The sequence below is a fragment of the Stenotrophomonas sp. GD03877 genome (assembly GCF_029840555.1).
Taxonomy (GTDB): Bacteria; Pseudomonadota; Gammaproteobacteria; order Xanthomonadales; family Xanthomonadaceae; genus Stenotrophomonas; species Stenotrophomonas geniculata.
Genome location: NZ_JAOCCT010000008.1, coordinates 1 through 54,671, shown reverse-complemented (window position 1 = coordinate 54,671; position 54,671 = coordinate 1). Strand labels below are relative to the sequence as shown.

The 54,671-nt window shown below is 64.7% G+C and carries 57 protein-coding genes and 1 pseudogene (1 of these 58 running past the window's edge); 32 read left to right on the top strand and 26 right to left on the bottom strand.

Features of this window, described 5'->3' with window-relative positions; all coding sequences use genetic code 11:
• The 8 genes from N5D20_RS08235 to N5D20_RS08200 form a co-directional block, all read right to left on the bottom strand.
• A protein-coding gene (locus tag N5D20_RS08235; RefSeq protein ID WP_016448859.1) for a hypothetical protein crosses the window boundary here: on the bottom strand, positions 1-407 show its beginning. 862 nt of this gene lie to the left of the window's left edge; only the first 407 of its 1,269 coding nucleotides appear in the window; the start codon lies at positions 405-407; its stop codon lies beyond the left edge, outside the window.
• Positions 408-478: 71 nt separating this feature from the next.
• Entirely contained in the window at positions 479-1,228 is a 750-nt protein-coding gene (gene qatD / locus N5D20_RS08230; RefSeq protein ID WP_016448858.1) for a Qat anti-phage system TatD family nuclease QatD, read from the bottom strand.
• Positions 1,229-1,241: 13 nt separating this feature from the next.
• Positions 1,242-2,609, bottom strand: coding sequence for a Qat anti-phage system QueC-like protein QatC (qatC, locus tag N5D20_RS08225; protein WP_016448857.1), 1,368 nt, complete (start codon positions 2,607-2,609; stop codon positions 1,242-1,244).
• Positions 2,606-3,490 carry a Qat anti-phage system associated protein QatB gene (gene qatB / locus N5D20_RS24715; protein WP_034399569.1) on the bottom strand — a complete coding sequence of 295 codons (885 nt, stop codon included), beginning with the start codon at positions 3,488-3,490 and terminating at the stop codon, positions 2,606-2,608. Before qatB ends, qatC begins: the two co-directional genes overlap by 4 nt.
• Positions 3,490-5,424: a Qat anti-phage system ATPase QatA gene (gene qatA / locus N5D20_RS08215; protein WP_016448855.1), complete on the bottom strand. Its 1,935-nt coding sequence runs from the start codon at positions 5,422-5,424 to the stop codon at positions 3,490-3,492. Before qatA ends, qatB begins: the two co-directional genes overlap by 1 nt.
• Complete coding sequence (locus N5D20_RS08210; RefSeq protein ID WP_054657731.1) at positions 5,421-8,459, bottom strand: DEAD/DEAH box helicase; 3,039 nt, start codon at positions 8,457-8,459, stop codon at positions 5,421-5,423. The genes qatA and N5D20_RS08210 overlap by 4 nt, the downstream gene beginning before the upstream one ends.
• A gap of 9 nt (positions 8,460-8,468) precedes the next feature.
• Positions 8,469-9,365, bottom strand: coding sequence for a hypothetical protein (locus N5D20_RS08205; protein ID WP_016448853.1), 897 nt, complete (start codon positions 9,363-9,365; stop codon positions 8,469-8,471).
• Positions 9,365-10,459: a hypothetical protein gene (locus tag N5D20_RS08200; RefSeq protein WP_016448852.1), complete on the bottom strand. Its 1,095-nt coding sequence runs from the start codon at positions 10,457-10,459 to the stop codon at positions 9,365-9,367. Before N5D20_RS08200 ends, N5D20_RS08205 begins: the two co-directional genes overlap by 1 nt.
• A 438-nt stretch (positions 10,460-10,897) precedes the next feature.
• On the opposite strand from N5D20_RS08200, the gene radC reads away from it, so the two are divergent.
• Positions 10,898-11,407: a DNA repair protein RadC gene (radC, locus tag N5D20_RS08195; protein ID WP_016448851.1), complete on the top strand. Its 510-nt coding sequence runs from the start codon at positions 10,898-10,900 to the stop codon at positions 11,405-11,407.
• Between the two features lie 280 nt (positions 11,408-11,687).
• Complete coding sequence (locus N5D20_RS08190; protein ID WP_016448850.1) at positions 11,688-12,038, top strand: DUF2958 domain-containing protein; 351 nt, start codon at positions 11,688-11,690, stop codon at positions 12,036-12,038.
• 46 nt (positions 12,039-12,084) lie between these two features.
• Here N5D20_RS08190 and map read toward each other — a convergent pair.
• Together map and N5D20_RS08180 are read right to left on the bottom strand one after the other, a co-directional pair.
• A pseudogene (gene map, locus N5D20_RS08185) lies at positions 12,085-12,851 on the bottom strand (type I methionyl aminopeptidase).
• On the bottom strand, positions 12,848-13,060 hold the full coding sequence (locus tag N5D20_RS08180) for a ParD-like family protein (RefSeq protein ID WP_016448848.1): 213 nt from the start codon (positions 13,058-13,060) through the stop codon (positions 12,848-12,850). The pseudogene map and the gene N5D20_RS08180 overlap by 4 nt, the downstream one beginning before the upstream one ends.
• Before the next feature lie 606 nt (positions 13,061-13,666).
• On the opposite strand from N5D20_RS08180, the gene N5D20_RS08175 reads away from it, so the two are divergent.
• From N5D20_RS08175 to N5D20_RS08155, 5 genes are all read left to right on the top strand, one after another.
• Positions 13,667-14,491: a DUF932 domain-containing protein gene (locus N5D20_RS08175; protein WP_016448847.1), complete on the top strand. Its 825-nt coding sequence runs from the start codon at positions 13,667-13,669 to the stop codon at positions 14,489-14,491.
• A 78-nt stretch (positions 14,492-14,569) separates the two neighbouring features.
• A complete protein-coding gene (locus tag N5D20_RS08170) occupies positions 14,570-16,618 on the top strand; it encodes a ParB/RepB/Spo0J family partition protein (RefSeq protein WP_057505644.1) in 2,049 nt (682 codons plus the stop codon).
• Positions 16,615-16,824: a hypothetical protein gene (locus N5D20_RS08165; RefSeq protein WP_074197644.1), complete on the top strand. Its 210-nt coding sequence runs from the start codon at positions 16,615-16,617 to the stop codon at positions 16,822-16,824. Before N5D20_RS08170 ends, N5D20_RS08165 begins: the two co-directional genes overlap by 4 nt.
• 318 nt (positions 16,825-17,142) lie before the next feature.
• The gene (locus N5D20_RS08160; protein ID WP_054660124.1) at positions 17,143-17,892 is read left to right on the top strand and encodes a hypothetical protein; all 750 of its coding nucleotides are present in this window, start codon (positions 17,143-17,145) and stop codon (positions 17,890-17,892) included.
• Between the two features lie 810 nt (positions 17,893-18,702).
• Complete coding sequence (locus N5D20_RS08155) at positions 18,703-19,017, top strand: DUF736 domain-containing protein (protein WP_003107092.1); 315 nt, start codon at positions 18,703-18,705, stop codon at positions 19,015-19,017.
• A 106-nt stretch (positions 19,018-19,123) separates the two neighbouring features.
• On the opposite strand, the gene N5D20_RS08150 is transcribed toward N5D20_RS08155, so the two are convergent.
• Genes N5D20_RS08150 through N5D20_RS08140 form a run of 3 tightly spaced genes read right to left on the bottom strand, consistent with a single transcriptional unit; the run spans position 19,124 to position 20,856 of the window.
• Positions 19,124-19,960 (bottom strand): macro domain-containing protein, encoded by an 837-nt coding sequence (locus tag N5D20_RS08150; RefSeq protein ID WP_024162204.1) that lies wholly within the window; start codon positions 19,958-19,960, stop codon positions 19,124-19,126.
• A 33-nt stretch (positions 19,961-19,993) separates the two neighbouring features.
• The gene (locus tag N5D20_RS08145) at positions 19,994-20,557 is read right to left on the bottom strand and encodes a TIR domain-containing protein (protein ID WP_016448843.1); all 564 of its coding nucleotides are present in this window, start codon (positions 20,555-20,557) and stop codon (positions 19,994-19,996) included.
• An 8-nt stretch (positions 20,558-20,565) separates the two neighbouring features.
• A complete protein-coding gene (locus N5D20_RS08140) occupies positions 20,566-20,856 on the bottom strand; it encodes a helix-turn-helix transcriptional regulator (protein WP_034399567.1) in 291 nt (96 codons plus the stop codon).
• A gap of 238 nt (positions 20,857-21,094) precedes the next feature.
• On the opposite strand from N5D20_RS08140, the gene N5D20_RS08135 reads away from it, so the two are divergent.
• The 9 genes from N5D20_RS08135 to N5D20_RS08095 all read left to right on the top strand — a co-directional run bounded on the left by N5D20_RS08135 (position 21,095) and on the right by N5D20_RS08095 (position 28,462).
• The gene (locus N5D20_RS08135; protein WP_016448841.1) at positions 21,095-21,445 is read left to right on the top strand and encodes a DUF2958 domain-containing protein; all 351 of its coding nucleotides are present in this window, start codon (positions 21,095-21,097) and stop codon (positions 21,443-21,445) included.
• Between the two features lie 309 nt (positions 21,446-21,754).
• Positions 21,755-22,516 carry a DUF2285 domain-containing protein gene (locus tag N5D20_RS08130; RefSeq protein WP_003294092.1) on the top strand — a complete coding sequence of 254 codons (762 nt, stop codon included), beginning with the start codon at positions 21,755-21,757 and terminating at the stop codon, positions 22,514-22,516.
• Positions 22,517-22,599: 83 nt separating this feature from the next.
• Complete coding sequence (locus N5D20_RS08125) at positions 22,600-22,881, top strand: helix-turn-helix domain-containing protein (RefSeq protein ID WP_003294091.1); 282 nt, start codon at positions 22,600-22,602, stop codon at positions 22,879-22,881.
• 26 nt (positions 22,882-22,907) lie between these two features.
• Positions 22,908-23,765, top strand: coding sequence for a replication initiator protein A (locus N5D20_RS08120; protein ID WP_016448840.1), 858 nt, complete (start codon positions 22,908-22,910; stop codon positions 23,763-23,765).
• Positions 23,766-24,018: 253 nt separating this feature from the next.
• A complete protein-coding gene (gene parA, locus N5D20_RS08115) occupies positions 24,019-24,657 on the top strand; it encodes a ParA family partition ATPase (RefSeq protein ID WP_016448839.1) in 639 nt (212 codons plus the stop codon).
• Positions 24,654-24,938 carry a hypothetical protein gene (locus N5D20_RS08110; RefSeq protein WP_016448838.1) on the top strand — a complete coding sequence of 95 codons (285 nt, stop codon included), beginning with the start codon at positions 24,654-24,656 and terminating at the stop codon, positions 24,936-24,938. The genes parA and N5D20_RS08110 overlap by 4 nt, the downstream gene beginning before the upstream one ends.
• Positions 24,935-25,468: a DUF2840 domain-containing protein gene (locus N5D20_RS08105; protein WP_016448837.1), complete on the top strand. Its 534-nt coding sequence runs from the start codon at positions 24,935-24,937 to the stop codon at positions 25,466-25,468. Before N5D20_RS08110 ends, N5D20_RS08105 begins: the two co-directional genes overlap by 4 nt.
• Positions 25,465-26,052 (top strand): S26 family signal peptidase, encoded by a 588-nt coding sequence (locus N5D20_RS08100; protein WP_016448836.1) that lies wholly within the window; start codon positions 25,465-25,467, stop codon positions 26,050-26,052. The genes N5D20_RS08105 and N5D20_RS08100 overlap by 4 nt, the downstream gene beginning before the upstream one ends.
• Before the next feature lie 436 nt (positions 26,053-26,488).
• Positions 26,489-28,462, top strand: coding sequence for a relaxase/mobilization nuclease and DUF3363 domain-containing protein (locus tag N5D20_RS08095; RefSeq protein WP_016448835.1), 1,974 nt, complete (start codon positions 26,489-26,491; stop codon positions 28,460-28,462).
• Between the two features lie 37 nt (positions 28,463-28,499).
• On the opposite strand, the gene N5D20_RS08090 is transcribed toward N5D20_RS08095, so the two are convergent.
• The 12 genes from N5D20_RS08090 to N5D20_RS08035 all read right to left on the bottom strand — a co-directional run bounded on the left by N5D20_RS08090 (position 28,500) and on the right by N5D20_RS08035 (position 40,492).
• The gene (locus N5D20_RS08090; protein WP_074197597.1) at positions 28,500-28,973 is read right to left on the bottom strand and encodes a cytochrome c; all 474 of its coding nucleotides are present in this window, start codon (positions 28,971-28,973) and stop codon (positions 28,500-28,502) included.
• Positions 28,974-29,021: 48 nt separating this feature from the next.
• Positions 29,022-30,221: a lipid A deacylase LpxR family protein gene (locus N5D20_RS08085; RefSeq protein WP_016448833.1), complete on the bottom strand. Its 1,200-nt coding sequence runs from the start codon at positions 30,219-30,221 to the stop codon at positions 29,022-29,024.
• Positions 30,218-31,084 carry a TIGR00730 family Rossman fold protein gene (locus N5D20_RS08080; RefSeq protein WP_054659139.1) on the bottom strand — a complete coding sequence of 289 codons (867 nt, stop codon included), beginning with the start codon at positions 31,082-31,084 and terminating at the stop codon, positions 30,218-30,220. The genes N5D20_RS08085 and N5D20_RS08080 overlap by 4 nt, the downstream gene beginning before the upstream one ends.
• A complete protein-coding gene (locus N5D20_RS08075) occupies positions 31,084-32,493 on the bottom strand; it encodes an MBL fold metallo-hydrolase (protein ID WP_054659141.1) in 1,410 nt (469 codons plus the stop codon). The genes N5D20_RS08080 and N5D20_RS08075 overlap by 1 nt, the downstream gene beginning before the upstream one ends.
• Positions 32,494-32,500: 7 nt before the next feature.
• Positions 32,501-32,710, bottom strand: coding sequence for a DUF2892 domain-containing protein (locus tag N5D20_RS08070; protein WP_016448830.1), 210 nt, complete (start codon positions 32,708-32,710; stop codon positions 32,501-32,503).
• Between the two features lie 20 nt (positions 32,711-32,730).
• Entirely contained in the window at positions 32,731-34,269 is a 1,539-nt protein-coding gene (locus N5D20_RS08065; RefSeq protein WP_057506648.1) for an efflux transporter outer membrane subunit, read from the bottom strand.
• Entirely contained in the window at positions 34,266-35,384 is a 1,119-nt protein-coding gene (locus N5D20_RS08060) for an ABC transporter permease (protein WP_016448828.1), read from the bottom strand. Before N5D20_RS08060 ends, N5D20_RS08065 begins: the two co-directional genes overlap by 4 nt.
• Before the next feature lie 4 nt (positions 35,385-35,388).
• Positions 35,389-36,558 carry an ABC transporter permease gene (locus tag N5D20_RS08055; protein ID WP_016448827.1) on the bottom strand — a complete coding sequence of 390 codons (1,170 nt, stop codon included), beginning with the start codon at positions 36,556-36,558 and terminating at the stop codon, positions 35,389-35,391.
• Positions 36,555-38,327 (bottom strand): ATP-binding cassette domain-containing protein, encoded by a 1,773-nt coding sequence (locus N5D20_RS08050; protein ID WP_016448826.1) that lies wholly within the window; start codon positions 38,325-38,327, stop codon positions 36,555-36,557. Before N5D20_RS08050 ends, N5D20_RS08055 begins: the two co-directional genes overlap by 4 nt.
• A 1-nt stretch (position 38,328) precedes the next feature.
• Positions 38,329-39,369 (bottom strand): secretion protein HlyD, encoded by a 1,041-nt coding sequence (hlyD, locus tag N5D20_RS08045; protein WP_279914392.1) that lies wholly within the window; start codon positions 39,367-39,369, stop codon positions 38,329-38,331.
• 27 nt (positions 39,370-39,396) lie between these two features.
• On the bottom strand, positions 39,397-39,816 hold the full coding sequence (locus N5D20_RS08040) for a hypothetical protein (protein ID WP_016448825.1): 420 nt from the start codon (positions 39,814-39,816) through the stop codon (positions 39,397-39,399).
• 67 nt (positions 39,817-39,883) lie between these two features.
• Positions 39,884-40,492 carry a TetR/AcrR family transcriptional regulator gene (locus N5D20_RS08035; protein WP_054659618.1) on the bottom strand — a complete coding sequence of 203 codons (609 nt, stop codon included), beginning with the start codon at positions 40,490-40,492 and terminating at the stop codon, positions 39,884-39,886.
• Between the two features lie 212 nt (positions 40,493-40,704).
• Here N5D20_RS08035 and N5D20_RS08030 point away from each other — a divergent pair, with 212 nt between their 5' ends.
• Entirely contained in the window at positions 40,705-41,649 is a 945-nt protein-coding gene (locus tag N5D20_RS08030; protein ID WP_016448823.1) for a LysR substrate-binding domain-containing protein, read from the top strand.
• On the top strand, positions 41,646-41,924 hold the full coding sequence (locus N5D20_RS08025) for an EexN family lipoprotein (RefSeq protein WP_016448822.1): 279 nt from the start codon (positions 41,646-41,648) through the stop codon (positions 41,922-41,924). The genes N5D20_RS08030 and N5D20_RS08025 overlap by 4 nt, the downstream gene beginning before the upstream one ends.
• Here the strand turns inward: N5D20_RS08025 and N5D20_RS08020 are convergent.
• On the bottom strand, positions 41,891-42,166 hold the full coding sequence (locus N5D20_RS08020; RefSeq protein ID WP_139286363.1) for a hypothetical protein: 276 nt from the start codon (positions 42,164-42,166) through the stop codon (positions 41,891-41,893). The genes N5D20_RS08025 and N5D20_RS08020 overlap by 34 nt on opposite strands.
• Between N5D20_RS08020 and N5D20_RS08015 the strand changes: the two genes are divergently transcribed.
• From N5D20_RS08015 to N5D20_RS07950, 14 genes are all read left to right on the top strand, one after another.
• Positions 42,161-44,167 (top strand): conjugal transfer protein TraG, encoded by a 2,007-nt coding sequence (locus N5D20_RS08015; protein WP_074197592.1) that lies wholly within the window; start codon positions 42,161-42,163, stop codon positions 44,165-44,167. The two genes, N5D20_RS08020 and N5D20_RS08015, sit on opposite strands and share 6 nt — an antisense overlap.
• Positions 44,164-44,628 carry a ribbon-helix-helix protein, CopG family gene (locus N5D20_RS08010; RefSeq protein ID WP_016448820.1) on the top strand — a complete coding sequence of 155 codons (465 nt, stop codon included), beginning with the start codon at positions 44,164-44,166 and terminating at the stop codon, positions 44,626-44,628. The genes N5D20_RS08015 and N5D20_RS08010 overlap by 4 nt, the downstream gene beginning before the upstream one ends.
• The gene (gene trbB, locus N5D20_RS08005; RefSeq protein ID WP_074197590.1) at positions 44,625-45,689 is read left to right on the top strand and encodes a P-type conjugative transfer ATPase TrbB; all 1,065 of its coding nucleotides are present in this window, start codon (positions 44,625-44,627) and stop codon (positions 45,687-45,689) included. The genes N5D20_RS08010 and trbB overlap by 4 nt, the downstream gene beginning before the upstream one ends.
• Positions 45,686-46,069: a TrbC/VirB2 family protein gene (locus N5D20_RS08000; protein WP_003291753.1), complete on the top strand. Its 384-nt coding sequence runs from the start codon at positions 45,686-45,688 to the stop codon at positions 46,067-46,069. Before trbB ends, N5D20_RS08000 begins: the two co-directional genes overlap by 4 nt.
• Positions 46,066-46,338: a VirB3 family type IV secretion system protein gene (locus N5D20_RS07995; RefSeq protein WP_003291752.1), complete on the top strand. Its 273-nt coding sequence runs from the start codon at positions 46,066-46,068 to the stop codon at positions 46,336-46,338. Before N5D20_RS08000 ends, N5D20_RS07995 begins: the two co-directional genes overlap by 4 nt.
• A gap of 15 nt (positions 46,339-46,353) precedes the next feature.
• On the top strand, positions 46,354-48,807 hold the full coding sequence (gene trbE / locus N5D20_RS07990; RefSeq protein ID WP_016448818.1) for a conjugal transfer protein TrbE: 2,454 nt from the start codon (positions 46,354-46,356) through the stop codon (positions 48,805-48,807).
• Positions 48,804-49,529, top strand: coding sequence for a P-type conjugative transfer protein TrbJ (gene trbJ, locus N5D20_RS07985; RefSeq protein WP_016448817.1), 726 nt, complete (start codon positions 48,804-48,806; stop codon positions 49,527-49,529). The genes trbE and trbJ overlap by 4 nt, the downstream gene beginning before the upstream one ends.
• 12 nt (positions 49,530-49,541) lie before the next feature.
• The gene (locus tag N5D20_RS07980; RefSeq protein WP_057506645.1) at positions 49,542-49,874 is read left to right on the top strand and encodes a hypothetical protein; all 333 of its coding nucleotides are present in this window, start codon (positions 49,542-49,544) and stop codon (positions 49,872-49,874) included.
• Positions 49,871-51,250, top strand: coding sequence for a P-type conjugative transfer protein TrbL (gene trbL / locus N5D20_RS07975; protein ID WP_016448815.1), 1,380 nt, complete (start codon positions 49,871-49,873; stop codon positions 51,248-51,250). The genes N5D20_RS07980 and trbL overlap by 4 nt, the downstream gene beginning before the upstream one ends.
• 24 nt (positions 51,251-51,274) lie before the next feature.
• Positions 51,275-51,979 carry a conjugal transfer protein TrbF gene (gene trbF / locus N5D20_RS07970; protein WP_016448814.1) on the top strand — a complete coding sequence of 235 codons (705 nt, stop codon included), beginning with the start codon at positions 51,275-51,277 and terminating at the stop codon, positions 51,977-51,979.
• Entirely contained in the window at positions 51,976-52,968 is a 993-nt protein-coding gene (gene trbG / locus N5D20_RS07965) for a P-type conjugative transfer protein TrbG (protein WP_005304503.1), read from the top strand. The genes trbF and trbG overlap by 4 nt, the downstream gene beginning before the upstream one ends.
• Before the next feature lie 2 nt (positions 52,969-52,970).
• Complete coding sequence (locus N5D20_RS07960; protein WP_016448813.1) at positions 52,971-54,245, top strand: TrbI/VirB10 family protein; 1,275 nt, start codon at positions 52,971-52,973, stop codon at positions 54,243-54,245.
• A complete protein-coding gene (locus N5D20_RS07955; protein ID WP_016448812.1) occupies positions 54,242-54,490 on the top strand; it encodes a DUF2274 domain-containing protein in 249 nt (82 codons plus the stop codon). The genes N5D20_RS07960 and N5D20_RS07955 overlap by 4 nt, the downstream gene beginning before the upstream one ends.
• A gap of 23 nt (positions 54,491-54,513) precedes the next feature.
• Positions 54,514-54,671, top strand: a 158-nt coding sequence (locus N5D20_RS07950) for an IS5 family transposase (protein WP_054660924.1), incomplete at its 3' end; no start/stop codon positions are given.

Here is a 54,671-nt window from a genome sequence, read left to right as displayed (position 1 = left end):
TGGCGGTTTCGAGCCTTCAGCATGAGAATTTCGATGACCCTATCGCGATCAGCCCGCTGAATGTTCTCGCCGGCGATGACTGCACGCAGCTTCTCTGCGAAATTCGAGTCGAAGCTGAGAGAGAAGTCGATCAGCACGTTCGACCTACCACCTGTGAGACGGGCATGGACGCTGGTTCCGGCCGACATGAAGAACGCACGCGGCCCTTCAAAAAACGAGGTCACGTAGTCGCTGGAGGACACGCTGAGCCCGAGGTCTAAGTCAACGGCACCCGAAGCATCGGTGCAGATGACAGTGCGAATGAATGCGCATTCGGCGGCGTGATTTGCCTCGATCGCATCGAGTGCATCCGCGTCACGACTGAGGAGAGCGGAGAACAGAGCGTCGGCAATGGGAATGTCGGGCATGGACCACTCTTCGGGTTGGAAATATATGCCGATAGCTTTGGGTTTTTCTCCTCGGAGTGTTCCACCTCCAGCTATACGAGAATCGCTCGTAGGTTGTCACGAATGAGACTGGCCACGTCGCTCGCAGGTAGCCTATGCAACCGCCCCAGTTCCTCGACGACGCTCGCTACATCGCTTGGCTGCGAAGGTCTATCGCCAGTGCGAGTGAAGGGGCCATCGGTTTCCGTCAGCATCCGATCTAGAGGGATAGCCTGCACCATCGGTGCGTGCCTCTCGTTGCCCAGCATTCCCGCATTGATCGAGAAGTAGCAGCCCAACTCCAACGCGCGATTCGCCTCGCTCTTTGTTCCCGTGAACCAGTGGAGAACGATTTTTCCGCGCTCGGGCGGTAGATGTGCCTCGACAAGATCGAGTACCGCCTTGGCCGATCTAATGCTGTGGACTGTGATAATTTTGTCACCGGCCTGCGCGCAGCGCTGCAACACGTGCTGGAACACTCGCTTCTGCGCATCGAGCGACTTGAAGTACCGGGGGCCGGCGTCCAACCCGACTTCGCCGATATAGCGTGTCTCCCCAAGGTATTGATCCCATAGCTCGATCTCGCTTTCACGTTCCGCGACCAATTGCGGATGCAGCCCTAGTGCCGCGCGAACATGCTTCGTGCGCTGCGCTAGTTCGTGATTGCGAGGCCAGGCGCGAGGTGTCGTCGTCACCGTCAGAGTGAACACGCCGGATGCCTCCGCGTCTTGGACCGCCGCGGCATGGTTCGGGTAGAGGTCAAGATGGCAGTGGAAGTCCACGAGCCCCGCAGTGGCGATCACGCGCGCATCCTCGTCAACTCGGTCTCGCCTCGGCACCGTCGATGAGCCGTGCGACTTCGCCGAGGCCACGCCGGTAAACATCGGCAAGCTGATCTAGGTGCGCGGCTTCATCCGCAAGCGAGCCAGGCTTGTGGATTAAGAGGTTCGCGAGCTGCGGCTTGCCTCTCAAGCGCTCGATCGCGTACTGAAACGACCTGACCTGTACTCCGGTCGCTTGGCGCGTGTCCAAGGGCTGCGCATGAAGATCGGGAACGGTGTACGTTGTCGGGTCGTATCCAGTACCCCATGCCGCCATCAACGCCGCGCGGCGGATCAGACATGGCAAGCAATAGCCACAGTGCTCAATGCCATGTCCGAGCCATCGTGCTTTGGCGGGGGATGAGCACGACAACGAATCCGTCACCAACTCTTTCAAGAGGGTTGAGTTGCGGCAAGCTGCGGCCATCTCGCCCTTCGTCTTGTCCCAGTACGGGTTTCGAACCTCTCCATCTATGTTGAGTGCGACAAGCAGGTCGTTCCACCTTGCCATGTAGTACGGGTGCGTGGTGCGGGTACTGTTTGACCCCAACCGCAGGGGGTCCAAAGGCACATTCAGCGCGATCAGCCCATTCTCGGGGACGCGCAGGACGAAACGGTGCCCAAGTCCAGTGCCCGCAAACACGCCGAGTGCGAAGAACAGGAACGACCTGCCACGCGTGCTGTCCTCGGAACCAACATCCGCCACCAGGCCCTTCTTGAAGGTCATGCCTACACGCAGCCGCTCAAAAGAGGACTTTGCGTAGTGCTTTCTCAAATCAGTGAACAGCTTGCCCTGCGCGTCGCTGATTGCACCTTCACCGAAGTGACTGACCAGGAGGGGAGTGGCGTCGTCTTCCAACAGGTCGATGGCTCCGATCAAGCTATCCAGTCCACCCGAGAACAGACTGACGGAATCGAAGGGAGGAGCGATCAAACTCGGGGGCGCCGCTTGGGCGATTGCCGCGAATCGATCTGGACGTGCCCTGAAGCCGATCGTCCAGCGATCGCCCGTCAAGAAGTCCAGAGACTTCTTGAGGATAGGCGCTGCTGCGCTCCAGCGAGCCGGGTCGCTGACCGGCACGACCAACCGTATCTCGCGCGTCCACGAATCTTGGGACTGTTCAGTGCGAGAGATGCGAGTATCGGCCGCATGGACATGGGCGGCCAGTACCATCAGGTCGATGCCGATTTCCGAAGGAAACACGCCGATCTTCTTCAGACTCGTGAGCGCGCCTCCGATACCGTGGTCTAAGGATTTCTCGCCAGCGACGAGTTGCAGGTAAGTCGTCTGTTCATCGACGCCCGCCGTCACATCAAAGCGGTCGTCTGGGCCAAAGCGGCCCGCCAGGAGTTGTCGCTTCATTGATTGGCCTCTGCGTCGCCGAGGGTCTGCAAGATTGCAAATGCGGACTCGTACACAGCGTCCACGAAGCCTTGAATCCGTTCTGGAGTGAGATTGGGTGTCTCCGCCCGTGCTCGCGTCAGTGCATCGCTCACTCCGCCTCGGATGAAGTCGCGCAACTGTTGCTCGACGCGATGCGCAGCCTGCGCATCGGTTGGCATGGTTACGGCTTTGGTTCCGATGTCGTTGCAGATGCGCGCCTCGATCGCATGGGTGGCATACAGCTCGAATACCGTCTGCATTTGATCGGGGGTAAACGTGGTCAGATCGGTGAGTCCTTCGCTCGCCAGTTCAACGATGGTTTCGATGTAAGCCTCGCGGGCAATGCCTTCATCAACCGTGCCCGCACCTGGGCAGACGTAGTCGGCCAGGCCCACGAAAATCTCAGTGATCGGGCGGCCTGCCAATGATTCCAGATCCAGGGCGCGCAAGGCCTCACGCACCCCCCGCGCTTGCGCATCGGCCAAGAAGCCAAGGAGCCGCGCGCCCGCTCCCCGAGATGCACCCATGCGTTGGGCAGCTTGGCGCGAGCCCCCGGCGGACGTTGAGACGTATCTGGAGACGGCTCGGCCCAGACTGGCTCGATCGCTGCCGCCGGAGCCGGCAAATCGAGTGAAGCTGTTGCGCGCGCCAGAGAAGCGTTGCGGGTCCGCTGTCTTGGGAATAGGCGGGCGATTCGGCGGCGCCGGTGGCGCGGTGCCGTCCGCAGGCGGCTGGCCGTCAGGGCCTGCACTATCGCCCGGAGGGGCGGCAGGGGCACCACCGCCACCTGCGTCGCCCAGCCATGACGGGACGAGTGGTGTCCCGCCGCCTGGGCCACCGTAAGCTGTCGAGGTTCCCATCAGCGCCCTCCCTTCATATCCTTGAGTGCCGCTTCGGCGCTGGCTTTGAGGCCGGGATTGCCGGTGACTTTGCTCCAGTCTCCGAGCAGCTTCGTCAGGCGAGTCGCGCATTCGGTGTCTTTGATGACGCCTTGCCAGCCGCTGACGACCCAAGGCCCGCACTTGCCACTTGGCAGTGCCTCCAGGAAGTCCATCAACCGGCTCTGGAGGCCGGGCTGCGCCCTCACAAGGACGGCGAGACCATCGACACCTGCCGGTCTGGTGTCGAAAGCGCCCGTGCCCATGATCTTGCTGCGCACAGCCTCGAACACCTTCTCGGCTTCGGGTTGCACGAGTTGCTTCAATTCGGCTTCGTAGCCTTGGACGGTCATCTTGCCGCCGAACAGCTTCTCGACCACGCCAGCCAAGTGACCCAACACCGACACCGGGCCGAAGTAATCCTTCTTGTCTTTTGTCACGAACAGGTAGGGGCGCAGATCGAGTCCAGACAGCTTCGGCGAGAGGCGCGACCAGTCGCGTACCGTCTCCGACGCCTTCCACTCAGTCAACACGGCGTTGTCGGATGCAGGGGCGGGCTCGGCGGCTTTCTGCCCCTTGGGCTCACCATCTTTATCGTTAGCTATCGCAAGGCTTTTCTCCAGTGCTTCAAGGTCTTCGCACAGGCCTTGCGGATGGATTGCCGCAACGAACGCAATTTGCTCGAACAACCTTGGGATGAAGCGTTCCGCGAGCATCAACTTCGCGAGCACGGGTAGTTTGATGTCGTCGCCAAAACCGCGCGCGTTCGCGGTGCGCTCGCGCAACAACAGCGTGTTGAGGAAGCGCTTGATCTGGCGCGGGTTGCCCTTGGTTCCGCTCGCCAGGATGGGGCCGATCTGGTCGCTGAGTGCAAGTGCATTGTTCGCCTTCTCGGCCTGCTTGCCGAGCGCTGTCTTGACCGTCGCGGCATCCAGACCACCGCTGGTCCAAGGCCGTTTCAGATTCTCCCGTGCCACGGCGATCAGCTTTTCATAGTCCGCGTTGTTCTCGCCGACCTCGGCGCCAGCCAGCAACAACGTCACGTAGATTCGCGTCTCGGTCTCTCCCAAGGCCGGAATGCGGAACGGAACCTGGATGAGCTTTTCGAGGTAGTTGCGGGCGTAGTCTCTCGGTCCGGTGCTGTCGGGTAGATCGGGAAAGTGCTTGCGCACCGCGTATTCGATCATCGCCTCGTCGGCTGCGACGACGAATGCCGTCTGTGCAGTGAACACGAACAGCCGGATCGCTTCGAGGGTTTCAATGGCTGTGTCGGGCAGGCAGCGATCGAGGTCGTCAATCAGGACAACGAGCTGTTTGATACCTGCATCTTTCAAAAGCTGGTCGAACGCCTTTCGGAAAGCCTCCACTTCCTCCGGCACATTCTTGGACTCACCCGGCTTCAACACGGCCTTCACCTCGTCGATGGCTGTCGAGAGGTTTTCTTTAGTGACGAGCTTGGAAGGGTCTGCCATCAACGCTTCGAGCGAGCCGACGATGGCTCCGATTTGTTCGGGCGTCGGAATGCCTGTAAATGCGGTTAGCGCCAAGCCACCGGCCCGCTTGGCGACCTTCAGCCAATCGATGCGACGGAAGACATCCTTGACGGCTACTGCCGCCTTCTTTAGGGCTGGACGTTTCTCGACCAAGCCCGTAACGATCCCCTCGATCAAGGCGATCTTCGCATCCTCGAAGCCCTGGAAGCGCCATCCATTGAACTTGAGGCACAGGACATCGTCCTGGTCAGCGAAGCCGGCCTCGATCATCTCGAGCACGCTGGACTTACCCGCACCCCAGTCGCCGTGCACGCCGATCGTCACTGGATGGTCGGGCTTAGCACGAAGCAGCTCGATGATCGTGCTGGCAATCGCCTCGTTGTTCAGCAGATCGACTTTGGTTTCGTTATCGGTCAGAATCACTCGTCTCCTCCCTGTTCATCCAGCATCGCCAGCACGTTACTCTGAGAGCGCAATAGTGCGGCCGTGCCTGCTCCGACGCAGCGGCGCAGCCGATCATCGTCCAGGTTCTCCAGGCCGTCCGCGTTGTGGACACCGATGGACAACAGTGCCAGGCATTGGCCCCGCGTCAGCCGCACCGAGACTCTCGTGAGGAGCAGGGCGGTGGAGGGCAACCCGAATTCGAGCCGCTGAAGAATCTCGTCCAAGCTCTTGAGGAAATCGGGCTGATCGGGGAAGAGTGCCGCGAGAATCTGATGCGCGGAGCGCAAGTGAAAGCGCGTCGCATCGGCGATGCCGATGATGTTGCCGTATCCGATGGCACCGCCAAATGGGGTCGTGGAGTAGTGCTTCTCCAGTACGTCAACGGGCGTTCCCTCAATCCAGTCATACAGCAGCGCAGCTCGCTTGCAGCGAGCCCAGAACTCGATCTGGTCGCGGCAATACCGTTGCAGCATTTGAGGCATTTGATGCCCGAAGCGCTGCGCTACCTCGCCAGCGCGCACACTCTCTGACTGGCCTTTCTTCATGACCGGCGTGTAGATGGCGTCCAGTTCATCCAACACCTGCACCATTGCCAAGATGTGACTGGGCGGCGTCTGCGCCACATTCAGGCGTCCCATCAACTCGACTAGGCGCAAGCTCGACTCGAATGACAAGGACGAAGAACCGCAGGCACGGCCAAGCAGCGTCAAGTGAATGAGATTGCCTTCGCGCTCGGCTAGTCCCGCCTGCAGGAGGCGATCGACCAGCGTGGTCACGTCTCGCTCCACCATCGCGACCCATTGCGGATTCGCACGCGACGCCGAATATCCTCCGAACGTATTGACCAGCAACCCCGGGATCTCATCGGCGCGAACGCCGCGCACTTGACTAAGCAGGCGCAATGCCCATGTCGGCAGGTCGCGCTGCTGGAAGGAGGACTTCACGTCCTCGGGTACGCCGAGCACGTAGCGCTGAAAAAGCTGCGCACGTTCCATCGGCGTATTCGCCAAGATGATTGCCTTGCCAGTCTCGTTGAAGCCCAGCCGGCCGGCACGACCCGCCATGTTCTTGTACTCGGCCACGGTGAACTGTCGGCCATCTTCACCGACGAATTCGTTCTCGGCGAGCACGACCGTCGATGCCGGGGTGTTGATGCCGGCCGCCAAGGTCGTCGTGGCGACAAGTGCGTGAATACCACCCGTGGCGCTGCGATACCCCTTCTCGACCGCCTCGCGCTCTGCGCGCAGCAAGTTGGTGTTGTGAAAAGCGGTGCCGCCGGCTAGGCATTCCCGCAAGTCCTGTGAGGCGCCGGTCAGGTCCTGGGTCGGCAGAACGTCGAGGATGGCGGTAGCCGGTGGCAGACCCAGTTCCTTGGCAAGGTACTTCGCGCAACCTTGGGCCGGACCGCGCATGTTACGGAAGATCAACAGCTTCTCGCCCTGTCCCACCAGTTGTTGTGCCAGAGGCACGATCACGTCCTGGGAACTGGGCTTGTCCCGGCGTTGCACGATGCGGTGTGAAGGCAGCAAGGCCTCGGTCTTCGTGCTCCCATCGGTATCGATGTGCTGGAATGTACCGCGCCGGTCGAGCACGCCTTCGACCAGCGGCACAGGCCGCTCGCGCGACAGTAGGAGAGGAACGCCGAGCCAGCGGTCAAAGCTGTTCAGATTGCCGATGACCGCCGAGAGGATTACGAGCTGTGGCTCGATGCCTCGTTGGCGCGCCCGCAAGAGCAGCGAGAAGATCAGTTCAACCGTGATGCCGCGCTGCGGGTCGGTGATGAACTGCCCTTCGTCCAGCACGACGAGACCGAGTTGATTCAGAAGGCGAGGGGAGCCGAGTGCGAGGTTGAGGAAGGTTTCGTAGGTGAAGAATCCCAAGTCGTAGCGTCCGGCCAGGACGGGTCCGATGCCATCGGTAGCGTCTCCGCTGCAACGGGCCACACGCAAACCGGCGGCCGCATAACGCTCGGTGAACTCCTCGAACTTTTCGTTGACCAGTGCGCGGTAGGGTAATAGGAACGCCGCCTTCTTGCCGGAGGTGACGGCTTGAATCGCCGCCACTTCGCCGATCAATGTCTTGCCGGAGCTTGTGGGCGCGACGACCAAGAGAGAGTTGCCACCGAGCACGCCGAACTCGTTGACCGCCCTGAGTTGCAACGCGTTGAGGCCTTGCGGGAAATCCGCTGCCCATTTCTCGACAATCTCTGGAGGGAAGCCGTGGGCAGAAAACTCCGCGAACGGTCCCGACATCTGCTGCACGGCTCTTGCGGGGAAGGCCGCGGCGTAGTTGTCGCCGCGCTTGAGCGTCGGGAACGTCAGTCCACCCCGCACGCTGCCCAGGAACACGGGCGTTTGCGTGACGCTGATGCGCTCCGCTTCGACGCGCGCGAGCCGGATGATCTCTCCTGCGATCTCAGGAAAGCTGACTGATTCGCCTGCTGCGCCAGTCAAGGCCTCGATCACGGCGTGGGTGAGCAGCCCGTGCCCGGTGCCCGGTTGTTCCCATGCTGATTCGTTGGTTGCGCAGGCGGCTAGGAGGATGCGCCCCTCTCCGTAGATGCCGGTGAGCGCGAATGCATTGCGTGGACGCGCTGCTGTCTCCAGCACGCGCGCGGGCGCCTGGCCGCTGAAACAGCAATCGAGAATGCACAGGACCGCGCGGGCCTTCGTCGTCTTGAAGGTATCCGCCAAGCCAGCCATCGACAAGGCTGTTCCTGCGAGGTCGCTGGCGTCCGTGTCGAACAACACCAGATTGCCGTCTGGAGAACCATGCCCAGCGAACGCGATGACCACCACGTCATCCGCGCTCGCGGCGGCCAAGGTGCCGAGCATGGAATCCGAAACTTCCGCGTGTGTCGCGGCTTCGTCCACCAGTAGACGGGCACTCAGACCTTCGACCGTGTCGGTGAACAATGCCCACAACGCAGTGGCGTCACGGCGCGCTCCGCTCAATTCGGGTATGGAGCTATCGAGGTGCTTGTTGATGCCTACGAAGATTGCTTTGATCGCCATGTGCACCCCTTATTCGATCCGCGCAAGGAGTTGTTCGATTACGTCGCTGGCCTGCCGCTGCCGCAACGCCCGCGCTTCGCGCTGCTCAGATTCATCGCCTTCGCCCAGCTCGAATTTGGCAACCGACACCGGGCCATCCTTGCGATAGCCCTCGGTCTTATCGTCGCTCGTGAAACGGCTGCGCAGGATCGTCAGCGCAGCCTCGATGACGGCGCCATGTTTGCCACTTCGCTCGTTATGGAAGGCTTCGGCTACAGCGTCCATGCCTTCGGGTGCGTGCTCGATGCAATAAATCAGATCGTGCGCATCCTTGCGCTCGAAACGCTGGTCGAACGCGAAGGACTTCAAGCAGGTGAAGCTGACAAGGCTGGCATGCTTGATCTTCTCGGTAGCGACGCCGTTGCCACCCAGCAACTCGGCCTGGATTTCGGTAATCTGGTGCAGGTCGAAGACGATGGACGAATGCGGTATGTTCAAGGCTGAGATCGTGCCTTCGGTCGGCAGCGGTTGCACCTTGCCGCCGGCGATGTCCGGCGCGTCCGCGAGCAGTTCCAGCACCATCAGCGCGCCATGTTCGGTGCGGGTCTGCCAACGCCACGAGAGCTTCTTCCCCACGTCGTTTTCGGCGCGTTCGAAGCCCATCTTTTTGAGGTTGTCCTCCAGCGTGTGATACGCCTCGGTGTCGGCCAGGATCTGCAGGTCGATTACGATGTCAACGTCCAGCGTGCCTGCGTGCGCCGGCACCACAGGCGGTCGCGCGGCGACGAGATACCGCGGCGTGAGCCCGCCGACCAGGTAGACCGAATCCTTCCACGGCCCGAGACCGCGCAGCAGCGTTACAAGGACACGCTCGCAGTCCGCCGTGTATTGGTCGCTGTAGCCGTCGAACGTTGCAGGCTTGGCCATCAGAAGCCGATCCTTTCCTTGCGGAAGTGTCCGGCCATTTCCTTGGAGCGGCCTTCGCCGCGCAACAGGTCGAGATAGATTTGAATGGGGCTCGCCAGCCACAGGCCATCGACCTTCTCGCGAAACAGCAGTTCTCCCGGCGACTTGGCCTCGATGACGGCCAAGTTGGCGCCTTCGTTGACGACGCGCGCATCGAGGTCGCCGATCGAGGCATCGGCGCTCGCACCGATTAGCACCCGCATACGAACCTGGGAGACGCTGGAAAGGAATGGTGCATAGCGCTGCGCGGCGGCCTCGTGGCTGACTGCGTACTGGACGTCGTGCGCGTCGAAGACTTGGCCGATTTGCGCCATCAGCGTATCGGCCTTCGCGCCTGGCACGTAGTACCGGCGCAGGGTCGGCTGACGGATAGTTGCAAGTTCCTTGGCCCATGCGTCCAGCAAGGCTGCCGGCTCCCGTAGGTAGCGCTCCTTGCTCGGACCCTGCCCACGCGCTTCCAGCCAGTCAAAGCGTTCCAACTCGGTCAGCACTTGCGAGGCGGTGGCGGGCGACACCATGGCTTGCTGTGCCAACTCGGTGACGCCGAACCAGCTTTGATGCTGGACCAACAGGGCGTGAAGCACTTGGGCGCGCCGTCCGGTAAACAGCGTGCGCACCGACTTCGCCAGGGCCTTGGGTGGCGGTTTGTCGATATAGAGGTATGCACCTGGCGCAGGCAAGTACAGGCTACCGCCGCTGTCGTAGTAGCCGACGCGCTCACTTCGGAGTAGTTCCTTCGCGCCTGGGGAGATGGATTCGGCGACGAGGAACGACAAAGGCTTTTCCCCGTGCCCAGCAGGCCTCTCGTGGCTCGCCGCCCGAAGCTGCCAGATCACCTGGCGCACATCTCGGGGAAAGACGGCCTTCTTGGCTTCAAGCAGTAGGACGAAGGACTTGCCGGCGACGTGCAGATCGACCTGAGCATCGTACCCACGGTCATCGTGCGTGCCGACGGGTTCCCAATGGTCGAAGTCGGCCTCCACCTCCGGAAGCTCCCGCAGGGCGTCAAGGAAGCGCGCAATCAACTGTTGTTCGGTCAGGCTGGACTCAAACATGCGGGCAGTGGTGGCTCGTTTGCTGTTCAGTAAATATGGGTACCTTACCGAATATTCGGCCAAATGGCAATTTTTACTGCGCAGTGAAGAATGGCCTCCTGCCGGGGCTCGACTAAGCCCCTGTCGCGCGTTCTGGCGTTTCGCCGTCGGGTTCGCGGGCTGTCCCCACGCCTCGTGCCGAGTCGCGGCCATCCGGCTTTGATCCTTGGCGCCTCCGCCCTGGCGGGCCTGCGCGCTCCGCTTGCCAAGGGCCGGGGTGCGAGGGAGTGGGGCGGTCTTGCTGTTCCCTTCACCGTATCACGGCGTTCTCGCCGTCAAGGGCGGCGCGCGCTTGTGCGCGCTTGCGTCCTGGCGGCCGTCTGCGACCCCTGACTGCTTGCGCTGCGCCGTGCTGGCCACGGTTCCGGGCAATTCCGCCCGAGCAACCGGAGCGCGATCATGTCGCAACTGTCCTTTTCCTCGTTCGATGCCTCGCTGATGGTGCGCGATGCACAAGGCCGCTACCTGCTGGCGACGGCAGACCAGATTCTGGAGGCCGCGCGCCAGGCCATCGAGCACAAGATGCAGCGCGGTACCTCGTTCAGTTCGCCGGCGGCAGTCAAGGAGTACCTGCGCGCCAAGCTGGCTGGCTTCGAGCACGAAGTGTTCGCGGTGCTGTTCCTCGATACGCAGCATCGCCTGATCGAGTACGCGGAGATGTTCCGCGGCACCATCGACAGCGCATCGGTGTATCCGCGCGAGTTGGTCAAGGAGGCGCTGCGGCTCAATGCGGCGGCGGTCATCGTTTCGCACAACCACCCGAGCGGAAATCCCGAGCCGAGCGGCGCCGACAAGGTGTTGACCCAGCGACTCAAGGAGGCGCTGGCGTTGGTGGATGTCCGCACGCTGGATCACATCGTCGTGGCGGGCGGCAGCACCATGTCCTTCGCCGAACGCGGCCTGATCTGACCGAGGGGGCTTCGGCCCCCTTTTTGCTGCGCCTGGTGGCGCGACTCCGGCCCTCGCGGGCCTGCGCGTGCTGCGCACTTGTCAAAAACTGGGGTGCGCGGAGGTGTGAGGGAGGCGGTCTTGCTGTTCCCTTCATCGTGCCACGGCGTGCTCGCCGTCAAGGGCTGCGCGCCGATGGCGCTTGCGGCCTGGCGGCCGTCGTTGACCCCTGACTGCTTGCGCTGCGCCGTGCCCCGGAAGGGTCGGGCAATTCCGCCCGGCATCCTTTCAGGAGTTCACCATGAACAACGCACTCATCACTGACGAGCAGCGCATCGTGCTGCTGGCCAACGGCCGCGCATCCTTGGAGAACGCGGACTTCGATCCGGCGCCCGTGGTCAAGCTGTTCACGCCGGACGCCGGCGCGACCTGGCTGCTGACCGAGATTGATCCCGACGACCACGACCGCGCCTTCGGTCTTTGCGACCCGGGCCTGGGAGAGCCGGAAATCGGCTGGGTCAGCCTGGGCGAGCTGGCGACGGTGCGCGGCTGGCTGGGCCTGCCGATCGAGCGTGACCTGTCGTTCCGCGCCGAGAAGCGGTTGAGCGCCTATGCGCGCGATGCGCGGCTGGCCGGGCGGATCGCTGTCTGACCTGGCCCTTGGAGCGCCGCAAGGCGCTCCTATCCACTAGCTTAGCTCAATGCGGCTTCTTCTCGCCAGAGCGCAAGGTCAAGACTCGCATACCGCTCGCGGTGACGGCCACAGTGTGCTCAAACTGAGCGGACAGTTGCCCTTCGCACGTGACGACCGTCCAGCCATCGTCTTCCGTCCGAACGGCCCGCCGGCCTTGATTCACCATAGGCTCTATGGTGAACACCATGCCTTCGCGCAATACCAAGCCGGTTCGTGGCTTGCCCCAGTGCAGCACCTGGGGCTCCTCGTGCATTTCACGGCCGATGCCGTGGCCGCAATACTCTCTGACCACCGAATATCCATTCCTGCGGGCGTGCCGCTCGATGGCATGCCCCACGTCACCGAGCGTGGCACCTGGGCGGACGGCTTGAATGCCTTTCCACATCGCCTCATAGGCCGTCTGCACGAGCCGCCTGGCCGGTAGCGCCACCTCGCCCACCAGATAGGTCTTGCTGGAATCGGCGATGTAGCCATTCTTCTCCAGCGTGATGTCGAAGTTCACGATGTCCCCATCTTGCAGGATGTCCGCAGCGGAAGGCACACCGTGGCAGACCACGTTGTTGCGGGAGGCGTTGAGCGCATAGGCGTAGCCGTACTGGCCTTTGCTGGCTGGACGTGCATTGAGTTCATGGACGATGAGGCCATCTACCAGATCGTTGATCTGCATGGTGGACATGCCGATCAGATCCAACGATCGAGATGGCCGAACACCTGCGCCAACAACTGGCCCGAATCTGCCAGAAGCGCGATTTCTTCCGGTCGCTTGGTCATGCCGATCCCATCTTGACAGGTTGTGCCACAACGCCTGCGGCCCGCAGTTCACGAGCAACGATCTCGTTGAAGCTCTGCGTCGGATTCATTTCGCACAGTATGCCGATCTTGATCCAGAAGGCCGCCTGCGCGTTGATCGACCGACACGACACGGCGCTTGCTTTGCGCAGTTGATCGTGCAGATCGTCGTCGATGTTCACTATGCCCATGAGCTTTGGTTTATATGAAACATATATGAATCATATGTTCACCCTGCTGGTGGCGCAAGTGACCTTCTGACGCGATCTGAGGCCGATGGCCTAGAAGTCCGGGCGTCCCCGGCCAAGAAACATGGCCGGTCGCGCTGTCGTGCGCGTGGCGCATCGAGCCGCCTGCGGCGTCTCGCCCCTGACGGGCTTCCATCGTCCCCTCGCTCCGCTCGGCTGACGCCTCCGGCCCGGCTTCCAGCTTCGGGCCTGCGCGCTTCGCTTGCCGTGCGGTCGGCGTGTGGGATGGCCGTTGCCTTGTCCAGCCGTCTCCCCTGACCTCATCACCTTCACCGCGACTGTAGCCCGCGCCCGTGTGCCGTCAAGGCGCGCAGGGCCGTGTCCTCGCTGCGCTGCGGGCCGCACCAACCCTGCGCTTGCCTCCTTGACGGCACCCGTTCGCGCGCTCCTGACCGTCGCGGGCGATGAACTCAGGAAAGACGGTGGCAACAGGGCCAACCGGGTTCCTCGTGCCGACCGCACCGAACAGCCGAAAGGCTGGGCTTCCGAATCTAGGAATCCGGTGTGCGGTGAACAGCAACCCCTTTTTTCTTTGTCAGGAGAAATGCCATGCAACTCGCATCCCGCTTCGCTTCCCGTTCACCGGTGCTGCGTTCGGAACGTCCCTTGTCCGACGACCAAATCCGGGCCGTGGCCCCGTCCATCTTTGCGGAGGCACCGCACGAAAGCCGCTCCGAGCGGTACAGCTACATCCCCACCGCGACCGTACTGCAAGAACTGCGCGGGGAAGGCTTCGAGCCTTTCATGGTGACGCAAACCCGCGTGCGCCACGACGACCGTCGCGACTACACCAAGCACATGATCCGGCTGCGCCACGCCAGCCAGATCAACGGCCGCGAGGCCAACGAAATCATCCTGCTGAACTCCCATGACGGCACCAGCAGCTATCAGATGCTGGCCGGAATGTTTCGTTTCGTCTGCAGCAATGGCCTTGTCTGCGGCGACACCGTGGCGGACGTGCGCGTGCCCCACAAGGGCGACGTAGCCGGGCACGTCATCGAAGGCGCTTACGAAGTCCTGCACGGTTTCGACCGGGCGCAGGAATCCCGCGATGCCATGCGCGCCATCACGCTCGACGCCGGGGAATCGGAAGTGTTCGCCCGCGCTGCGCTGGCGTTGAAGTACGACGAGGACAGGCCCGCGCCCATCACGGAATCGCAAATCCTGATGCCGCGCCGCCATGACGACGACCGCCGCGACCTGTGGAGCGTGTTCAACCGCACGCAGGAGAACTTGACCAAAGGCGGCCTGTCCGCCCGCGCCGCGAATGGCCGCCGCCAGACCACCCGGCCCGTGCAGGGCATTGACCAAAGCGTGCGCCTGAACCGCGCCCTGTGGCTGCTGGCCGATGGCCTGCGCCAGTTGAAAGCCTGAATCCCCACGCGGCAGGGGCAGGCAGCAGCCCTTGCCGCTTTTCTCGCTGCTGCATCCCAACCGCTAGGAGAAATCACCATGAACGCCATACTCAAAACCGAAGCCGTCGCCATCGAAGCCGCCGCACCGCTGGAAGTGGCCGACCCGACCAAGAACCTGATCTTGGTTCCCCTCTCGCAGTTGCTGCCGCGCCGCTCCAAGCGCAACGTCCGCACGACCCCGCGCCAGTCCATCCCCGAACTGGCCGCGAGCATTGCCCGCATCGGCTTGCTGCAAAACCTGATCGTCATCCTCGCCGCCGATGGCGAGCAATACGAAGTCGTCGCAGGCGACCGCCGCCTGACCGCCTTGAAGCTGCTGGCAAAGAAGAAGCGCATCCCCGCCGACTACGAAGTGCCGTGCCTGCTGGTGCCCGATGCTTCGGCCCGTACCGTCAGCCTCGCGGAGAACGTGCAGCGCGAGAACATGCACCCCGCCGACCAGTTCGCGGCCTTCGCCGCGCTGGTCAAGGAAGGCCGACCCATCGAGGACATTGCCGCCGACTTCGGCGTGTCCCCGCTGGTGGTGCAGCGCCGCTTGAAGCTGGCGAACGTCTCGCCGCGCCTGATGGCCGACTACCGGGCCGGTGGCGTGACGCTGGAACAGTTGATGGCCTTGACCATCACCGACGACCACGCCGCGCAGGAAGCCGCGTTCTATGGTGCGCCGGAATGGCAGCGCAGCCCGTCCAAGCTGCGCGAGCGCCTGACCGAGCGCGAAATCGACGCCGCGCATGCGCTGGTGCGCTTCGTCGGGCTGGACACCTACCGGCAGGCAGGCGGCGGCATCCGCCGCGACCTGTTCGCCGAAGGCGATGCCGGAACCTACCTCACCGATACCGGAGTGCTGGAAGCGCTGGTGCGCGACAAGCTGGAAACGCTGGCAGAAGACGTGCGCGCCGAGGGCTGGGCATGGGTGGAGGCCGTGCCGCATCTTGCCTACGAGGAACGGCAGGCGTTCCAGAACGCCCCGCGCCATCGCCGCGAGCCGACGACCCGCGAGGCCCGCCGCATCGCGTCGCTGGAAACCCGCCTCGAAAAGATCGACGCCGAACTGGAAGATGCCTGCGACGCCGAGGACGAGGCCAAGGCCGAGAAGCTGGAACAGCGGCGCGATCAGGTGATCGGGGAACTGCAAGACGCGGAGGACGCCTTGCAAGGCTATGCGCCCGAGGTGCGCGACGTGGCCGGTGCCATCGTCACCATCGACCGCAACGGCGAGGCCGCCATTCATCGCGGCCTGCTGCGCGAGGCCGAGGCCAAGGCGCTGCGCACGCTCGACAAGCTGCGGCGCGGTTTCGGCGGCACCGAAGGCGAAGCCGCCAACGACGAGCGCGAGGACGACGACGCGCCCAAGGCCGCGAGCCTGTCCGACCGGCTGGCGCAGCGGTTGAGCGCCCACCGCACCGCCGCGCTGCAAATCGAAGTCGCACGGCATCCGCACGTCGCGCTGGCCGCGCTGGTGCATGGCATGGTGCAGACCGTCTTGCAGCCCGACGCCTACGGCGATGGCCTGCCGCTGGGCGTGCGCCTTACGGCGCAAGACCGGCTGGAAGGCATGACCCCGGACTGGCCGGAATCGCCCGCCGCCGTGGCGCTGCGCGAACTGCAACAGGTGGCCGGTGAAGCCTTGCCGGAGGACAGCGCCGAACTGTTCGCCGCGCTGCTGGTGAATTCGCAAGACGAACTGGTGCGCCTGCTGGCGGTTTGCGTGGCCGCGACGGTAGACGTGGTGACGCCTCGCGCCACGACGCACCAGCGCGGCGAGGAACTAGCGCAGGCCGTGGGCCTCGACATGGCCGCATGGTGGAAGCCGACCGCAGAAGGCTACTTCAAGCACGTTTCCAAGGCCGCGATTCTGGATGCCGTGGGCGAGTACGCGCCCGAGCAGGTCAACCGGCTGGCGAAGCTCAAGAAGGCCGACATTGCCAGCGAAGCGGAACGGCTGGCCGATGGCACGGGCTGGATGCCCGCCATCTTCAAGGCCGCAGACCCGCAGGAGGCCGCGCAGGAAGAAGGCCCGGAGCAGGACGCGCCGGAGGATGCCGAAGCAATGGCGGATGAACCCGCCGAGGCGCTGGCCGCTTGACCCGCACCACAAACAGCCGCCCGCGCATGGCGGCGACCTATGCCCCCGGCACGGTACGCGCTCGCCGCTGGCATGGTGAAGGCGACGTGCGCGGCTATCGCCCGTCCTCGGGCTGGATGGCCTGCGCCGACCTCACCGACATTCATCCCATCACGGGCCGCGCCTTGCCGCGTGCCGTGTGGTGGCTCATCGAGACGAAGGAATAGCAGCGGCAGCCCCCGGCACATTGAGCCGGGGGCTGTTCCAAAATCCGGGCGCGGCGGTGGCCGCGCCCGGTTCCAACGTCCAAAACAAAATCGCCCCGTCGCCGCCTTCAGCCAGGCGGGGACAGGGCGGCGCGGGATTCCTCCCGCGCACTTGCTTCACGGCAGTCGGTCGCTATGATGAGCGTACAGCCGCGTCTAGCTGAACCTGCTGCCGGGTTAAACGACGTTCTATACCGCTTCATTCGTTACGTTGACCGTGCCCATTCCTTCGGTCGATGCGTAATCGGCAGACATCGGCCATGTACAGAGGAATTTGGCATGTCTGCATCTACCTATTTTGTTTCCGAGGCCGCCGTCCGCAATCTCAAACAGCGGGCGGAGCGCCGCGTGAGCGGCGTCCGTTCCGCGCATATGAGCGAGGTCGTAGCCGCCGCGCTCGGGTTCAGAACCCATGCGGCGCTGCGCGCCGCACTCGGCGGTCGCGCCACTGCCGAGGCTAGCAAACCGAGCAATGCACGCGCGATCCAGCGGTTGCGGCAGTTGGGCTACAACGCACCAGATGACCTGCATTTGCTACCAGAGCTGGACCGTTCCTACTCGCCGTTCAAGACCTATCCGCTGCGCAAGCAGCGCGGCGTGCGCTGGAACGCATGGCGCAACCTGATGGTCGCGGCGATCAACGCCGGCTTGGAACAGCGCCTGTTCGGGTTGTCCCCGGGCGAGGACTGGTGGGCCGGCGCCGACCCGACGAACGGAGGCGGCGTGCGCGGGTTGTACCGCTTCACCTTCGACGGCCTGCCGGCAACTGCGGCTGTCGCCGCGATTAGCGGCGACGAGTTGGCGATCCACGTACTGCTTGACCCGCGCAATGAGCAGGTCGAAGCCGACTTCAACGACGGCCTGGATGACGGCGCGGCGTGCGCGCACGGCTGGCTGGAACGTCGGCTCGGCGCTTGGATACAGGATGGCGGAGAGGAATTCTCGTGCAAGCGTGCTGTGCAGGCGCGAGTGGCCGCGGTGGTGATTGAGCCGCACGGTTACGCCGACCAAGGCAGCTTCATCCTGTAGAGCGTTCGAGCCAGTTCGTGAGGCGAGAACAGGGCGTGGCGGCACTTATGCGCCGCCGGGCTTTCGGGCTGCGTCCCGTGCCGTCTTTGCCGTCACGGCCATTCGGCTTCAATCCCTCACGCCTTCGCGCCTGCGCGCCTGCGGCGCTGCGCTTGCCTCCAGGGGAAAGCCTTGCAGGCTATCCCCGCCGCGCGATGCTTGGTGCATCTTCGATGCGGCCGAACCGGCTGCGCTGGATCGGCCTGGCCAGCGCCCCGCCGCGATGGTCGCAACGCTGGCAAACACGCTGGCGCTTGCTGCGGCAGGTTGTGCGGATGCGTGCCGTCCTCAACGCTGGCGGTTCCTGCCCATCACGTCACGAAGGACGGTTCACGGACAACCCGCCCGGCATCGCTATGGAGCTTCCACGCCACGCCTCAAGACCTGCGCCGAAAGGTGCGGCAAGGGCGTTCTCGCTTGTCGTTGGGTGGTTGACCTGGCCCGCGTCAGGGGGCGTGCCGGAGATGCCTTCGGGCGGGGGGGGGCGAGCCGGCCCTATCTCCTTTCGGAGCGGTTCGGCCCAAGGCGTCCTTGTCTCGTTGTGAATCCTGGCGGGGGCGCGGCTGCGCCTCGGGCTTCATGGCTGCAACCGTCCGGCGAAAACAATTTCCCCGCCGCTGCGCGGCTTCCTCGCGCAGCAAATTCTTTTCACCTTCCGGTTCTCCACTGCGTTTCGACCGCAAGCGGTGCAGCCAGCCCGTCCCCCGCCGGCCGGATCACAACAAGGACGCGATGGGCGCGAACCTTGTTCAACCGAAAGGAGAAATCATCATGGCCAACATCGGCACCTTCACCACCGACAAAGACGGCTTCACCGGCACGCTGCGCACCCTGACGCTCAACGTCAAGGTCAAGCTGGTTCCCAACGACAAGGGCAGCAGCGAGAACGCCCCCGACTTCCGCCTCCAGGCCGCAGGCCACGACATCGGCGCGGCATGGAACAAGACCAGCGAGGCCGGGCGGGAATACAAGTCCGTGACCCTCGACGATCCTTCGTTCCCGGCTCCGGTCTATGCCCGCCTGATCGAAGGCGAGGACGGCACGCACGACCTGATCTGGTCGCGCAGCAAGCCCCAGGCGGCGTGACCGCCGCAGCGCCCCGCCCATCGCGGCGGGGCGCTGTGCTGTTGGTACAGCACCTATCCAGTCAGCACCTATGAGAAGCAGGCTCGTTCCGAACCGCTATTGGAAATTACACGCCGTTCCTAGCGGATTTAATGTCAAGAAGATTGATCTGGTCAATCTTATCTTTGTGGATCACGATGGTCAGCTTCGCGGGATACTTGAATCGCATTTCGCTGATCCTGAACGTCCACAGCATTATCTTCAGGAGATCCTCGTCGGAAATGTTCTTGTGTCCTTTGATTCGCGTGATTCCCGAACCGAAGATTGTGGTCGATACGCTTTGCTGGGCGTAGACGTTGTTTACCTTGTCCCAGAAATTGATGAGAAACTCAAGGTACTCCGGCATCGTTAGCAGCGCCTTGTTGTTCTCGTCGAACTTGGAGAACGCGGTCAGGAGGTAGTCCTTGTACAGGCAGATCGTGCCTATCTGATATCTTTTCTTCTTCCCCTGTTTCCTGGCCTCGTTCTCATCCAGCACTTCGCTGATATCAAAAGCGTATTCCTCGATGTGGCGGTCCAGTTCGGAGAGTGGGACGCCGAGATGCTTCTGGATGAAAACGCCGTTGAGGGAAGTCTCGCCAATTATCTTGTTATCAACCTGCGTGTCGAAATACTCATTGAAGGCGATTGCCTTCAATCCAGGCTGCTGGAAAATGTCTCCAGTCTTGATCGCGACATCGCTGCCCTCGACATTGATGTCGATACTATTCAGGTTGTTCGACCAGAGCCATATCACCAAGTAGGTGAGCGCCAGTATTACTAAGAAGGCCAAGCCAGCCTTCAGCTTCCACTCGGTAGGGACGTCAACAAAAATAACTACGAATGACAGCGTACCGCTGATGACAGCGGTGATCTCAAGGAATTTCTTGATGACCCGCCTATCAAAAAAGTTGACCTTCGCCATGACGTGGATCATTCGCTCCGATATGTCGATTGATTATGGGTTGTACCTGTAGATGCCTGGGGCCTTCATGCTCCCAACCATGAACTCGCCGTCCTGCAAGGATTTTTTTATGAGTTCCTTGTTCATTGGGACATGAAGCGTAGGGATTTTGCTCATCGAATCCCGGAATACGGGAAGATTTCCCCACAGGTTCTTGACCGCCTGCTTCAATGATCCACCGACCAGCAGGCTTTCCTTGGTGGCATATTCAGGGTAGACGACGATGACGGGTAGCCCCTGGTCGTTGATCCCGTAGTCGATTTCTTCTCGAAGGGCACGGGAATTCGTCGTGATCGAACTCAAGATGAGGATGATGTTCTTCGAGTTCCGAAGGCGCTCCCTGAGTCTCGGCTTCAGGGTGTATTCCCAATCGCTGCCGTCGCGGACGCTGTAAGTTTTGTCGTGCGAATCGACAAAGGGGAACGTCGCATCAGCGCCTTTCCACATCCGCAGGGTGTTGTAGTATTGAAAATCTTTTGTCGCATTGGCACCCAGCGAGCTGGGATGGAATGGCTCCGCAACGTAGAAGGCGGTGTAGTTTCCATTTCGATATGCCATGGCGCTTCTCAATCTCCGTCTGAATTCAATACCGCCTCAAGTTCCTGGCGAACCTGCGCCAGCAACTCGTCGGCCTTGCGCGTGCTGTCGCCTGCGTAAGCCAGCGTCAGCAGCGTGAGCGGGTGGATCTCCATCACCTCGCACAGCTCGGCCAGTTTGTTCAAGGTCGGGCTTTTAAGGTCGCGCTCCAGGGTACTCATATAGGTGCGGCTCGACACGTCCGAAAACGCTTCTTGGCTCAAGCCACGCGCTTTCCTGACTGTCTTCAAAGCCTTCGCCAATGAGTACCGAGCCGCCACCTATGGTTCCCCTGAAAAACCAAGATGACAACTCATTGCGCTCTATAGGGCTACAATCTATAGTGTTCATTGTTGTTCTCCGCTTTCGTGCCTTTACGGAAATCCGTATCGACGGGTTCCAGCAAAGCCACAGAACCGCATCCGTGCTTGCGCACGAAGGCGTACATCCGTTTTCGCGGTTCTGCGCTTCGACGTGGAACAGCATTTGTGCATCATTGGATTTGTGGGATTGCCGACCATGCCCCAGTCACTCACCACCGCCCCGGAGCGCGCGCAACTGCTCGCCAACGGCGCGGCCCGTGCCGCTGGCCGGGCCATCGACCCGGTGCCCGTGGTGCGCCTGTTCACGCCGGACGCGCACGTGACCTGGCTGCTGGCCGCGCTCGACCCCGTCGATGGCGATACCGCCTGGGGCCTCATCGACCTGGGGATCGGGATGCCGGCGCAAGGCACCTTCAAGCTGTCCGAGCTGGCCGGCATCGTCGGGCCACGCAAGCAGCCCGTGATGCGCGATCTCTATTTCCAGCCCACGCGCACACTGTCGGAATACACCTGCTTGGCCGAGCAAGACGGGGCTATCCCGGACTGAGCACAGCCCACTGTGACTTTTTCAGTCTGGTGTCATACCGGGCAGGTCTCAATCAGCATTCTTGCGGCGCAGCCGCACCAGTCTGATCCAAATAGACATGATGCCCGACGCGGGCTACGGCAGGCTGGTCTGTACGGCGCCCCACCTCGGGGCGTTGCCGCCGCAGCATTGAGACAACTACCGCAACGCATCGGAGCCAATCGGTCTTGACAGTCCCAACTATCTTTTTTCCCCATGACGTTCTGATGATGGCGAAGTAGCGCGTAGCCCTGCCGTGGCGGCCTGTCCTGTTCGCAGGGAGGTTGCGCCATGGTCGATCCCCATCACGTCGCGCATTGGTATCCGACTGCCGCTTACCTGTACGTCCTTTGGCTGGATACGCTCGCGCTCGCCTGGGAGTACCTGCGCAGGCATCCCGACTACCGGCTTGACTGGCTGCGCCGTCATCGCCGGCCTGAAGCAGCGCATCGCTGGGGCTTGCGCCTGCTGGAAGACCCGGCCTTGGATGCGCGTGACGCGCATCCCGCTTGGCTGCCTGGTCATGCGGCCGTGGTGCAGCTCTATCCCGATGCCGACCCGCCGCAGGATGCCGCCACCTTCGCGTTCTGGTGCATCCCCGGCCACAAGCAACTTCTCCACGACGGCAAGGGGCTGGCGCTGATCGCGCGCAGCCCAGGCCATTGCCTGCGCTTCGCGTTGGCGTCCGCCCTGGAAGACGGCATGGCCGTGGCCTATGCCCATCGCGGCGGCGCTGCCGCGAATGCGCGTCGCCATACGCACGGCCCAGCCTTGGCCGACGCCAAGCCCAGGCCAACACCTGCCGCGCTGCTGGAGCTGCACACCTTGCAGGCGCTCGACGCGACCCTGGCGGGCGCATCCTTGCGCGATGTCGGCGAAGGGCTGTTCGGTGCCGAGGCCGTGGCCGATTGGTACAGCGATGGCGGCCTGCGCTCCAAGGTGCGCCGCCTGGTGCGGCGCGGCGATGCGCTGATGCGCGGCGGCTATCGCCGATTAGCACAGCTTCCGCCGCTTGAGAAGGGTCGTTTTGATGCGGACGCAAAACGGCCCTGATCGGAAACCTCTCGCTTCTTGAGACTGCCTCCATCCGGTCGCGCTGTGTGGCCGGGCGTTTTCAAACGATGGAGGTTCACACCATGCGTCCCGCTCCTTTGCGGCCTGCCGCCACTGTCTCGACCGCTGCCGCGCAACCTCAACGCTATCTCACCAACGACGAAGCCGCCGAGTACCTACGCCTATCGCCGCGCACGCTGGAAAAGCAGCGCGTGATTGGCGGTGGCCCGCGCTTTCGCAAGTTCGGCCGCCGTGTCATGTACGCCGTGGCCGACCTCGATGCCTGGGCTGCCGACCGCAGCTTCGAGACGACCTCCGATCCCGAATACGCCGAGCACCACTTGGCCGACAGCCGTGCGCGCTGATCGGCGGCGCGCGGCAGGCCATCGCCATGTCCAGCACCGCGCTGCCGTCTCGGCAGCGGCCGTTGCAGGAGCGCGAACAGCTCGACCTGTTCCGCGCCTTGCCCGGCGACATGGCGCCGCGCGACAGCCAGGACTTGATGGCCTATCCGTTCTTCTCGCTCGGCAAGTCCAAGCGGGTCAAGCCCATCGACTTCCGTGCGGGCAACGTGACGATCCGCGTGGAGGGCACGGCCGAACACGGCATCGCCACGATCTGGGATGCGGACGTGCTGATCTGGGCTGCCTCGCAGATCGTGGAGGCGAAGGACGCGGGCCTGCGGCCCTCGCGGCTGATGCGCGCCACGCCCTACGAGATCCTGCGCTTCATCGGGCGCGGCAAGTCGCTGCGCGACTACCAGCGCCTCAAAGCGGCCTTGGATCGGCTGCAATCGACCACGGTGGCCACGTCCATCCGCGAGACGACCGGGCGGCGCCTGCATCGCTTCTCGTGGATCAACGAATGGAAGGAACTGGCCGATGCCAACGGCACGCCGCTGGGCATCGAGCTGATCCTGCCGGACTGGTTCTACGCCGGCGTGCTCGACGCCGCCCTGGTGCTGACCATCGACCCGGCGTATTTCCGGCTGACCGGCGGCATCGAGCGGTGGCTGTACCGCCTGGTGCGCAAGCACGGCGGCAAGCAGGAATACGGCTGGCAATTCGACTTCCGCTACCTGCACCAGAAGTCCGGCAGCACTGCGAAGCCCTACGACTTCGCCTGCGACCTGCGCGCGCTGGTCGCGCGGCAGTCGCTGCCCGGCTACGTCCTGGGCATCGAGAGGATGCCGGACAACGGCATGGAACTGCTGACGTTCCGGCCCGTGCCGCATACGGCACGGGGATAACTCCGGGAGAGCCTGTGAATGGTGTCGTGCTATCAGGCGTGCGGGGTATCGTGCTATCGGGCGTGGGACTATCGTGCTATCAGGCGTGCCGATCGGCCGCAAACCCGCACCAGCACTGGGTTTCCCCGCCCTCTAACTTCCCTAACTTAATTTCTCTAACTTTTAGTAGAGAAACGCCGCTGCGGTGGACAACCACCACGCGGCCGCAAACGCCGCGACAACAGCCGGGCTTTCCAGCAGGGAGGGCCAGGTCATGATCGTCGCGCTGCTCAACCAGAAAGGCGGCGTGGGCAAGACCACGCTTGCTACGCACATCGCCGGCGAGCTGGCGATGCGCGGCCAGCATGTCGTGCTGCTGGACGCCGACCCGCAGGGTTCATCGCTGGACTGGACGCAGCGCAGAAGCCAGCAAGGCTTGCCACGGCTGTTCAGCGCCGTCGGCCTCGCACGCGAAACGCTGCATCAGGAAGCGCCAGAACTCGCCAGGCGGGCAGATCACGTCGTCATCGATGGGCCGCCGCGCATCGCCGCCTTGGCGCGCTCCGCGCTGCTGGCGGCTGAGCGCGTGCTGATCCCGGTGCAGCCCAGTCCCTACGACCTCTGGGCTTCAGCTGAAATGGTGGCGCTGATCCGCGAGGCGCAGGTGTTCCGGCCGGCGCTGCGCGCGGCCTTCGTCATCAACCGGCGCGTCAGTACCACCGTGATCGGGCGCGAAGCGCGCCAGGCGCTCGCAGACCAGCCGCTTCCTGCGCTGCGCGCGGAAGTGCATCAACGCATCGTGTTCGCCGACAGCGTGGCCGCTGGCCGGCTTGCACGCGAGACGGCGCCGAACAGCGCCGCCGCCCGCGAGATCACGGCGCTGGTGGACGAATTGCTGCGGTGGCCGTCATGACAGAGAAGCCGCCACCGAACAGCAAGCGCAATGCCAAGCGCGTCGGCATCGGCGCGCGTCCGCCCGCGAATCCACACGCCGAGGCGTGGATTCGTCAGGGCGACGCCGATGCGCTCAACAAGGGCGACCTGTACACCGCACGTCTGACCCTCGACATCACGCCCGCCATGCGGGCGCGCATCAAGGTGTCGGCCTTCACGCAGGGCGTGACCGTTGCCGATCTGTTGCGCGGGCTGCTGGAGCGAGAGTTTCCAGAACACCGCAGGGAGAGCACACCATGAACGCATCCGCTTCGCCTGCCGCTGGCGCGGCCACGGCTGCGCTCGCAGCACCTTCCGGCCAGCCTGCCAACGCGCCGCTGACGCGCGTGGCGCTGGCCTACATCGAACCACGCTTCAAGCTCTATCTGCGCTTCGGTGAACCCGCGCGCACGCTCCAGCTCGACCGCTGGCGGCGTTGCGCGGTGTTCCTGCCGGGCGCCGTGTTTTGCCGCATCCGCTGGCAGGCCAACGACTACGGCACCGTGCGCTGGCAGCTCATGGTCATGCAGGCTTGCACGCCGCTGGACGCGGCGCAGCGCATCCCCGGCGTGCAGCCGGGCGCGCGCCTGCTGCTGCACGCCGAGGGAGAAAATCAGGTGCGCGCCATGCTGGAACGCATCGACGCCATCGAGGCGCTGGGCATCGCACCTGTCGGTGCCTCGCCCGCGTACTGGCGCACGCTCGCCAACCGGCTTGCTGCGCGCCTGCCGCTGCCGGAGTACACCGCCGAGCGGCACGCCGCCTGGCTCGCAGGGAGGGCGCTGCCATGACCGCCGCTTGTGCTGCCGACACCGCGCCGCATCCTCGCTCGCGCCTGCGCACTCGTATCGTGCTGGCGGGCCTGTCCGCCTGCGGCCTCGCTGCGCTGGCCTGGGCATCCTTCGTGCATCCGCTGCCGCGCCTGATCTACAACCCGTCCGACAGTGTGGCGATCGGCTGGTATCGCGTCGATCCGCTGGGCCACGGTGCCGGCTCGCTGCCACGTCCGTTGTCCGTAGGCAGCATCGTCCTGACCACGATGCCGGCAGATGCCGCCGCGCTGGCTGCGCAGCGCGGCTACCTGCCGGCTCACGTACCGCTGCTCAAGCGCGTGGGCGCCATCGCGCCGCAGGAGGTGTGCATCACCGGCCGCATCGTCCGCATCGACGGCGTGCCTTCGGCCGCCGTGCTGCCCGCTGACCGTTGGGGCCGGCCGCTGCCATCCTGGCAGCAATGCCGTCGCCTTCAACCCGGCGAACTGTTCCTGTTCAGTGTGACCAACCCGGCGTCGTTCGACAGCAGGTACTTCGGGCCGGTCAGCGCGTCCGCCGTGATCGGCATCGCGCATCCAATCTGGCTGGAGGCCCGTCCATGATGGCGGCCGATTCGCTGCACGTTGCCGTGCATCTCATCGTGCCATCGGGCGTGCCGATCCGTTGGCTTTCCGCATGTCGTCGCGCGTGCAGTGCGGGCGCATCCGCGCTGCACTTCGCGCTGCCTTCCCATGTGCAGGCGTCTTGCCTCGAACGCGCCTGGCCTGTGGCCGTCGCCGCGTTCGCAGGCGCGCTGGCTGCCCACGCAGCAGCACCGCCGGGCCGCCGCTGCCCGGAGCGCCAGCGAGGGGCAAAGGCGGAAGGCAAGACAAAAGGACGCGGCACCGGGCCGCGTCGAAAGCCAGTCTGCACGTGGGGTTGGCGCAGCACGGCGCGGCTTCGCTGCCGTGCTGCTTGTGGCGCGAAGCTCGCGCCAATGCAGGCATGTCTGCGTGCTTCGCACGACAGGACACGCCGTAACTTGCAGGGAGCACAGCCATGACCGACCGCCGCGACGACGATTTCCGCATCCGCCCCAGCGCCCCGAAGAATCGGGGCCAGGGCTTCGTCTCCAAGGTGCTCAAGCAGGCAGACAAGGCCAGCGCCGGCAAGTCCTCGGTGCGCCGTTCGGCGTCGGCGCATGGCACCGGCCAGCGGCCCGGCTCGCGCCTGGGGCGCGGCCACACGGCGGCGCGCTTCGCGGGGGCGAAGCTGATGCCCATGTCGCGGCGCGTGACCATCAAAACGCTGCTGGTCAACCAGCGCCAGGCCAGCCCGCAGTCGCTCGCCAAGCACCTGCGCTACATCGAACGCGACGGTGTGGGCCGCGATGGCGAGCCGGGCCAAGCCTACGGGCCGCAAACCGATGCCGCCGACCTCGACGCCTTCAAGGAACGCTGCGCCGACGACCGGCACCATTTCCGCTTCATCCTCTCGCCCGAGGATGGCGCGGAGCTGGAAGACCTGCGCACCTACACGCGGCACCTCATGGGCCGCATGGAGGCCGACCTGGGCACGGGCCTCGATTGGGTGGCGGTCAACCACTGGAACACCGACAACCCGCACACGCACATCGTCGTGCGCGGGCGCGACGACACCGGCAAAGACCTCATCATCGCGGGCGATTACATCGCCGATGGCTTCCGCCATCGCGCCGCCGAGCTGGCCACCGAATGGCTGGGGCCGCGCACCGAGCTGGAGATCCAGCAGACCTTGCAGCGCGAGGTGGAGCAAGAGCGGTGGACGAGCCTGGATCGCACCCTGCAACGCGAGGCAGGCGAGGGCGGCCGAGTGCAGATCGAACGCTTCAACGAACCGCGGCTGCAATGCCAGCGCCTGCTGCTGATCGGCCGGCTGCAACGCTTGCAGCGCCTGGGCCTGGCCGACGAAATGCAGCCCGGCACCTGGGCCGTCCATGCCGACGCCGAAAAGACCCTGCGCGTCCTGGGCGAGCGTGGCGACATCATCCGCACCATGCAGCGGGCCATGCGCGGCGAGCCGCGCGAGCTGGCGGTGTTCGAGCCGGGAGACGACGGCCGAACCATCCTCGGCCGCGTGGCCGCGAAGGGGCTGGCCGACGAGCTGCGAGACCGGGGCTATCTGGTCATCGACGGGGTGGATGGCAAGGCCCACTACGTCGCGCTCAACGCCCGCGACGAGCTGGCGAACTACCCAGCCGGTGCCGTGGTGGAGGTGAAGGGATCGGCCGACCTGCGCGCCGCCGACAAGAACATCGCCGCACTGGCGAGCGGTGGCCTGTACCGCACCGATCATCACCTCGCCATCGCGCAGGGTCAGGCCGTACCGGGCCGCGATCCGCAGGAAGTCGTCGCGGTCCACGTCCGCCGGCTCGAAGCCCTGCGCCGGGCCGGCATCGTGGAGCGCGTGGCCGAAGGGCTATGGAAGGTGCCGGACGACCTGGCCGAGCAGGGCCGCCGCTACGACGCGCAGCGCCTGGGCGGCGTGGCCGTTGAACTGAAATCGCACCTGCCCATAGAGCGGCAGGCCCGCGTGATCGGGGCCACCTGGCTTGACCAGCAGTTGATCGGCGGCGGCTCGGGCTTGGGCGACCTGGGCTTTGGCGGCGAGGCCAAACAGGCGATGCAGCAGCGCGCCGACTTCCTGGCCGAACAGGGGCTGGCCGAGCGGCGCGGGCAGCGCGTAATCCTAGCCCGGAATCTGTTGGGCACGCTGCGCAATCGGGAATTGGCGCAGGCCGCCAAGGACATTGCGGCCGAAACCGGCTTGGAGCACCGGCCCGTGTCCGACGGCCAACGCGTGGCTGGCATCTACAGGCGTTCCGTCATGCTCGCTAGCGGGCGCTACGCGATGCTTGATGACGGCATGGGATTCAGCCTGGTGCCGTGGAAGCCGGTGATCGAGCAGCGGTTGGGACAACAACTCGCTGCGACCATTCATAAAGGATCGGCTTCCTGGGAACTCGGAATTCGTCGAGGTATATCTATTGGATAGAAGCTAGTCTTCCGTCAACAGGTGTAGCCATCTCTTGCTAGCGGCTTCCATAGAACTTTTCCACGAACGAGCGACGGTAACTCTGGTGGCAGGCTAGGCAGCTTTGCTGGGTTTTGGAGAAAGCCGCGATGACTGCTTGGCCGTCATTCCGCTGGGCAGCCTCGCCCATGGCGGTCGCGGCGTCATGGACCTGTCCATCAAGACCCCGAAACTTTCCAGCGTCTGCCCCAAGCCAGGCAAGGATGCGCATCTTTTCCGACATGGACGGCTCGGCATGCTTGGCGATTCGTGGTGCTAGCTCGGTGACCAGTGGCCAGTCTTCTTTGGAGATCGCGCCCGTGACGGCTTGCATGTCGCGCCCGAGTCTTTCCATTATGGTACGAAGCGTCATTGGCTTTGCCGCCTCTACGGACTGCGCACCGAGTGCCGCGGCGAAGGTTGCCAAGAGCACGGACAGCGAAAATGTGAAGAACGATCTGGGTTTCAAGGGCTGGTTCACGAATTTCTCCATTGATGTTTTGACGAATGCTTTGGGTCTAACGAATGGTTGCAGGTGCCCTCAAAATTCCAAACTCAGCGCGATCGATCCGAATGCGTGATAGCCCGCCTGCTGGTCGAACTCGCGGGTTCTCCAAACGCGCATCACGGCAAGCCGCACGCCACGTCCAGCAACGATCCATTGGCTGCTGATGCCGAGAGCTGCTTGCGCGACCCAAGGCCGCCGGCTGACATGGTGGCTATTCCGGAACATGTTTCCGTCGAGTGAGAAGTCCCAGGCGACGGCTTTACCCTCCAGGTTCAGGAAGACATGTGCCCCAGGTTTGGGCGCCAGGACCGATTGCGGCGTTGTCGTGCGCAGATCGGCAACACCAGATGGCGGGCGGTTCTCCGCGCCAGGGCGGATCGGATAGCTGCCGAAGTCGTTCGGTATGTTCCAGCCCGCGCGAAACTCCACGCCGGTACTGGCGGCGGTTTCGATGTTTCCAACCCGCAGGGCATAGCCGCCGATCACGTCGCTGCCCCATCCAGGGCGGACCGCGCCCTCCGTGTACGGCTTGAACTTGCGTTCCATGGCCATCTGAAATGCCGGCTCGTTGCGCAACTGGTTGTCCCAGCCGCGAAAGCGCTCAATGCCGCGTGCCCGATGCACCAGATCCTGGGATTGCTCGGCCAGCGACCAGGGGCCGATCACGCCCAGGGTCAGCTCACGCACGTCAAGGATTTCGTAGCTTGCGGCTTGTGGATGGATGCGGCGATTCCACGCCAAACCCAGGTAGAGCAAACCAGCGTACGGTCGATCATCTGGAATCACATCGGTGCGCGTCTTGTTCTCGGGCGTGTACATGACTTGGCCAAAGCGCACAACGAGGTTTTGCGACGACGAGTGGGCGCCGGCGTCGTGCCAGAAGCCTGGATCAGCCCAGCCGATGAAGCGGGCGTACAAGCCAATCGGCTGGGGCAGGCATTCCGGACGGAGCCCGCCTTGCAGATCGCGTGAGACTGCTGTTAGCGCGACACCGTTGGTGTAGTTGCGATCGGAGCCGGTGAACAAATCGTTCTCCAGACGCAGAGTGCCGCCCCGCCAGCGCAGGGATTGCTCTGGTGAGCAGGAGGGAGGATTTGCAGAGAGCGAGACTTCGGAACCGAAAGCAGCAATCGGGCTGAACAATGCACCCGTAATCAACAAGGCGGCGCACTGCATCGGCTGCCGCACCTTGGTGCCGCGCAGGCTCCAGAGATACCCGTCGATGCCAATCATGTTGCCCCATCGCCTGCCGCCCTGTTGACGTAAAAGCGTTCGAGGGCACTGACGATTTCCTCCGCTTCGTCTACGCAGGTGAACAAGTCGAGATCGGATGGAGAGACATAGCCTTCGTCGAGCAGAAGATCGAAATCAACTACGCGACGCCAGAATGCACGGCCGACCAGCACCACCGGAATACGCTGCATCTTTCCGGTCTGGATCAAGGTGAGCACCTCGAACAGCTCATCGAGCGTTCCATAGCCACCGGGGAATGCCACCAAGCCCTTGGCGTGCAACAAGAAGTGCATCTTGCGCAGCGCGAAATAGTGGAACCTGAACGCCAGGTCCGGGCACATGTAGGGGTTGGGTGCCTGTTCGTGCGGCAGCGTGATGTTGAGGCCAATCGAGCGTGCGCCAACCTCGAAAGCACCGCGGTTGGCGGCCTCCATGATGCCGGGACCACCCCCGGTGACGACGACGAAATCACGTCGGTTCTGCTGCTGAAAACGCGCCGAAATCAGACCCGAGAAACGCCTCGCTTGCTCGTAATGACGTGCCTGTTCGACCCGGCGGTGGGCTCGCGCGAGCTCTTGCCGCAGCCCGGCATTCTCCGCAGTGACGAGCGCCTGACGCTCCAGCGCGCCAAGGCGGGCTTCTGCCGTCTCGGTATCGCTCACGCGTGCGCTGCCGAAGACCACTACCGTCGAGCGGATGCCTTTCTCGTGCAGGATGCGCTCAGGTTTGAGTAGTTCGAGCTGCAGTCGCAGCGGCCGCAGTTCGTCCTGGCCAAGCAGTTCGATGTCTTCGTACGCAAGACGGTACGTTGGCGACTCGCGGATGGCGCGCAGGCGTTCAGCGAGATCTTCGGCGGGCTTCATCACTCGTGCGCCAGAAAGTCCGGCCAGCGCAGCGCATGACCATGCTCGGGCACCGTGACCTGCCAGCCGAGTTGCTGTTGCAGGAGTTCGGCGAAGGCCTGCGCGGCAGACAGTTCCCCATGCACCACGAAGGTTTGCGCCGGTGGGTGAACAAAACCCCGAGCCCAATTCAGCAACGCCTTCTGGTCGGCATGCGCCGAGAGGCCGCCCATGCTGTGGATCGCCGCACGTACCGGGATGTCCTCACCGAAGATGCGTACACGTTCGGCCCCCTCGATCAGGCGCCGGCCAAGCGTCCCCTGCGCCTGGAAGCCGGGAAACAAGATACTGCATTCCCGGCGTGGCAAGTTGTGGCGCAGGTGGTGCCGGATACGTCCCGCATCGCACATGCCACTGGCAGAGATGATGATGGCCCCGGAGCGGATCCGGTTCAGCGCCATGGACTCTTCAGCGCTCGCTGTGAAACTCAGGTATGGGAGGTTCTCGCCGCGCGCGTGCCATCCTGCCAACCGCTTCGCCTGTTCGTCGAACAATTCGAGATGTTCACGCGTGATGCGTGTGGCCTCGGTGGCCATCGGCGAATCGACGAATACCATCGGTTGTCGCAACCGCCCCTCGCAGGTGAGTCGATGCAGGTGGTAAAGGACTTCCTGGGTTCGGCCAACCGCGAAGGCCGGCACGATGACGTTGCCGCCGCTCTCGAAGAGGGTTTTCTCGACGATGCTGATCATCTCCTCTTCGGTTGCCGAGAAATCCTTGTGTTGGCGGTTGCCGTAGGTGGACTCGATGATGAGGATGTCGGCGTCCTCGATGGGTGTCGGGTCGCGAAGGATCGGGCGCCCCGGCTGGCCGAGGTCACCACTGAAAACGAGCTTTGTCGGATAGCCATACTCGGTCACCCAGACTTCGATGATGGCCGACCCAAGAATGTGCCCGGCATCGCGGAAACGGGTGCGCACCCCCACGCGGGGCGCGAACTCCCGGTCGTATTCGATGCCTCGCACCTGCTGCAAGCAGTCGCTGGCATCCTGCAGGGTATACAGGGGTGACAGCGCGGTCTTCTCTTTGAACCGCTTGGCATCCCGCTTCGCATCGCTTTCCTGGATGTGAGCGCTATCGGGCAGCATCACCCCGAGCAGATCAACCGTGGCTGGCGTGGCGTAAATAGGCCCCGTGAATCCTGCGCGCGTGAGTTTTGGCAATAGCCCGCTGTGGTCGATGTGGGCATGGGTCAGGAGCACGAAATCAATCGATGCCGGGTCGAACGGGAATGGCTCATGGTTACGTGCCGCCGCCGTGCGTCCGCCCTGAACCATGCCGCAATCCACCAGGAAGCGTACGTTGAGCGCTTCCACCAAGAAACACGACCCGGTAACTTCGCGCGCAGCGCCCAGAAAATGCAGTTTCATGGGACCTTCACTCCGGATTTTTCTTTTGTATCGGGCAAGTGCCCAGGCCAAGCAGACAGTAGCCCGGACAGCGACCGGCCAGGCCGGTGACGAGGGGCATGATTCCGATGAGCCCCAGCCAGCGCCAGGGTGAGTCCAGCCACAACGGCAGGCTGAGCAGAATCAGCCCGAGGACGATGCGGACAATGCGGTCGACACTTCCAACGTTGATTTGCATGATGGTCTCCTTGTGTTTCGTCAGCGGCTTGAAAACGCGACGGGGGCGGCAGCGCCCCGCGGCGGATGGATTGCGGTTGATGGCGCGGTGGATGTGTCCCAGCCACCGCCAAGGGCCTTGTAGAGCGCCACCAATTGCACGGCCGCGTTGGCATGGGCCCGCGCGGCTGCGGTTTCGGCCTCGTGCAGGCTGCGCTGGGCGGCCAGCAGCTCGACCAGGGCGATGTCGCCCGCGGCGTAGCGAGCTTTGGCGTGGCCGTAGCTGGTGCGTGCGGCATCCAGTGACATGCCACGGCGCTCAAGCGTGTCCAGTCCGCCGTGGTAGTCGCCCAGGGCGCGCTCGGCGTCGCCCAGCGCCGTCAGCACGGCCTGCTCATAGGCCAGCGCGGCCTGTCGCTCGGCCGCCTCGCGTGCCCGAATTTCGGCTCGCACACGGCCACCGTCGAACAGGCGCCAGGAAATCAGCGGCAGGATGGAAAAACGCGAGCTGGATGCATCGAACCAATCGCCCGTACTGAGCGCTTGGAACCCGCCGCCGACACCGATGGAGAGTTTGGGGAACAACTCGGCCGTGGCCACGCCGATGTCGGCGGAACTCGCTGCCAGGCGACGTTCCGCAGCCAGCACGTCCGGGCGCCGGCGCAGCATCTCTGCGCGCTCGCCCACCGGCAGCGCCCGCAGCGTGCTCGGCGTCAAGGGGCCATCCAGCAGTGCCAGCTCCCGCTCCGGCGGCGCGCCCAGCAGCACGCCCAGGCTGAGTATCGCGGCGCGCTGACGCGCCTGGATATCCGGGATGAGCGCGTTGACTGCTGTCCATTGGGCGTACGCCGCCTCCACGTCGGCGGCCGACGCGTCGCCCAGCGCATGCCGCAGGCGCACCAATTCCAAGGTCTGCTGCAGCGTATCCAGTGTGGCCTGTTGTGCGTGCAACTCGTAGCGGGCGCCGACGGCGGTGAACCAAGTGCGTGCGACCTCGGCCACGATGCGCATGCGTATGCCCTGCGCCTCGGCTTCGGTCGCCTGCAGGCGGGCGCTGGCGCCTTCCAGCGCCCGCCGCTTGGCCCCGAACAAGTCGGCCTCCCAGGCCGCGTCGAAGCCCGCGTCGTAGATGGTCTGCGTGGCGTCAAGGCCGGGGATCGAACCTACGGGCAGGGGTCCGTTCTCGCTTTGACGGCGCCGGTTGACGCTCGCGCCAGCGGCGGCGGTGGGCAATGCCTCGCCGGCCACACGATCGCGCAGGGCGCGTGCCTCATCGATGCGTGCCGCAGCGTGGCGCAGATCCAGGTTCTGTGCCAGCGCCGTGGCCATCAGGCGATCGAGGATGGGATCGTCCAGTGCAGACCACCATTGGCTCAAGTCTGCGGACTGGGATTCGCTTGCCAACGGCAAGCTCCAGCCGCTGCCGACGTCGACCGGCGGCGGCTCGCGGTAGTCGGGGCCCACGCTTGCGCAGGCAGTCAGCAGCACGCAGGACAGGGCCAGCACGAGCGGACGCGCGCGCCCAGGGGTCAGGCCGGTGACGGTTGCGCGAAGAAAGGGAGTGCGGGGCTTGGATTTCATTGCAGGCGTCCTCGGACGAATACGGTGGCCATGGTCAGCGTGGCGAGGGCGATGACCGCCAGCGGCCACAGGCTGGCGAGAATGTCACCGGGCGGCATGGCCTTGAGAAAGCTGCCTTCGACGATGATGAGGAAATGGGTCAGTGGGATGGCCTGAGCCAGCCATTGCAGGACGACAGGCATGTTTTCCACAGGCGTCGCAAAGCCGGACATCAGCACCGCCGGCACGCCGATGGCGAACGCTCCCAGGATGGCCTGCTGCTGCGTCATGCTGACCGCGGAAATCATCAGGCCGATGCCGACCACCGAGGCGATGAACAGCACCAGGCTGGCGAGCAGCAGCGCGAACGAGCCGGTGAACGGGATGCCGAACAGGAACACGCCGGCGCTGATCATGAACAGGCCCAAGAGCGTGCCGATCGCCAGCGCAGGCAGCGACTTGGAAACAATGATCTCCGGCGTCGAGGTGGGCGATACCAGCAACTGGTCGAAGGTGCCCAGCTCGCGCTCGCGCGCGATCGACAACGAGGTGATCAAGAGCGAGCTGAACAGCGCCAGGATGCCCGTGAGGCCGGGCACGATGAACCAGCGGTAGACCAGATTCGGGTTGAACCAGTGGCGCACGACCACGGGCGTTGGTGCCTGGGCGTCGGGCACGACCTCGGCGCCGACATCGGCGGCGATGGTGGACAGATAGGCTACGGTGATCTGCCCGGAGTTGCTGCGCCGGCCATCGACCAGTACCTGCGCGCGGCCACTTTCGCCGGCGGCGATGGAGCGCGAAAAATCCACCGGAATGGCAAGCGCGGCGATCACCTCGCCACGGTCGATCAGCTCGTGTAGCTGCTGCTGGCTGTCGACATGCCGGACGTGGGTGATGAAGCGGGCGCTGTCCAGGCGCTGTACCAACTCGTGCGACCACCGCCCCGCATCCTGATCGTAGACGGCGATATCGACGTTGCGCACTTCCAGCGTCGCGGCAAAGGCAAACACCAGCAACTGCAGGATCGGCGGCACGAACACCACCATGCGGCTGCGCGGGTCGCGCAGGACGCTGAGTACTTCCTTGATGAACTGGGCGCGCAGGCGGGTGAACGAGAATGCGGACGTCAACATCGCTTCACTCCAGGTTCTTGCGCGTGGCGCGCTTGGCGATCACGAAGAACAGCACCCCGATCGCCGCCATGGCCGCCAGGTTGGGCAGGAACACGGCCCAGATGTCGCCGGCCAGGAACACCGTCTTCAGCGAATCGACGAAGTAACGCGCCGGAACCAGCCGGGTGATGGCGCGGATCGGTGCCGGCATGGCGTCGATCTCGTACAGAAAGCCCGACAACATGAAGGCCGGCAGGAAGCCCGTGAACAGCGCGATCTGCGCTGCCAGGAACTGGTTGCGTGCCAATGAGGAAATCAGCAGACCCTGACCCAGCGCCGGCACCATGAACACCCCCGACAGCAGCAGCAGCGCCGCCAGCGAGCCCCGCATCGGGACCCCGAACACGAACACCGCCAGCGCCGCCGCACCCAGTGTGGACAGCATGCCGAGCACGAAGTACGGCAGCAGCTTGCCGATCAGGATTTCGGCCACCGAGGCCGGCGTGGACAGCACCGCCTCCATGGTGCCGCGCTCCCATTCACGCGCCACCACCAGTGCAGTCAGCATGGTGCCGATGATGGTCATGACGATGGCGATGGCACCGGGAATCAGTGCGCGGCGGCTTTCCAGCTCGGGGTTGAACCAGTAGCGCGGTTCCAGCATGACGGCCTGCGCTGGTGCTCCGACGTCCAGTCCGGCACGCCAGGACTGGACCACGCCACGGGCGTAGTTCTCGACGTAGTTGGCGGTATTGGGGTAGGAGCCATCGGTGACGATCTGCACCAGCGGCTCGCTGCCACGCTGGGCCAGCCGCTGCTCGAAATCCTGCGGAATCACCACGTAGCCGCGCAGGTCGCCTGAGACCAGTTGGTCGGCCACTTCGCGCCGGTCATGGGCGAAGTGGGCATCCAGGAACTTTGTGCCGGCAAAGGCCGCCGCAAGCTCCTGCGCTGCAGCGCCGGGCGACTCCAGCACCACGCCGACGCGGACATCCTTCGCATCCAGCGACACCGCATAGGCGAACAGCAGCAGCAACACCACTGGCAGCACGAACGCGATCAGCAGCGTCGAGGGGTCGCGCAGCGCCTGGTAGCTTTCCTTGGTGACCAGGGCGATCAAGCGCCGCAGATCAAAATGGCGCAAGTCGGACTGCAGGGGGCCACTTCCGTCTTTGTGCATTGTGGCGCCGTTCATGTGGCGGCCTCCAGCTCGCGGTCTGACGACTCCACCAGGTGAATGAAGGCGTCCTCCATCGTCGGGTCGGGTCGTTCGGGGCTGACCGCCGAACGTTTGAGCGCGTCGGGCGTATCCAGCGCGATCAGTTGCGCACGCGAGAGCACGGCCACGCGGTCGCAGTATTCGGCCTCGTCCATGAAGTGGGTGGTGACCATGATGGTCACGCCCTTGCGGGCCAGTCCGTTGATGTGGGTCCAGAATTCGCGCCGGGTGATCGGGTCCACGCCCGAAGTGGGTTCATCCAGGAACAGCACGGGCGGCCGGTGCATCAGCGAACAAGCCAATGCCAGGCGCTGCTTGTGGCCCAGCGGCAGGGAATCGGGCGTGGCGGACAGCCAGTCGCCCAGATCGAAGGTTTCGATCATCTCGGCAATGCGCTCGCGCCGGGTGTTGCCTTCCAGTCCGTAGACGCCGGCCGAGAATTCCAGGTTCTGCTGCACCGAGAGCAGGCCGTAGAGCGAAAACTTCTGCGCCATGTAGCCGAGCCGACTCTTGGCTGCGCCGGTGGCGCGGCGCAGATCATGGCCCACCACATGCGCTTCGCCAGCAGTGGGTTTCAACAGGCCGCACAGCATCTTGAAGGTGGTGGACTTGCCGGCACCGTTGGGGCCGAGCAGGCCAAAGATTTCGCCCTTTTGCACCTCGAAGCTGACGTTGTCGGTGGCGGTGAACTCGCCGAAGCGCTTGGTGAGGTTTCGGCACGACACGGCAATGTCGAAACCCAGCTCAACCGGGGGCAGACGCTCGGCCAGCGTCGACGTGCCGCCGGGGCCGCCACCGAGCAGATCGATGAAGGCGTCTTCGAAGCGCGCAGGCACCTGCGCCAGCCGCACCTGCGCCTGATCGGACAGGGCCTGGAGCTGCCCTGCGTCCGCGCCCTCGCGCAACACCACGCGCACGCCGGCGCCTTGGATCACGCCATCGCTCACGGTGGGCAGGTCGAGTGCCTGGGTCAGGACCGCTCGGCGCTCGGCACCGACGTCTTCCAGACGGAAACTGCGGCCTTCGAGCTGCGCGGTCAGCTCCTGCGGCGAGCCATCGAACAGGAGCTTCCCTTGGTTCAGCAGCAGCACGCTCTCGCAGCGCTCGGCTTCGTCGAGATAGGCGGTGGACCAGACCACGGCCATGCCTTCATCGGTCAGCGCCTGCACCATGCGCCACAAGTCCTGGCGGCTGACCGGGTCGACACCCACGCCCGGCTCGTCCAGCAGCAGCACCTTCGGCCGCGCCATGAGCGCACAGGCAAGGCCCAGCTTCTGCTTCATGCCGCCGGAGAGCTTGCCGGCCAGGCGTTTGGTGAAGGGTCCGAGCCGCGTGAAGTCCAGCAGCTCGGCAAACAGATCGGCGTTGCGGTCCGCATCCATGCCGCGCAACTGCGCATACAGGCGCATGTTCTCCATCACCGACAGGTCTTCGTACAGGCCAAAGCGTTGCGGCATGTAGCCACTGGCGACATGAATGGCGTCGTTGTCCTTGACCACGTCATAGCCTGCCAAGGTGACGTGGCCGGCGTTCGGCACCAGGAGGCCGGTCAGAATCCGCATCAGCGTCGTCTTGCCGGCGCCGTCGGGGCCGACCAGACCCGTCAGCCGTCCATAGTGGATGCGCGCGCTCAAGCCCCGCAGCGCCTTTACGTCGCCGAAATGCTTGTCCACGTCTTCGATGACGATGGCAGCGTCTTCGCCCGCACCCGCAGGCACGGCGGCGATAGCAGGGCTTGCCTGCATTTCAACGCTCCCCCGCCGGGATACGGGTGCCGGCTTTCGCATCGACCTCGATCGTCACCGGCATGCCCTGGCGCAAGGCACTGTCGCTGTCGGCTTCGTCGATGACGATGCGCAGGCGGTAGACCAGATCCGTGCGCAAATCCGTCGTCTCCACCGTCTTGGGGGTGAACTCGGCGCGCGGCGAGATGAAGCCGATCTGGCCGCGATAGACCTTCTCTGATGAATCGCTTTTGACGCGCACCACAGTACCGGGCGCGATGCGCCCCAAGTCCGACTCGCCCACGTAGGCGCGCACGTAAACCGACTTGTCCAGGCTCAGGCTGTAGACCGCGCTCTGGCTTGCGACCATGCTGCCGGGCTCCCGCACTCGTGCGATGACGGTGCCGCTACTGGGCGCCATCAACTCGGTGTCCGCCAAGGCTGTCGTGGCTTGCGCTGCGGCAGCCTGTGCGGCCGCAAGGCGAGCTTCTGCCGCGGCGATGTCTTCCTTGCGAAAACCTTCGGATGCTTGCGACAGGGCCGCCTTGGCCGCTTCGACGCCAGCGGCTGCCTGGTCGCGCGCCGTGCGTGCTGCATCGACCGTGCGCTGGCTGCTGGCGCCCGATGCCAGCAGGCCACTCTGGCGCTGGAAATTGCGCTCGGTCTCGGTGGCGAGCGCCTGGGCCTGCCTGAGGGCTTCGCGCGCCTGGGTGATTTCCTGCGGTCGCAGGCCGCGGCGCAGCTTGGCCAGTTCCGCCTGCGCCACCTGCACCTGGGCCTGTGCTGCCGCAAGTGCTTCCCGATAGGGTTGCGCGTCAAGCGCCGCCAGGCGCGCGCCCGCGCTGACGGCATCGCCCTCATCGAAAGCCATTTGCATCACGCGCCCGGGCTGACGGAAGGCCAGTTGCACCTCGCGGATGTCGACGTTGCCGTAGAGGCGCAATGCATCTTGTTGTCCATGGTCGCGCGACAACCAGAACGCCAGTGCGCCGCCAAGAGCGAGCACGACGACGGCGATCACGACCCAACGGGTTTTCTTGAAGAGGAGGTTTGGAGTTTTCATCGATGGGTTTCCGCTGGATAAAGGTGCTCAGTGCTCGCGTGCGACCGGCGCATTCGCCGCTGACCGGCGCCAGGCGATGGCCGCTATGCCAGCCCACACCAACGTGCGCAGCGTCATGGCGACCACCGTGCGTCGCTCCCAGGCGCCACCCAGAGCCACATGCACTCCGAAAGCCAGGAACACGAGTGCGGTCGCCACCGTGATGACAATCGCTAACCACGCGGCCCAGCGCCGGCGCATCCACAAGCCGACGCCGGCGACGATGTAGGCGAACCCGGCTAGAAAGTTGAACCAGAGCACGAAAGGCACATAGTGGCCGGCAGCCTGGCGCGCCGCGCCGTCGACAAACAGGACTGCGCCGCCTTCCCAGATAGTCATCAGGCCAAAACCGATCGCAATCAAGGAGACCACGCGCATCCAGATCGCGCATCCGCTGTGTGCCGTCATGTTCGTTGCTCCCGATTTGTGGAAGGGTTTGGAGGTCGCAGTCGCGCTTGCGGAGAAGACAGGTGTTTCATGTGTTGCTTTCGATGCCACGGCGATAGATGGCAAACACGGCTGGTGCGTCACGGCGGATGCGACTGACCTTGCCCGCCAACAGCGACTGCATGACCAGTCCCTGGATCGTGCCGATGAACAACACGGCGGCGGCATCCACATCCAGTCCCGCATCCAGTTCGCCCTGCGCCTTGCCGGCTTCGAGCAGGCGATGCAACCGCTCGCCGTAGTGATGAATCAAGGTCTGCACCATTCGCTTAGGCAGGGTCTCTCCAGGTCGCTGCAATTCGCCGAAGAGCATCCTCGGCACACCCGGGTGCTCGGACACGAAGTCGATATGCGTCATGAAGACCGCCTCAAGGGCTGCGACCGGGGACGTAGTGCCTTCTGCTGCCTTGTCCACCCGAGCTAGCAGGCGTTCCGTGACCCAGGACATCACCGCCTGCAGGATGGCGTCCTTGGTCGGGAAGTGACGAAACAGCGCCCCCTGGGTCAGCCCCATGCGCTGTGCGATGGCTGTGGTCGTGATGTCGCTGGGGTTCTGCTCGGCGGCCAAGTCGACCACCGCCTCGACTGTGGCCGCGCGCCGCTCATCGGCCGGTAGATGCTTGGGGTGTCCACTCATTGCTTGCGCATCCGAAAATAAGTAATCTATTACTATCTTATCACCATGCAAGCTTGCCGCAAGAGGGGAAGCGCGAAAAGGAGACCGCAATGGACAGCAGAACCGTGATCTCAGACGACCGGCAACGGTCGATTTCGGGCAGGCGCAAATGTCGCCCTCCGCGCCTTGTTGGCGGAGGGGAACAGGCACATCACAAGCCCGGCGGGATGTAAGTGGAACTGCGCCATCTTCGGTGCTTCGTCGCCGTCGCTGAAGAACTCCACTTCGCTCGCGCCGCCGAGCGGCTGCACATCGAGCAGTCGCCGCTGTCGCGGGCCATCAAGGAACTGGAAGAAGAACTCGGCGTGATGCTGTTTGCCCGCACCACGCGCAGTACGCGGCTGACCCATGCCGGAACATTGTTCTTGGAGCATGTGCGTCGTGTGTTTGCTGCCTTGGAGCAAGCGCGAGAGAGCGTGAAAGCAGCGGCAAACGGTTTTCACGGGCAGTTGCGCGTGGCCTTGTCGGATGGCATCACGCCGTCGCGCCTGCCCGCCTTACTGGCGTTGTGTCGCCAGGAAGAACCCGAGGTCGAGATCCGCTTTTTCGAAGTGTCACTATCGCAGCAGATCAAAGGGCTGCATGATGATCTGTACGACGTGGGGTTTGCCCAATCCGACGAAGTGGGCGACGGCATCGTCACTTTGCCCGCTTGGAGCGATGCACTCATGGTGGCAGTGCCGGCCCGGCATCCGCTGCTGGCCTACAAGCGTATTCCCTTGGACGAGTTGCTGCGCTACCCGCTGGTCTTGTGCGATCCGCAAGTGTGTGAGGGCCACGCCAAGCACGTTGAACGAGTGCTGCGTCGTGCTGACATGGAACCACTGATCGCAGAACGGGTTGCCACCTGCGATCTGATGATGGCACTGGTATCGGCCGGCTTCGCGCTTGGACTAGCGGGCGCTGCACACATCGCCGCCAGCCGTGAGCCGGGTGTCGTAGCTCGACCGCTGGCGTCGCGAGTGCCACCACTTACGACCTACTTGCTCCGTCTCGACGGCAATCCGTCTGATGAACTGGCACGTTTCGTTGAGCGCGTGCAGACCATCGAGTTGCCGGAAACTCCTAGGGCCATACGAGGCCGAAACCCTGATCCCCCGGAGGAATTGATGCCATGAAGAAGGCCATCCCATTCTTGTTGGCGGCCATCCTGACCGCCTGCGGTCAGGCCGAGACGCCTCAGAAGGCCATCAGTTCAGAACCGGACATCCCGACAGTGGAAGAACTGGCGGCCAACCCCGAACGGCTCAAAGAACTGCGCCAGCAATGCAAAACCGACCGCCCGAAGCTCGGCGACGTGCTGTGCAACCGGGTGGCCGAGGCCACGCGCAAGCGGTTCTACGGCGATGGCGAAACCCCTTACACGCCGCCGAAGGAATCGCCCAAGTTCTGATTGTTGGCGGATAGCCGCTTCGCCTTCATTTTTTTGTTCGACACGCCGCAATGCGCCTTCGCTTGCGGCGTTTTTCTTTGGTTCGACACCGCGCGAACTCCGTCTTTTTGCTCGACCTTTCTGCTGAAAATGGTCTTTGACCGGCACTGACCCGGCACCGAACCTGACGCCTGCGGCACGTCCTTGTGCCGCTCTTTCCATGAGGAAAAAGCGCAGGAGAAATCGGAGGCCAGGTCATGCAAGGGACGAACGTGCTGTTCGGTCAGATCGCCGTGGTATTCGGCATCGTGATCGCCGGAGTGTGGGGCGCCACACAATGGACAGCAGCGGCCCTTGGCTACCAAGTACGCCTTGGCTCGCCCTGGTTCGACTTTCTTGGCACGTCGATCTACCACCCGTGGAAGCTGTTTGAGTGGTGGTTTTTCTTCGGCGCTTATGCGCCGGAAGTCTTCGATACCGGCGGCGCCATTGCCGGTGCCAGCGGCATGGTCGCCGTGGGCGTCGCCATCGCCATGTCTGTATGGCGCTCGCGCCAAGCGCGCCTAGTCACGACTTACGGCTCTGCGCGCTGGGCCAACGCGCAGGAAATTCGCAAGGCTGGCCTCACACAGCCGGCCGGCGTGTTCCTGGGCCAGCACGATCGCCAGTATCTGCGGCATGAAGGCCCGGAACACGTCCTGACCTTCGCGCCCACGCGCTCGGGTAAGGGCGTGGGCCTGGTAGTGCCCACCTTGTTGAGCTGGCCCGCGTCGGCCGTCATTCACGACATCAAGGGCGAGAACTGGCAGATCACCGCAGGCTGGCGCTCGCGCTTCTCGCATTGCCTGCTGTTCAACCCGACCGATGCGAAATCGGCGGCCTACAACCCGCTGCTGGAGGTTCGGCGCGGCGCGCATGAAGTGCGCGACGTGCAGAACATCGCGGACATTCTGGTCGATCCCGAAGGCGCGCTGGAGAAGCGCAACCATTGGGAAAAGACCTCGCACGCGCTGCTGGTCGGCGCCATTCTGCATGTGCTCTACGCGGGCGAGGACAAGACGCTGCGCGGCGTCGCCAACTTCCTCTCCGACCCGGCCAGCCCGTTCGAGCTGACCTTGCATCGGATGATGACCACGCCCCACCTGGGCGATGGGCCGCACCCTGTCGTCGCTTCGGCGGCGCGAGAAGTGCTCAACAAGTCGGACAACGAGCGTTCCGGCGTGTTGAGCACGGCCATGTCGTTCCTCGGCCTGTACCGCGATCCCACGGTGGCCGAAGTCACTTCGCGCTGCGACTGGCGCATAGCCGACCTGATCGCTGCGGAACATCCGGTGTCGCTGTATCTGGTGGTGCCGCCCTCGGACATTTCGCGGACGAAGCCGCTCATTCGCCTGATCCTCAACCAGATCGGCCGGCGCCTCACCGAATCGCTTGATGGCTCCGACGGCATCGAGCGGCGCCACAAGCTGCTGCTGATGCTCGACGAATTCCCGGCGCTGGGCCGCCTGGACTTCTTCGAGACGGCCTTGGCCTTCATGGCGGGCTACGGCATTCGCAGCTTCCTCATCGCTCAGAGCCTGAACCAGATCGACAAAGCCTACGGCCAGAACCATTCGATTCTGGACAACTGCCATGTGCGCGTGACGTTCGCCACCAACGACGAACGCACGGCCAAACGAATTTCCGAAACGCTCGGCACCGCCACCGAGCTGCGTGCGCAGCGCAACTATGCGGGCCACAGGCTCGCGCCGTGGCTCGGGCATTTGATGGTGTCGCGCCAAGAAACAGCGCGCCCGCTGCTAACGCCGGGCGAGGTGATGCAGCTTCCGCCTGACGAGGCGGTGGTGATGGTGTCCAGCGTCGCACCGATCAAGGCCAAGAAGCTGCGCTACTACGCGGACGCCAATTTCAAGCGCCGCGTGCTGCCGCCGCCCGCGCTTGCAGGCGGGCAGTACGCTGACGCGCCGCCGCTACGCCCGGACGACTGGAGCGGGCTGGCGATTCCGCGGACGCCTGCCATACCGGCCACGGTATCCGCCGATGGCCTGGGGAGCTTGACCGCCGACGACGGCGGCCCGCGCCGTCAACACGAGCTTTCCGAAGCCGTCGCCTACGCACCCGAGCTGGTCGTTCCCGCAGCCGACCTCGCGCTGCTCGATGACGACGACGACCTGCCGCTTCCCCTTCCTCGCCAGCTTGATCCAGCCATGCAGCGCACGGCCCGGCTGGCTTCCCTCGACCCCAACGACGGAATCGAGCTATGAGCCACTACCGCCTGAACCTCTTTATCCAGCCCGAGCACGCCAAGCGCCTGGACGAGCTGGCCGCCAAGAAGGGCGTTTCCAAGTCGTCCATCGTCGCGGCGGCGCTCGCATCGTGGCTGTCGCCCGATGCCGCCGACCAGCGCGAGGCGGCCATCGCCAAGCGCCTGGATCGGCTGTCGCGCCAATCCGAACGGCTGGAGCGCGACCAGAACATCCAGATCGAGACGCTGGCGCTGTTCATTCGCTACTACCTCACGGTCAGCACGCCCGTTCCCGAGGCGCACCAAGAGGCCGCCCGCGCTCAGGGCAAAGCGCGCTTCGAGCAGTTCGTTGAACAGTTGGGCCGCCACCTGCTGCGCGGGCGCAGCCTGGTGCGCGACGTGGTGGAGGAACTGCATCCCGATCCTATGCGAATGGAGGACGCGGCGGCGGCTGCGCAAGCGCGGGAGCGTGCGTCATGAGCGCCGTTCCGCAGTCCATGAGCGCCACGTCGCTCGACCGCCGAATCCAGATGCTGCGCACAGCGATGGGGTCGCTGATCGCCGCCGCGCTCGAAGACCCGGACGTGGTGGAGGTGATGCTGAATCCTGATCGCACCCTTTGGGTGGATCGGCTTTCCAGTGGGCGCGCGCCGATGGGCGTGGAACTGCCCGAGGCGGACGGCGAGCGAATCATCCGCCTGGTCGCGGCCCATGTCGGTGCGGAAATCCATCGCGGCCAGCCGCTGCTATCCGCCGAACTGCCCGAAACCGGCGAACGCTTCGAGGGCATCTTGCCGCCGGCAGCGCCGGGGCCGGCCTTTGCGCTGCGCAAGCGTGCTATCGGCGTGATCCCGTTGGAGCGGTACGTCATTGACGGGATGATGACCAGCGTGCAGGCGGGCTTTCTCGTTCGCGCCGTGCGCGAGCGGCAGAACGTGCTGATCGCCGGCGCCACCAGCAGCGGCAAGACCACGCTCGCCAATGCTTTGCTCGCCGAAATCGCCGCCACCGGCGACCGCGTGCTGGTGCTCGAAGACACGGTGGAACTGCAATGCGCGGCCCGCGACCACGTTCCGCTGCGCACGCGCGCAGGCGTGGTATCCATGACCGAGCTGGTGCGCTCGTCCATGCGCCTGCGGCCTGATCGCGTAGTCGTCGGCGAGGTGCGCGGCGCCGAGGCGCTGGATCTCATCAAGGTGTGGGGCACGGGACACCCCGGCGGCATCGCCACGATCCACGCAGGTTCCGCGCTGGGCGCGCTGCTGCGCCTGGAGCAACTGATTCTCGAAGTGGCCGTGAACCCGCCGCGTGCGCTGATCGCCGAGGCGGTCAACGTGGTGATCCACATCGCCGGGCGTGGGCGCAAACGCCGCATCGAGAGCATTGCCCGCGTCGTCGGCTTCGACGGCGTGGGCTACCGATTGGCGAATTGGGAGGCGGACGCGCTGGACACGCCGTTTCCCGAGTTGTCGCCAAACCCCGATGCCGCATCCGCTGCGGCGACTTCCCCATCCCCTGACTTACTTGGAGAACTGCCATGACGCAGATGACTTTTCCTGCTTTCCGTTTTTCTGCAAATCCGGCATTGCGTCTTGCGCGGCTGCGCTGCCTGGCCCGCCCTGCGGGGCAAGGGCTGCTGCTGGCCGCGCTGCTGTTGTTCCTGACCGGAACCGCGCAGGCCGCCGGTTCCTCGATGCCGTGGGAAGGCCCGCTGCAATCCATCCTCGAATCCATCCAGGGGCCGGTGGCGCGCATCGTCGCGGTCATCATCATCATCGCCACGGGCCTCGCGCTCGCCTTCGGCGACACTTCGGGCGGATTCCGCAAGCTGATCCAGATCGTGTTCGGTCTGTCCATCGCGTTTGCGGCTTCGAGCTTCTTCCTGTCGTTTTTCAGCTTCTCCGGCGGGGCCGTCGTATGAGTGCCCCGGACACCTTCGCCGCCGGATTCGAGGTGCCGCTGCATCGCTCGCTGACCGAGCCGATTCTGCTGGGCGGTGCGCCGCGCACCGTGGCAATTGCCAACGGCACGCTGGCCGCCGCCGTCGGGCTGGGCCTTCAACTGTGGATTCCCGGTGTCGTGCTCTGGATCGTCGGCCATTCGCTGGCGGTGTGGGGAGCGCGCGTCGATCCGCAGTTCATGCAGGTCTTTGCTCGGCACATCAAGCATCGCCCGCTGCTGGACGTGTAAGGGGAGGACGCCGCGATGCTGAACCTAGCCGAATACCGCCAGCGCCCGGCCTTGCTCGCCGACTGGCTGCCCTGGGCCGGGCTGGTCGCGCCGGGTGTCATCTTGAACAAGGACGGCAGTTTCCAGCGCACGGCCCGGTTTCGTGGGCCTGACCTCGACAGCGCGACGCAAGGCGAACTGATAGCCACGTCGGCGCGCTTGAACAACGCGCTACGCCGCATGGGTTCGGGCTGGGCGCTGTTCATCGAGGCCGAGCGCCGACCCGCTGCCGACTATCCGCAATCGGAGTTTCCCGAGCCGCTGTCGTGGCTGGTGGACGAGGAGCGCCGGGCCACCTTCGAGGAATCGGGCAACGACTTCGAGAGCGGCTATCACCTGACGCTGGTGTACCTGCCGCCCGAGGAATCGCGCGCCCGCGCGGCGGGGATGCTGTACGAGAACCGGCCCACCGATGGCGTGGACTGGCGCGAGCGGCTGCAAGCCTTCGTCGCGGAGACGGATCGCGTCTTTGACCTGCTCGATGGCGTGATGCCGGAAATCGCTTGGCTCGATGACGGCCAGACACTGACCTACCTGCACGCCACCATCTCGACGCGGCGCTATCGCGTCGGCGTGCCCGAAGTGGCGTTCCATATCGACGCGCTGCTGACCGATTCCGCACTGGTCGGTGGCCTGGCGCCCATGCTGGGCGACCAGCACCTGCGCATGGTGTCGGTGCGGGGCTTCCCGACCTCGACTTGGCCGGGGATTCTGGACGACCTCAACCGCCTTGGCTTTGCCTACCGCTGGAGCACGCGCTTCCTGTGCCTCGACAAAGCCGAGGCGGAACGGGAGTTGGGACGCCTGCGCCGCCAGTGGTTCGCCAAACGCAAGAACGTCATCGCGCTGCTGCGCGAAACGATCTTCCAGCAGGAAAGTCCGCTGGTCGATACCGACGCCAGCAACAAGGCCGCCGATGCCGATGCCGCCTTGCAGGAGCTGGGCAGCGATCAAGTCGCCTTCGGCTACCTCACCGCCACGGTGATGGTGCTCGATGCCGACGCGGCTGTGGCCGACGAGAAGCTGCGCATGGTGGAGCGTGTCATCCAGGGCCGGGGCTTCATCACCATCCCGGAAACGCTCAACGCCGTGGATGCCTGGCTGTCGTCCATTCCGGGCAACGCTTACGCCAACGTGCGCCAGCCCATCGTCTCGACGTTGAACCTGGCTCACATGATGCCGGTTTCGGCGGTATGGGCCGGGCCGGAAAGGAACGAGCACCTGGATGGCCCACCCTTGATCGTCACACGCACCGATGGCGCCACGCCGTTCCGGCTGGTGACGCACATCGGCGACGTGGGCCACATGCTAGTCGCGGGGCCGACCGGCATGGGCAAGTCGGTTTTGCTCGCCACGCTGGCAATGCAGTTCCGCCGCTATCGCGGTTCGCGCATCTTCGCGTTCGACATGGGCCGCTCAATGCGCGCCACGGTTCTCGGCCTGGGCGGCGAGCACTACGACCTCGGGACAGATGGCGAAACCGCCTTCCAGCCGTTGGCACGCATCGACCGCGAGGGCTACCGCACCTGGGCGGCCGAATGGGTGGAAGGCCGCTTGCTGCATGAGGGCGTGGCGGTCGGCCCCGACGAGAAGGCGGCTATCTGGTCGGCGTTGGGAAGCCTTGCCGGTGCGCCGTTGGAGCAGCGCACGATGACGGGGCTTTCCGTGCTGCTGCAATCGAACGCGCTGCGGCAGGCGCTGTCGCCCTATGTGCTCGGCGGTGCCCACGGCAAGCTGCTGGACGCCGACCATGACCGGCTCGGCATGGCCGGCGTGCAGTGCTTCGAGATGGAGGAGCTGATGCACAGCAAGGCCGCCGTCATGGCCGTGCTGCACTACCTCTTTGCGCGCTTCGACGAACGCTTCGACGGTGCGCCCACGCTGCTGATCCTCGATGAAGCGTGGCTGTTCCTAGATGACCCGGTGTTTGCCGCGCGTATCCGGCAATGGCTCAAGACGCTCAGGAAAAAGAACGTCAGCGTCATCTTCTCCACGCAGAGCCTCGCCGACATCAAGGAATCGAGCATCGCGCCCGCGATCATCGAGAGCTGCGCGAGCCGCATTTTCCTCGCCAACCCGCAGGCGACCGAGCCGCAGATTCGCACGATCTATGAGGGCTTCGGCCTCAACAGGCGGCAGATCGAAATCGTCGCCACCGCGCAGCCCAAGCGCGACTACTACTACCAATCCCGCCTCGGCAACCGCCTGTTCGACCTCGATCTGGGGCCGGCGGCGCTGGCGTTTGCGGGCGCATCCACGCCGCAAGACCAGCGCGACATAGACCGCGTGCTGCTGGACGCCGGCGTGCCCGGCTTCGCGGGCGCCTGGCTGCGCCATCGCGGCCTCGATTGGGCGGCCGACCTGCTGCCCTCGTTCCCCGGCCTTGCGCCGGGTTCCCTCGCTGACCAACCCCTGGAGAACCTGCCATGAAGAAGCGTCTTATCGCCGCTGCCATCGCGGCCATGCTTTGCACCGCCACTGCCCATGCGCAATGGGTCGTGGTCGATCCCACCAACCTCGTGCAGAACACGCTGACCGCCATCCGCACGCTGGAGCAGATCAACAACCAGATCCAGCAGCTCCAGAACGAAGCGAAGATGCTGATGAACCAGGCGCGCAACCTCGCCAGCCTGCCGTCTAGCGTGGTGAACCAGTTGCGCGCCAACCTGGCGACGACCGAGCGACTGATCGCCCAGGCCCGCGGCTTGGCCTTCGACGTGACGAACCTCGATCGGGAGTTCGCGCGCCTGTATCCCGAGCAGTACGCCGCCACCGTCAGCGGCGACCAGATGTACCGCGATGCGCAGGAGCGTTGGAAGAACACGCTCAACGGCTTGCAGACCACGATGCAGATGCAGGCGCAGGTGTCGCAGAACCTGGGCGAAGACGAAAGCGTGCTGGCCGATCTCGTGGGCAAGAGCCAGTCGGCCGAAGGTGCCTTGCAGGCGATGCAGGCCATGAACCAGTTGCTGGCTTTGCAGGCCAAACAGTCGATCCAGTCGCAGCGGCTCCAGATCACGCAAGACCGGGCGGCGTCGCTGGATCTGGCGCGGCAGGCGGCGGCCACGGAGCGCGCCCGCGAAGTGCGGCGGCGCTTCCTGGGCGAAGGCACGCCGTACACGCCGCAGTCCGTGAACTTCTACGGCAACTGACGGGAGGCCGCCATGCGATGCGTCCTCGCCCCGTCTGTTGTGGTGCTTGTCGTGCTGCTGGCCGCTTGCAACAAGCAGCCGGCCGACAACCTTGCCGATGCTCTGGCCGCCGATCCTGCGCGGCTCAAGGCATTGCGCGCGCAATGCGCGGCCGACCGGCAGGCCAAGGGCGAGGACGCTTGCCGCGCCGCCGCCGAAGCCTTCCGGCGGCGCTTCTTCTCCGGCGAGGCCGGGCCGGACGAATACCAGACGCTGGCCGACCTGCCGCCGATTCCGCCGAGCTTCGAGGAACCGGCCGATGGCATGGCGCCGGCCTTTCCCGCCGAACCGGAGGACACGCCATGAATGATGTGACCATCATCGACCAATTCCTCAACACCTTTGCCGCTTATATCGACTCGGGTTTCGGGCTGCTGCGTGGCGAGGTGGCGTTCCTCACGGCCACGCTGATCGTCATCGACATGACGATCGCCGGACTGTATTGGGCCATGAGCCATGCCACCGGCCAGGGCGAGGACGTGATCGCCAAGCTGCTGCGCAAGGTGCTCTACGTCGGTGCCTTCGCCTACATCATCAATAACTTCAACTGGCTGGCCAGCATCGTGTTCCGCTCGTTTGCGGGATTGGGCATTACCGCCACCGGCTCGGCCATCACGATGGAGAACTTCCTGCAGCCGGGCCGGCTGGCGAAAACCGGGATCGACGCCGGGGCGCCGATTTTGGAGCAGATCGGCGAGATGGCGGGCTTCCCCGAAGTGTTCGTGAACCTTGATCCCATCGTGGTGATGTTCCTCGCGTGGCTGGTTGTGATCTTGTGCTTCTTCGTGCTGGCGATCCAACTGTTCATCACGCTGATCGAGTTCAAGCTGACCACGCTTGCGGGCTTTGTGCTTGTGCCGTTCGCACTCTGGAACAAGACCGCGTTCCTCGCCGAAAAGGTCTTGGGCAACGTGGTGGCCTCCGGCGTCAAGGTTCTGGTGCTGGCCGTGATCGTCGGGATCGGCTCGGGCTTGTTCGCTCAGTTCCAAGTCCATCCCGCCGAGCCGTCCATCGACCACGCGCTGGTCATCATGCTGGCCTCGCTCACCTTGCTGGCGCTCGGGATCTTCGGCCCCGGCATTGCGACAGGCCTTGTGTCCGGTGCGCCGCAGCTCGGCGCGGGCGCGATGGCCGGTGCTGCTGTCGGCGCTGCCGGCACGGCCGTCGCTATCGGCGCCGCCGCGACGGGCGTGGGTGGCGCCGTGGCTGCTGGCGCGCGTATGGCTCCGGCCGCCGCAAAGCTGGCCGGTAGCGGTGCGCGCGCCGCCACGTCGGCGGCCAGCAATGCGAAGTCGGCGTTTCAGGCCGGTTCCGCCGCCGCTGGCGGCGGCGCAAAGGGCGCGATGGCGGGCCTGGGCAACGTCGCCAAGACCGGCGCGCAGTCCGCCGGACGCGCCGCAGCATCCCGTGCTTCCGCTGCCGGGCAGCGGATGGCCGCTCCGTTCCGTGCTGGCTGGAATGGCTCGACGGCCGACGCTGGCGCGTCAACCGGCCAAGCCTCCGCAGGAGAGGCCTCCGCAGGCGGCGCCGCTGCACAGAAGCCGGAACAACCCGCCTGGGCCAAGCGGCTGCATCGCCGCCAGCAACTCACCCACGCCGCGACCACCGCCGCGCACACGCTGCGCGGTGGCGACGGTGGCGGCTCGGGGCAAGGCCCGAGCCTGCGCGGCTCCGACGACTAATGCGATTCACAAGGAGAACTGACCATGCGATTCAGAAAACCGCAGGTGCGCTATGCCGACACGCCGCAGCCTGCCACGCCGTACCAAGCTGCCGGCCAGGTGTGGGACGACCGTATCGGCTCGCCGCGCGTGCAGGCGAAGAACTGGCGCCTGATGGCCTTCGGCTGCCTCACGCTCGCGCTGTTGATGTCCGGCGGCCTAGTGTGGCGCTCGGCGCAGTCATTCGTGACGCCCTACGTCGTGGAAGTGGACAACGCGGGCCAGGTGCGCGCCGTGGGCGAAGCCGCCACGCCCTACCGGCCCAACGATGCACAGACGGCGCACCACATCGCGCGCTTCGTGACGCTGGTGCGCTCGCTGTCCATCGACCCCATCGTCGTCCGCCAGAACTGGCTGGACGCCTACGACTACACGACCGACAAGGGCGCGGCCGTGCTCAACGACTACGCGCGGGTCAACGACCCGTTCGCACGCATCGGTAAAGAGTCGGTGACTGTGCAGATCACCAGCGTCGTGCGCGCCAGCGACACGTCTTTCAACGTGCGCTGGACGGAACGCCGCTACGTCAACGGCGCCGCGGCGGGCTTGGAGCGGTGGACGGCCGTGGTGTCCATCGTGCTCCAGCCGCCGCGCACCGAAGAACGCCTGCGCCAGAACCCCCTGGGCATCTACGTCAACGGCCTGTCATGGAGCCGCGAACTGGATTCTTCCGAAGGAGCCAAGCCATGAATGATCTTTTCCGTAAATCCGCCTTGCCGGTGATCTTGCTTGCCCTGGCGGGCTGCGCCACGCAGGGCAAGCCACCGCCGACCATCTCGCTCGATGAGCCGGTACAGGCCCAGCCGCTACCCGAGCCACCCGCGCCGGTGGAGGTGGTGGCGGTGCCCGAGGTACTGCCGATGCCGGCGCAGTTGAAGCCATTGCCCGAAGCCGAGGACGCCAAGCCCACGCCGGAGCCAGCCGACGAGAAGGTGCGCGTCTCACGGGCCAATGCCGAGGCGCGCGTCGCACCCACGCGCGAGGGATACGTCAACGCGATTCAGGTGTGGCCGTTCACCGATGGCGCGCTCTACCAAGTCTATGCAGCCGTGGGCCGCGTGACTGTGATTTCGCTCCAGCCGGGCGAGGAGCTGGTGACGGTGGCCGCTGGTGATACCGTGCGCTGGATCGTTGGCGATACGTCGAGCGGCAGCGGTGCTGACCTGCGCGTCAATGTGCTGGTCAAGCCGATCCGCTCGGGCCTCAAGACCAATCTCGTCATCACCACCAACCGCAGGACGTACCTGCTGGAGTTGGCTTCGACGGAAAAGACGTGGATGGCGTCGGCTTCTTGGGAGTATCCGCGTGACCGGATGCTGGCCTTGCAGCGCCAGGCGCAGGCGGCCAGCGCCGCCGCGCCGGTGGACTCCGGCTTGTCGCTGGAAAACCTGCGCTTCCGCTACGCGGTCAGCGGTAGCAACCCGCCGTGGAAGCCGCTGCGCGCCTTCGACGACGGGCAGAAGGTCTATATCCAGTTCCCCGCCGGCATCGCGCAAGGCGAGCTGCCGCCGCTGTTCGTAATCGGGCCGGAAGGCGACGGGCAACTGGTCAACTACCGCTTCCGCTCGCCGTACTACATCGTGGATCGGCTGTTCGGTGCCGCCGAACTGCGCCTGGGCGGCGACAAGGGCGACGTGGTGCGAATTGAGCGCACGGACGGCGTTGCGCGGAGGAACTGACCATGAGCCAGGACGACACCCCCGACCTCGCCACGCCGCAGGCAGGCAAGGTCGCGCCGGAAGCGGTGGTGCTGCGCGCCCAGCCGCGCCCGGTCACGCGCCTGAACCGACGCACGCTGGCCATCCTCGTCGGCAGTCTGTCGGTTGCCGTGCTCGGCGCTACGATCTGGTCGTTGCAACCGCAGCGGCGCAGCGCCGACGAGCAAACCGAGCTTTACAACGTCGATCGCGTCTCGAAATCAGAGGGGCTGGATGGCCTGCCGACCGACTACTCGAAGCTGCCGCCGCAAGTGCCCGAGCTGGGGCCGCCGCTGCCGGGCGACCTCGGCCCTGCCATCGTGAATTCGCAGCAGCCGGCCGTGGCCGCCTACGCGGCCCCCGGCCACGATCCCAACGATGCCGTGCGCAAGGAGGCGGAAGCCGCTGCGGCTTCGTCGGTGTTCTTCCGTTCAGGGGGCCAAGGCCAAGCCGCCGCCACGGTGGCACAGGCGACGCCGGGTGTGCCTGGTGGTGCAAGCGCGCTCGCGGCCTTCGACCCGCTCACGGCTGGGCCGGCATCGGTGGCGGCGCAGCCTGCCGACCCGACCGCCGTGCAGAACCGACAAGACCAAAAGGAAGCGTTCCTGAAAGCCGGCTCTACGGAAACACGCAATTCCGGCAATCTGGCGCTGCCGGCGTCGCCGTATCAGGTGATGGCCGGAACCGTGATCGCGGGCGCGCTGGTGACGGGCATCAAGTCGGACTTGCCGGGCGACGTGATCGCCACGGTGACGGAGCCGGTCTTTGACACGGCCACGGGCAAGTTCCTGCTGATCCCGCAGGGATCGCGCATCCTGGGGCGCTACAACAGCCAGGTCAGCTACGGACAGAGCCGCGTGCAGGTGGTGTGGAACCGGATCATCCTGCCCGACACGTCCTCGCTGACGCTCGACAACCTCGTGGGCACCGACCCGGCCGGCTACGCCGGCCTGGAAGACGACGTGGACTGGCACTGGAAGCGCATCGTTGCGGGCGCGGTGCTGACGACGCTGCTGGGCGTGGGTGCCGAGCTGGCCGCGCCGGAAAACCGCCAGGACGGCAACCGCATCGTCATCGCCGGGCGCGACAGCGCCCAGGACAGCATCAATCAGGTCGGCCAGGAGATCACCCGGCGCAACATGAACATCCAGCCGACGCTGACCGAGCGGCCGGGCCTGCCGGTGCGGATCATCGTCAACCGGGATCTGGTGCTGCGGCCCTACCAGCCGCTGTTCTTCAATCGGGGAGCTTCGCAATGAGCGCGACCAAGAAGCTGCGGCTCGGGCCGCTGCCCAAGACCGAGAACGTCAAGATGACTTTCGCCTGCCCAGCCAGCCTGAAAGCCGACCTCGACCGCTACGCCGCGCTGCACGCGCAAGCGTATGGCGAGGCAGTCGATGCAGAGAAGTTGATCCCGCACATGCTGGAGGCGTTCATGGCGAGGGATCGCGGGTTCAAGAGGGGAGGGCAGCCAACGCCGCAGCCATCGACTAGGGCCTGTTAACACTACGTGCTAACATACTGCGCATGGAACTTACGCCTGCGCAATTCGCGCGTATCGAGGATTGCCTGCCGCGGCAGCGGGGCAATGTGTCGCTGGACAACCTTCAGGTGCTCAACGCGATCCTGTTCGTGGCCGAAAATGGCTGCAAGTGGCGGGCCCTGCCCAAGCGGTTCGGCAACTA

Excerpts from the sequence above, each read along its gene's own strand:
- N5D20_RS08160 (WP_054660124.1), top strand. The coding sequence starts at position 17,143 with ATGTCTGCATCTACCTATTTTGTTTCCGAGGCCGCCGTCCGCAATCTC.
- N5D20_RS07960 (WP_016448813.1), top strand. The coding sequence starts at position 52,971 with ATGAGCCAGGACGACACCCCCGACCTCGCCACGCCGCAGGCAGGCAAG.
- N5D20_RS07955 (WP_016448812.1), top strand. The coding sequence starts at position 54,242 with ATGAGCGCGACCAAGAAGCTGCGGCTCGGGCCGCTGCCCAAGACCGAG.
- N5D20_RS08170 (WP_057505644.1), top strand. The coding sequence starts at position 14,570 with ATGAACGCCATACTCAAAACCGAAGCCGTCGCCATCGAAGCCGCCGCA.
- N5D20_RS08175 (WP_016448847.1), top strand. The coding sequence starts at position 13,667 with ATGCAACTCGCATCCCGCTTCGCTTCCCGTTCACCGGTGCTGCGTTCG.
- N5D20_RS08100 (WP_016448836.1), top strand. The coding sequence starts at position 25,465 with ATGACCGCCGCTTGTGCTGCCGACACCGCGCCGCATCCTCGCTCGCGC.
- N5D20_RS08050 (WP_016448826.1), bottom strand. The coding sequence starts at position 38,327 with ATGCAGGCAAGCCCTGCTATCGCCGCCGTGCCTGCGGGTGCGGGCGAA.
- qatB (WP_034399569.1), bottom strand. The coding sequence starts at position 3,490 with ATGGGAACCTCGACAGCTTACGGTGGCCCAGGCGGCGGGACACCACTC.
- N5D20_RS08200 (WP_016448852.1), bottom strand. The coding sequence starts at position 10,459 with ATGTTTGAGTCCAGCCTGACCGAACAACAGTTGATTGCGCGCTTCCTT.
- N5D20_RS08150 (WP_024162204.1), bottom strand. The coding sequence starts at position 19,960 with ATGGCGAAGGTCAACTTTTTTGATAGGCGGGTCATCAAGAAATTCCTT.
- N5D20_RS08085 (WP_016448833.1), bottom strand. The coding sequence starts at position 30,221 with ATGATTGGCATCGACGGGTATCTCTGGAGCCTGCGCGGCACCAAGGTG.
- N5D20_RS08000 (WP_003291753.1), top strand. The coding sequence starts at position 45,686 with ATGACGCAGATGACTTTTCCTGCTTTCCGTTTTTCTGCAAATCCGGCA.
- N5D20_RS08110 (WP_016448838.1), top strand. The coding sequence starts at position 24,654 with ATGACAGAGAAGCCGCCACCGAACAGCAAGCGCAATGCCAAGCGCGTC.
- trbJ (WP_016448817.1), top strand. The coding sequence starts at position 48,804 with ATGAAGAAGCGTCTTATCGCCGCTGCCATCGCGGCCATGCTTTGCACC.
- trbL (WP_016448815.1), top strand. The coding sequence starts at position 49,871 with ATGAATGATGTGACCATCATCGACCAATTCCTCAACACCTTTGCCGCT.
- N5D20_RS08040 (WP_016448825.1), bottom strand. The coding sequence starts at position 39,816 with ATGACGGCACACAGCGGATGCGCGATCTGGATGCGCGTGGTCTCCTTG.
- N5D20_RS08025 (WP_016448822.1), top strand. The coding sequence starts at position 41,646 with ATGAAGAAGGCCATCCCATTCTTGTTGGCGGCCATCCTGACCGCCTGC.
- hlyD (WP_279914392.1), bottom strand. The coding sequence starts at position 39,369 with ATGAAAACTCCAAACCTCCTCTTCAAGAAAACCCGTTGGGTCGTGATC.
- N5D20_RS08090 (WP_074197597.1), bottom strand. The coding sequence starts at position 28,973 with ATGGAGAAATTCGTGAACCAGCCCTTGAAACCCAGATCGTTCTTCACA.
- N5D20_RS08080 (WP_054659139.1), bottom strand. The coding sequence starts at position 31,084 with ATGAAGCCCGCCGAAGATCTCGCTGAACGCCTGCGCGCCATCCGCGAG.
- trbG (WP_005304503.1), top strand. The coding sequence starts at position 51,976 with ATGAATGATCTTTTCCGTAAATCCGCCTTGCCGGTGATCTTGCTTGCC.
- trbB (WP_074197590.1), top strand. The coding sequence starts at position 44,625 with ATGAGCGCCGTTCCGCAGTCCATGAGCGCCACGTCGCTCGACCGCCGA.
- N5D20_RS08105 (WP_016448837.1), top strand. The coding sequence starts at position 24,935 with ATGAACGCATCCGCTTCGCCTGCCGCTGGCGCGGCCACGGCTGCGCTC.
- N5D20_RS08190 (WP_016448850.1), top strand. The coding sequence starts at position 11,688 with ATGAACAACGCACTCATCACTGACGAGCAGCGCATCGTGCTGCTGGCC.
- N5D20_RS08210 (WP_054657731.1), bottom strand. The coding sequence starts at position 8,459 with ATGGCGATCAAAGCAATCTTCGTAGGCATCAACAAGCACCTCGATAGC.
- N5D20_RS08095 (WP_016448835.1), top strand. The coding sequence starts at position 26,489 with ATGACCGACCGCCGCGACGACGATTTCCGCATCCGCCCCAGCGCCCCG.
- N5D20_RS08135 (WP_016448841.1), top strand. The coding sequence starts at position 21,095 with ATGCCCCAGTCACTCACCACCGCCCCGGAGCGCGCGCAACTGCTCGCC.
- N5D20_RS08055 (WP_016448827.1), bottom strand. The coding sequence starts at position 36,558 with ATGAACGGCGCCACAATGCACAAAGACGGAAGTGGCCCCCTGCAGTCC.
- N5D20_RS08145 (WP_016448843.1), bottom strand. The coding sequence starts at position 20,557 with ATGGCATATCGAAATGGAAACTACACCGCCTTCTACGTTGCGGAGCCA.
- radC (WP_016448851.1), top strand. The coding sequence starts at position 10,898 with ATGTCGCAACTGTCCTTTTCCTCGTTCGATGCCTCGCTGATGGTGCGC.
- N5D20_RS08060 (WP_016448828.1), bottom strand. The coding sequence starts at position 35,384 with ATGTTGACGTCCGCATTCTCGTTCACCCGCCTGCGCGCCCAGTTCATC.
- trbE (WP_016448818.1), top strand. The coding sequence starts at position 46,354 with ATGCTGAACCTAGCCGAATACCGCCAGCGCCCGGCCTTGCTCGCCGAC.
- N5D20_RS08125 (WP_003294091.1), top strand. The coding sequence starts at position 22,600 with ATGCGTCCCGCTCCTTTGCGGCCTGCCGCCACTGTCTCGACCGCTGCC.
- N5D20_RS08035 (WP_054659618.1), bottom strand. The coding sequence starts at position 40,492 with ATGAGTGGACACCCCAAGCATCTACCGGCCGATGAGCGGCGCGCGGCC.
- N5D20_RS08070 (WP_016448830.1), bottom strand. The coding sequence starts at position 32,710 with ATGCAAATCAACGTTGGAAGTGTCGACCGCATTGTCCGCATCGTCCTC.
- N5D20_RS08180 (WP_016448848.1), bottom strand. The coding sequence starts at position 13,060 with ATGGGCATAGTGAACATCGACGACGATCTGCACGATCAACTGCGCAAA.
- N5D20_RS07995 (WP_003291752.1), top strand. The coding sequence starts at position 46,066 with ATGAGTGCCCCGGACACCTTCGCCGCCGGATTCGAGGTGCCGCTGCAT.
- N5D20_RS08130 (WP_003294092.1), top strand. The coding sequence starts at position 21,755 with ATGGTCGATCCCCATCACGTCGCGCATTGGTATCCGACTGCCGCTTAC.
- N5D20_RS08065 (WP_057506648.1), bottom strand. The coding sequence starts at position 34,269 with ATGAAATCCAAGCCCCGCACTCCCTTTCTTCGCGCAACCGTCACCGGC.
- trbF (WP_016448814.1), top strand. The coding sequence starts at position 51,275 with ATGCGATTCAGAAAACCGCAGGTGCGCTATGCCGACACGCCGCAGCCT.
- N5D20_RS07980 (WP_057506645.1), top strand. The coding sequence starts at position 49,542 with ATGCGATGCGTCCTCGCCCCGTCTGTTGTGGTGCTTGTCGTGCTGCTG.
- N5D20_RS08155 (WP_003107092.1), top strand. The coding sequence starts at position 18,703 with ATGGCCAACATCGGCACCTTCACCACCGACAAAGACGGCTTCACCGGC.
- N5D20_RS08075 (WP_054659141.1), bottom strand. The coding sequence starts at position 32,493 with ATGAAACTGCATTTTCTGGGCGCTGCGCGCGAAGTTACCGGGTCGTGT.
- N5D20_RS08010 (WP_016448820.1), top strand. The coding sequence starts at position 44,164 with ATGAGCCACTACCGCCTGAACCTCTTTATCCAGCCCGAGCACGCCAAG.
- qatC (WP_016448857.1), bottom strand. The coding sequence starts at position 2,609 with ATGAAGCGACAACTCCTGGCGGGCCGCTTTGGCCCAGACGACCGCTTT.
- N5D20_RS08205 (WP_016448853.1), bottom strand. The coding sequence starts at position 9,365 with ATGGCCAAGCCTGCAACGTTCGACGGCTACAGCGACCAATACACGGCG.
- N5D20_RS08015 (WP_074197592.1), top strand. The coding sequence starts at position 42,161 with ATGCAAGGGACGAACGTGCTGTTCGGTCAGATCGCCGTGGTATTCGGC.
- N5D20_RS08120 (WP_016448840.1), top strand. The coding sequence starts at position 22,908 with ATGTCCAGCACCGCGCTGCCGTCTCGGCAGCGGCCGTTGCAGGAGCGC.
- parA (WP_016448839.1), top strand. The coding sequence starts at position 24,019 with ATGATCGTCGCGCTGCTCAACCAGAAAGGCGGCGTGGGCAAGACCACG.